This window comes from Bdellovibrio sp., assembly GCF_036384735.1.
Lineage (GTDB): Bacteria > Bdellovibrionota > Bdellovibrionia > Bdellovibrionales > Bdellovibrionaceae > Bdellovibrio.
In genome coordinates this window covers 1-57,671 of the sequence record NZ_DASVLT010000058.1, presented here as the reverse complement: position 1 = coordinate 57,671, position 57,671 = coordinate 1, and the positions used below count along the sequence as shown (strand labels likewise).

Annotated in this window: 51 protein-coding genes and 1 pseudogene (1 of these 52 running past the window's edge); 28 read left to right on the top strand and 24 right to left on the bottom strand. The window is 43.2% G+C overall.

All coding sequences use genetic code 11. From position 1 onward, the window contains the following. Both VF412_RS17815 and VF412_RS17810 read left to right on the top strand, forming a co-directional pair. On the top strand, positions 1-863 hold the final stretch of the coding sequence (locus VF412_RS17815; RefSeq protein ID WP_331340621.1) for a methionine--tRNA ligase. 1,090 nt of this gene lie to the left of the window's left edge; the window shows 863 of its 1,953 coding nt (coding positions 1,091-1,953); the start codon falls outside the window, past its left edge; the stop codon is at positions 861-863. Between the two features lie 144 nt (positions 864-1,007). Then, a complete protein-coding gene (locus tag VF412_RS17810) occupies positions 1,008-1,637 on the top strand; it encodes an HdeD family acid-resistance protein (RefSeq protein WP_331340620.1) in 630 nt (209 codons plus the stop codon). A 48-nt stretch (positions 1,638-1,685) separates the two neighbouring features. Here VF412_RS17810 and VF412_RS17805 read toward each other — a convergent pair whose 3' ends face one another. Then, complete coding sequence (locus VF412_RS17805) at positions 1,686-2,267, bottom strand: hypothetical protein (RefSeq protein ID WP_331340619.1); 582 nt, start codon at positions 2,265-2,267, stop codon at positions 1,686-1,688. 169 nt (positions 2,268-2,436) lie between these two features. Here VF412_RS17805 and gstA point away from each other — a divergent pair, with 169 nt between their 5' ends. Both gstA and VF412_RS17795 read left to right on the top strand, forming a co-directional pair. Next, a complete protein-coding gene (gene gstA, locus VF412_RS17800; RefSeq protein WP_331340618.1) occupies positions 2,437-3,045 on the top strand; it encodes a glutathione transferase GstA in 609 nt (202 codons plus the stop codon). Between the two features lie 146 nt (positions 3,046-3,191). Further along, the gene (locus tag VF412_RS17795) at positions 3,192-3,653 is read left to right on the top strand and encodes a hypothetical protein (RefSeq protein WP_331340617.1); all 462 of its coding nucleotides are present in this window, start codon (positions 3,192-3,194) and stop codon (positions 3,651-3,653) included. Positions 3,654-3,707: 54 nt separating this feature from the next. On the opposite strand, the gene VF412_RS17790 is transcribed toward VF412_RS17795, so the two are convergent. Together VF412_RS17790 and VF412_RS17785 are read right to left on the bottom strand one after the other, a co-directional pair. Continuing rightward, positions 3,708-3,953, bottom strand: coding sequence for a hypothetical protein (locus tag VF412_RS17790; protein WP_331340616.1), 246 nt, complete (start codon positions 3,951-3,953; stop codon positions 3,708-3,710). A 165-nt stretch (positions 3,954-4,118) separates the two neighbouring features. Continuing rightward, on the bottom strand, positions 4,119-4,643 hold the full coding sequence (locus tag VF412_RS17785) for a hypothetical protein (protein WP_331340615.1): 525 nt from the start codon (positions 4,641-4,643) through the stop codon (positions 4,119-4,121). A gap of 101 nt (positions 4,644-4,744) precedes the next feature. Between VF412_RS17785 and VF412_RS17780 the strand changes: the two genes are divergently transcribed. From VF412_RS17780 to VF412_RS17765, 4 genes are all read left to right on the top strand, one after another. Then, positions 4,745-5,614 (top strand): LysR family transcriptional regulator, encoded by an 870-nt coding sequence (locus VF412_RS17780; RefSeq protein WP_331340614.1) that lies wholly within the window; start codon positions 4,745-4,747, stop codon positions 5,612-5,614. Between the two features lie 142 nt (positions 5,615-5,756). Further along, on the top strand, positions 5,757-6,137 hold the full coding sequence (locus VF412_RS17775; protein ID WP_331340613.1) for a hypothetical protein: 381 nt from the start codon (positions 5,757-5,759) through the stop codon (positions 6,135-6,137). 132 nt (positions 6,138-6,269) lie between these two features. Next, the gene (locus VF412_RS17770) at positions 6,270-6,743 is read left to right on the top strand and encodes a MarR family transcriptional regulator (RefSeq protein WP_331340612.1); all 474 of its coding nucleotides are present in this window, start codon (positions 6,270-6,272) and stop codon (positions 6,741-6,743) included. 2 nt (positions 6,744-6,745) lie between these two features. After that, positions 6,746-7,966, top strand: a complete 1,221-nt coding sequence (locus VF412_RS17765; protein ID WP_331340611.1) for an MFS transporter — start codon at positions 6,746-6,748, stop codon at positions 7,964-7,966. A gap of 39 nt (positions 7,967-8,005) precedes the next feature. Here VF412_RS17765 and VF412_RS17760 read toward each other — a convergent pair whose 3' ends face one another. Both VF412_RS17760 and VF412_RS17755 read right to left on the bottom strand, forming a co-directional pair. After that, the gene (locus tag VF412_RS17760) at positions 8,006-9,277 is read right to left on the bottom strand and encodes a divalent metal cation transporter (RefSeq protein ID WP_331340610.1); all 1,272 of its coding nucleotides are present in this window, start codon (positions 9,275-9,277) and stop codon (positions 8,006-8,008) included. Positions 9,278-9,838: 561 nt separating this feature from the next. Further along, a complete protein-coding gene (locus tag VF412_RS17755) occupies positions 9,839-10,273 on the bottom strand; it encodes an NUDIX domain-containing protein (RefSeq protein WP_331340609.1) in 435 nt (144 codons plus the stop codon). Positions 10,274-10,396: 123 nt separating this feature from the next. Here VF412_RS17755 and VF412_RS17750 point away from each other — a divergent pair, with 123 nt between their 5' ends. The 4 genes from VF412_RS17750 to VF412_RS17735 all read left to right on the top strand — a co-directional run bounded on the left by VF412_RS17750 (position 10,397) and on the right by VF412_RS17735 (position 17,192). Continuing rightward, entirely contained in the window at positions 10,397-13,363 is a 2,967-nt protein-coding gene (locus VF412_RS17750) for a PAS domain S-box protein (RefSeq protein ID WP_331340608.1), read from the top strand. Between the two features lie 61 nt (positions 13,364-13,424). Continuing rightward, positions 13,425-14,675 carry a phosphatidylserine/phosphatidylglycerophosphate/cardiolipin synthase family protein gene (locus tag VF412_RS17745; RefSeq protein WP_331340607.1) on the top strand — a complete coding sequence of 417 codons (1,251 nt, stop codon included), beginning with the start codon at positions 13,425-13,427 and terminating at the stop codon, positions 14,673-14,675. A 75-nt stretch (positions 14,676-14,750) separates the two neighbouring features. After that, positions 14,751-15,725, top strand: coding sequence for a hypothetical protein (locus tag VF412_RS17740; protein ID WP_331340606.1), 975 nt, complete (start codon positions 14,751-14,753; stop codon positions 15,723-15,725). A 189-nt stretch (positions 15,726-15,914) separates the two neighbouring features. Next, the gene (locus tag VF412_RS17735) at positions 15,915-17,192 is read left to right on the top strand and encodes a hypothetical protein (RefSeq protein ID WP_331340605.1); all 1,278 of its coding nucleotides are present in this window, start codon (positions 15,915-15,917) and stop codon (positions 17,190-17,192) included. A gap of 23 nt (positions 17,193-17,215) precedes the next feature. Here VF412_RS17735 and VF412_RS17730 read toward each other — a convergent pair whose 3' ends face one another. Next, on the bottom strand, positions 17,216-17,545 hold the full coding sequence (locus VF412_RS17730; protein WP_331340604.1) for a rhodanese-like domain-containing protein: 330 nt from the start codon (positions 17,543-17,545) through the stop codon (positions 17,216-17,218). 23 nt (positions 17,546-17,568) lie between these two features. Then, positions 17,569-18,165: a hypothetical protein gene (locus VF412_RS17725; RefSeq protein ID WP_331340603.1), complete on the bottom strand. Its 597-nt coding sequence runs from the start codon at positions 18,163-18,165 to the stop codon at positions 17,569-17,571. Between the two features lie 120 nt (positions 18,166-18,285). Here VF412_RS17725 and VF412_RS17720 point away from each other — a divergent pair, with 120 nt between their 5' ends. Next, positions 18,286-19,644, top strand: a complete 1,359-nt coding sequence (locus VF412_RS17720; RefSeq protein ID WP_331340602.1) for an MBL fold metallo-hydrolase — start codon at positions 18,286-18,288, stop codon at positions 19,642-19,644. Positions 19,645-19,684: 40 nt separating this feature from the next. On the opposite strand, the gene VF412_RS17715 is transcribed toward VF412_RS17720, so the two are convergent. Beyond that, a complete protein-coding gene (locus tag VF412_RS17715) occupies positions 19,685-20,146 on the bottom strand; it encodes an Hsp20/alpha crystallin family protein (RefSeq protein ID WP_331340601.1) in 462 nt (153 codons plus the stop codon). Positions 20,147-20,233: 87 nt separating this feature from the next. After that, complete coding sequence (locus VF412_RS17710; protein WP_331340600.1) at positions 20,234-21,160, bottom strand: universal stress protein; 927 nt, start codon at positions 21,158-21,160, stop codon at positions 20,234-20,236. Between the two features lie 150 nt (positions 21,161-21,310). Between VF412_RS17710 and VF412_RS17705 the strand changes: the two genes are divergently transcribed. The 6 genes from VF412_RS17705 to VF412_RS17680 all read left to right on the top strand — a co-directional run bounded on the left by VF412_RS17705 (position 21,311) and on the right by VF412_RS17680 (position 28,079). Next, entirely contained in the window at positions 21,311-22,132 is an 822-nt protein-coding gene (locus tag VF412_RS17705; RefSeq protein ID WP_331340599.1) for an efflux RND transporter periplasmic adaptor subunit, read from the top strand. Beyond that, entirely contained in the window at positions 22,129-23,382 is a 1,254-nt protein-coding gene (locus tag VF412_RS17700) for an ABC transporter permease (protein ID WP_331340598.1), read from the top strand. The genes VF412_RS17705 and VF412_RS17700 overlap by 4 nt, the downstream gene beginning before the upstream one ends. Continuing rightward, complete coding sequence (locus tag VF412_RS17695) at positions 23,383-24,069, top strand: ABC transporter ATP-binding protein (protein ID WP_331340597.1); 687 nt, start codon at positions 23,383-23,385, stop codon at positions 24,067-24,069. 151 nt (positions 24,070-24,220) lie between these two features. Continuing rightward, entirely contained in the window at positions 24,221-26,677 is a 2,457-nt protein-coding gene (ppsA, locus tag VF412_RS17690) for a phosphoenolpyruvate synthase (protein WP_331340596.1), read from the top strand. An 18-nt stretch (positions 26,678-26,695) separates the two neighbouring features. After that, entirely contained in the window at positions 26,696-27,139 is a 444-nt protein-coding gene (locus VF412_RS17685) for a pyridoxamine 5'-phosphate oxidase family protein (protein ID WP_331340595.1), read from the top strand. 10 nt (positions 27,140-27,149) lie between these two features. Then, on the top strand, positions 27,150-28,079 hold the full coding sequence (locus tag VF412_RS17680; protein WP_331340594.1) for a universal stress protein: 930 nt from the start codon (positions 27,150-27,152) through the stop codon (positions 28,077-28,079). A 7-nt stretch (positions 28,080-28,086) separates the two neighbouring features. Here VF412_RS17680 and VF412_RS17675 read toward each other — a convergent pair whose 3' ends face one another. The 5 genes and pseudogenes from VF412_RS17675 to VF412_RS17655 form a co-directional block, all read right to left on the bottom strand. After that, entirely contained in the window at positions 28,087-29,337 is a 1,251-nt protein-coding gene (locus VF412_RS17675; RefSeq protein WP_331340593.1) for a GAF domain-containing sensor histidine kinase, read from the bottom strand. A gap of 39 nt (positions 29,338-29,376) precedes the next feature. Then, a pseudogene (locus VF412_RS17670) lies at positions 29,377-30,398 on the bottom strand (2-hydroxyacid dehydrogenase). Between the two features lie 8 nt (positions 30,399-30,406). Next, positions 30,407-31,342: a universal stress protein gene (locus VF412_RS17665; protein WP_331340592.1), complete on the bottom strand. Its 936-nt coding sequence runs from the start codon at positions 31,340-31,342 to the stop codon at positions 30,407-30,409. Between the two features lie 180 nt (positions 31,343-31,522). After that, complete coding sequence (locus VF412_RS17660) at positions 31,523-32,512, bottom strand: DUF6976 family protein (RefSeq protein WP_331340591.1); 990 nt, start codon at positions 32,510-32,512, stop codon at positions 31,523-31,525. Then, positions 32,513-32,746: a hypothetical protein gene (locus VF412_RS17655; RefSeq protein WP_331340590.1), complete on the bottom strand. Its 234-nt coding sequence runs from the start codon at positions 32,744-32,746 to the stop codon at positions 32,513-32,515. A gap of 167 nt (positions 32,747-32,913) precedes the next feature. Between VF412_RS17655 and VF412_RS17650 the strand changes: the two genes are divergently transcribed. Further along, positions 32,914-33,954, top strand: coding sequence for a sensor histidine kinase (locus VF412_RS17650; RefSeq protein WP_331340589.1), 1,041 nt, complete (start codon positions 32,914-32,916; stop codon positions 33,952-33,954). Further along, complete coding sequence (locus tag VF412_RS17645) at positions 33,951-35,297, top strand: HD domain-containing phosphohydrolase (RefSeq protein ID WP_331340588.1); 1,347 nt, start codon at positions 33,951-33,953, stop codon at positions 35,295-35,297. The genes VF412_RS17650 and VF412_RS17645 overlap by 4 nt, the downstream gene beginning before the upstream one ends. Positions 35,298-35,318: 21 nt before the next feature. Here the strand turns inward: VF412_RS17645 and VF412_RS17640 are convergent, their stop codons facing one another. From VF412_RS17640 to VF412_RS17630, 3 genes are all read right to left on the bottom strand, one after another. Next, a complete protein-coding gene (locus tag VF412_RS17640; protein ID WP_331340587.1) occupies positions 35,319-36,698 on the bottom strand; it encodes an HD-GYP domain-containing protein in 1,380 nt (459 codons plus the stop codon). Between the two features lie 160 nt (positions 36,699-36,858). Continuing rightward, on the bottom strand, positions 36,859-37,485 hold the full coding sequence (locus tag VF412_RS17635) for a LysE family translocator (protein WP_331340586.1): 627 nt from the start codon (positions 37,483-37,485) through the stop codon (positions 36,859-36,861). After that, entirely contained in the window at positions 37,485-37,826 is a 342-nt protein-coding gene (locus VF412_RS17630) for a hypothetical protein (protein ID WP_331340585.1), read from the bottom strand. The genes VF412_RS17635 and VF412_RS17630 overlap by 1 nt, the downstream gene beginning before the upstream one ends. A gap of 154 nt (positions 37,827-37,980) precedes the next feature. Here VF412_RS17630 and VF412_RS17625 point away from each other — a divergent pair, with 154 nt between their 5' ends. Both VF412_RS17625 and VF412_RS17620 read left to right on the top strand, forming a co-directional pair. Next, positions 37,981-38,445: an Lrp/AsnC ligand binding domain-containing protein gene (locus VF412_RS17625; RefSeq protein ID WP_331340584.1), complete on the top strand. Its 465-nt coding sequence runs from the start codon at positions 37,981-37,983 to the stop codon at positions 38,443-38,445. Between the two features lie 166 nt (positions 38,446-38,611). Then, on the top strand, positions 38,612-39,067 hold the full coding sequence (locus VF412_RS17620) for a hypothetical protein (protein ID WP_331340583.1): 456 nt from the start codon (positions 38,612-38,614) through the stop codon (positions 39,065-39,067). Positions 39,068-39,072: 5 nt separating this feature from the next. On the opposite strand, the gene VF412_RS17615 is transcribed toward VF412_RS17620, so the two are convergent. After that, positions 39,073-40,044, bottom strand: a complete 972-nt coding sequence (locus VF412_RS17615; protein ID WP_331340582.1) for an AraC family transcriptional regulator — start codon at positions 40,042-40,044, stop codon at positions 39,073-39,075. Positions 40,045-40,150: 106 nt separating this feature from the next. On the opposite strand from VF412_RS17615, the gene VF412_RS17610 reads away from it, so the two are divergent. The 4 genes from VF412_RS17610 (at position 40,151) to VF412_RS17595 (ending at position 50,647) form a co-directional block, all read left to right on the top strand. Then, entirely contained in the window at positions 40,151-40,876 is a 726-nt protein-coding gene (locus tag VF412_RS17610; RefSeq protein WP_331340581.1) for an SDR family oxidoreductase, read from the top strand. Positions 40,877-41,024: 148 nt separating this feature from the next. Continuing rightward, complete coding sequence (locus VF412_RS17605) at positions 41,025-45,641, top strand: tail fiber domain-containing protein (RefSeq protein WP_331340580.1); 4,617 nt, start codon at positions 41,025-41,027, stop codon at positions 45,639-45,641. A 141-nt stretch (positions 45,642-45,782) separates the two neighbouring features. Beyond that, positions 45,783-46,265 carry a hypothetical protein gene (locus tag VF412_RS17600; RefSeq protein WP_331340579.1) on the top strand — a complete coding sequence of 161 codons (483 nt, stop codon included), beginning with the start codon at positions 45,783-45,785 and terminating at the stop codon, positions 46,263-46,265. 149 nt (positions 46,266-46,414) lie between these two features. Next, positions 46,415-50,647 (top strand): tail fiber domain-containing protein, encoded by a 4,233-nt coding sequence (locus tag VF412_RS17595; protein ID WP_331340578.1) that lies wholly within the window; start codon positions 46,415-46,417, stop codon positions 50,645-50,647. A gap of 1 nt (position 50,648) precedes the next feature. Here VF412_RS17595 and VF412_RS17590 read toward each other — a convergent pair whose 3' ends face one another. The 6 genes from VF412_RS17590 to VF412_RS17565 form a co-directional block, all read right to left on the bottom strand. Next, positions 50,649-51,350 (bottom strand): glutathione S-transferase family protein, encoded by a 702-nt coding sequence (locus VF412_RS17590; RefSeq protein ID WP_331340577.1) that lies wholly within the window; start codon positions 51,348-51,350, stop codon positions 50,649-50,651. Continuing rightward, entirely contained in the window at positions 51,347-52,627 is a 1,281-nt protein-coding gene (locus tag VF412_RS17585) for an NAD(P)/FAD-dependent oxidoreductase (protein ID WP_331340576.1), read from the bottom strand. The genes VF412_RS17590 and VF412_RS17585 overlap by 4 nt, the downstream gene beginning before the upstream one ends. Further along, the gene (locus VF412_RS17580; RefSeq protein ID WP_331340575.1) at positions 52,624-53,487 is read right to left on the bottom strand and encodes a hypothetical protein; all 864 of its coding nucleotides are present in this window, start codon (positions 53,485-53,487) and stop codon (positions 52,624-52,626) included. The genes VF412_RS17585 and VF412_RS17580 overlap by 4 nt, the downstream gene beginning before the upstream one ends. Before the next feature lies 1 nt (position 53,488). After that, a complete protein-coding gene (locus VF412_RS17575) occupies positions 53,489-54,754 on the bottom strand; it encodes a cytochrome P450 (RefSeq protein WP_331340574.1) in 1,266 nt (421 codons plus the stop codon). Positions 54,755-54,950: 196 nt separating this feature from the next. Beyond that, complete coding sequence (gene fabF / locus VF412_RS17570) at positions 54,951-56,261, bottom strand: beta-ketoacyl-ACP synthase II (RefSeq protein ID WP_331340573.1); 1,311 nt, start codon at positions 56,259-56,261, stop codon at positions 54,951-54,953. Between the two features lie 2 nt (positions 56,262-56,263). Further along, entirely contained in the window at positions 56,264-56,848 is a 585-nt protein-coding gene (locus VF412_RS17565) for a TetR/AcrR family transcriptional regulator (protein ID WP_331340572.1), read from the bottom strand. 200 nt (positions 56,849-57,048) lie between these two features. On the opposite strand from VF412_RS17565, the gene VF412_RS17560 reads away from it, so the two are divergent. Further along, complete coding sequence (locus tag VF412_RS17560; RefSeq protein ID WP_331340571.1) at positions 57,049-57,429, top strand: SET domain-containing protein; 381 nt, start codon at positions 57,049-57,051, stop codon at positions 57,427-57,429. The last annotated feature ends 242 nt before the right edge of the window (positions 57,430-57,671 follow it).

The following is a 57,671-nucleotide window of genomic DNA, read 5'->3' as shown; positions in this document are numbered from 1 at the left end:
TGAAGCAATCAGGTCGCAATGTTGAGCAATACAAAGATTTCTGGTGTGATCCTGAAGCAACTGTTGTCCAGTTCCTTGGACAAGACAACGTGTTCTTCTATGTGATCATGCAAGGCTCAATGTGGTTGGGCCACAAAGACAATCCCATGGAATTGCCACAAAAAGGCGATTTGCAAATGACTGAAATTTTGAGCTGTTACCACTTGATGGTAAACGGCGAAAAAATGAGCAAATCGAAAGGCAACTTCTACACAGGGGATCAGTTGATTGAGATGGGTTACTCCCCAGATCAAGTTCGTTATTTCCTGGCGCTTTTAAGCTTGCCAGTGAAATCTTCAAACTTCGACTTTGAACACTTCGCAGAAAGAAATAAATTTCTGGCAGGCCCAATGAATGCTGCTTTTGAAAAACCAATTTCTGCATGCCACTCAAAATACGGCGGTAAAGTTCCAGAAGGTAAATTGATCGGCAAAGCAGAAGCTGAAACCGTGAAGCTTGTGCAAATGTATTTACGCTCGATGCAAAAAGGCGACTACGCAATTTTATTGGGCCAAGTGGAAAATTATGCTCGTCAGATCAACTCACTCTTTACGCAATACAAGCCCCACGATGACCGTGCGCCTGAAGCGGAAAGAAAAGATGCCTTGTATACATGTTTCTATGTTTTGAAAAACTTGATGATCATGCTGGCACCTTTCGTCCCAGAGACGATGAACGAGCTTCGCAAATCACTGAATTTGCCTGAGAGCGTTCTCACCGCCAATGAGCTTGGCACTGCCATTCCAGCGGGTCATACAATCAATGCTAAGGGCGTTTATTTCCCAGCTGTTGCTGAAGACACTCAAACTCCTTCGAATACATAATTCGAGGGAGTGTCTTTTTACAATTGCCTTAAGTCTTAATTCAATTGAAAAACGTTGTTGCCATTCACAGAGTGGCAATTCAGGTCTTGGACAATTCGCAGTTCAATTTCACACTGACCCTAAGTTATCAACACTGGGGTTCATATGAAAAAATCATCTCAGCTTATTATACTCGGATCTGTCTATTTGGTTCTTGGTCTTTTTGCCTTGGCATTTGCAACGGCGACAACCTTCGCCTCTGTCATGACCTTATCCGTAGTCTTGCTTATCGCTGGCTGCGCACAACTCGCATATGGCATTCAAGGAAGAAAGACAGGACAGATGTGGCCTCATGTGGGCTTGGGCTGCTTGGCTCTTGCCTGTTCAATTTTAATTATGCGAAATCCTGTGGCGAATACATTGGCATTTACATTTGCAGTTGGCTTTTTGTTAATCGCAGGAGGTCTGGCAAAAGTCATTGGTGCATTTGCCGAACGAACCGCTGGCTGGGGATTTTATCTTTTAAATGGCGCTGTCTCTTTGTTTCTAGGAAGTTTTATTCTTTATACATTCCCTGTTTCTGCAGCATGGACTATCGGAACTTTTGTCGCCGTCGATCTCATGTTTGGAGGATTAAGTCTCATTGGCTTAGGTTCGGCAATAAAACGTGCAAAGCGAGATCTTGAAACACATATTCAATCTCTCTTACCAGAGTCACCTGAAGAAATTGATTATCGCAAGCGTTCAGGAAAACAGAGCCCCTATGATCGCGACCTTGGATCTCATCTTCATTAGACTTGAAAGCCTAAGTGCAACGACAGAACTAATTGAGTGGAATCGGATTCAATAACCGATTCCCACAGAGAAAGTGTTTTGATAGTTATTTTTAGACATATTCGTCGCGTCTCTAAAAATAACCGTCGAGTTCAGATTCAAAGACAACGGCCCAAGCTTTACCCCCAAAGAAGCCCCCGCGTATGGATTGTACTTCATTGGTTCTTCATCTTTGCTATCCACACCACCGCTAGTTTCAGTTCTTGTTTCTTTCGTGGCCTGAGCTCCGGCCCGACCCGACATAAAGAAATAGGTATTAAACCGGTACGTAGAGTTAATACCTAACTTATAATTTTCATCATCCGTTTTAATTTTCTCTGGCGCTGTTGAGTAGTCCTCTGTATCGGAAGATTTTGTATACTCAGCTTCCACTGATAGAAGATCCACCCCTGCCGTTAAACGAAGACCATACAACATGTGAGTCGTTAAATGATTGCTTGGGTAGTCCCGGAAAACCGTTTCGTAACCATAGATCGGTTCGATCTGATAGCCAGCACCTTTAGAGAGTGTAAACGACGCCGCCCTTGAGATATTTGAAAAAAGAGAAACCGCACCAACAAGAATCAAAAGTTTTACGAACCGAATCGACATTCTCACCTCGACATTTGAATCTTAAGTATTCGATAAGACTCGGTTAAGATGAAGTCTAAATCAGATTTCCTCTACCATAGTAAAGGAGTTCTTTCACTTTATCAAAAAAAGGACATAATCGAAGCTTAGATTCTCTATTTTTCGCAAGAAAAAATGAAAGGACGATTCAATGAATTTGTATTACTCACCAGGAGCCTGTGCACTTGCTCCGCAGATCATTCTTCGTGAAGCAGGTCTTCCCTTCCAATTGATTAAGGTCGACCTTAAAACAAAACAATACGAAGGCGGCGATTATAAGCAGATCAACCCCAAAGGATATGTCCCGGCTTTGCAGTTTGAGGATCACACTCTTTTGACTGAAGGCTGCATCATTCTTCAGTGGATCGCAGATCGTGCGCCAGAAAAGAATCTGATTCCACCTTGGGGATCCCCTGAAAGATACAAAGCGATGGAGTGGTTGAATTATATCTCTACAGAACTTCACAAGGGCTACAGCCCTTTATTTTATCCGCAAGTTTTTGGTGACGCCGCTTTGCTATGGCATCGCGATAAAATTCAAGTGCGATTGCAGCTGATCGACAAGCACCTAGCGAACAATGACTTCATGATGGGTAAGGAATTCTCGGTCGTTGACGCTTATCTTTATAATATTCTGCGCTGGTCTGACGTGACAAAGGTGGATCTGACTCCTCACCACCATATCGCAACGTTTATTAAAAAGATGAAAGAAAGGCCCTCCGTTCAGGAAGCCGTGGCAGCAGAAGGTATTCGCCTTTAATATTAAGCGGTATTGAGAATCAACGCCCCGTCTATATTTTAGACAGCCTGAAGGCATTACATCTTAACAAAACCATGACTATTCAAAAGACGTTTCATGTTCTAGAAGAATCCAAAATATCTTTTAGCAATCCCCGGAGGATTCCCATGAAACGTCTTTTCGTTTTAGCTACCTTTGTTTCCCTAGCAACTGCTTACAATGCCCAAGCTTGCAACACTCAACTCAAACTTACTTGCCAAGGTACTTTCCTCATGGCCGGCCAACCAGTATTAACAGCTTCCGCTTCTGATAATCTGGCTGACGAACACTGGGATGAGCCTTCTGAAGCTAACTGTGCGGCAACTGTATATTTGACGAACTTGCACAACACTTCAGTTCGCGTTTACGCAAATCTTGAAGGTTCTCAAGTAAGCTTTAACTCTATGGCTTCTCAAGTCTACAAAAATGACCAAAACGAAACGGAAGCTTACTATTCTAATGAACTGAATGCGGCTGATATTGCTGGCAAAACTGTAAGCCTTGGTCTTATTCACTTGGCTAACCCAGTAAGCTACGGCCCACAAATGCAAATGGTGACTGATGTTGATGTCACTTGCACTGTAAAATAAGCAAATCATTTTTAAGGTGATTCATAAAAAAAGCCGACTTTGCGTCGGCTTTTTTTATATCTCTTCAGACTTAGAAATTACTCGAGTGACGACTTTCCTAGATCGGCGAATCAGCACCAGCCCAAGAATAAAACTCAGTACACTGACGACCACACCAAAGAAGGTGCTGGGCATAGGCATTTCACGATTTTCTGAGAATAAGATATCTCTCAACAGGATCACCAGAGAGGCTAGGGAAATCACCGACACCAGAACCCCGCCGAGCCTTTGACTGAATTTAAATAAACTAAAACTCTTCATGGTGACTCCGAATTTTCGTATTCATAGCACCATAAATTGAAATTCAATTATAAACAACTTCTAGAAGTTTATTTTCGATCAAGAAAATATGATAATCGCTCAAATAAAAAAAGGCTCGATGAACTATCGAGCCTTTTCATTAAAACATTAAACAGTGGCAACAGATCACATCTGAATGATGCAGGTTTCATCGTTATAGATCTTGTTCCAAACAGCCTGGTAGCTTGGGTCGCGCTTCAACAAGAGGTCTGTGATTTCTTTGCCAGACAATGTTTTACCGTAAGATGTTGGGAAGTAGAAATAAACATTCATTTTTGAATCTTCGATTTTAACGCTGACAGTGCCACCTTCTTGAGGATCTGCTGCAAATCCCGTTGCTTTACCCTGTTCGTCAAGAATCACATCATCATTCACTGTAAATGCAGTGGAGCCGGAAACTGTTTCGTAAGAACCTTGTGCCGTCATAGTGGACGTGAAGATAGGGGCGTGACCTGCACACCAAGGACCTTCGCCATCACTATCGAAATCACATGGATTGTGACTTACGGGAGAGGTCATTTTCACGTTGTTCAAAGTTAACTGACAGGCTTGGCCATTTTGATCAACACCCGTGTATGTTTTAGCTTGAGCTGTCATTCCCATTGCAAGAACTAAACTGAATACAGAACTCATTTGGATAACGTTTTTCATTTATTACTCCTGATTTGTTTTTTTCAATGGCGCAGTTAAACCAGAAATTGAATGAAAAATAAATGCATGTATTTTCATATATTATATGCAATAATGCATATATGACGAAATATCCCCGCCACCTCATCGAGTCTTTCATGACCTTTGCCACCCTCGGAAACGTCGTTAATGCCGCGGACACCTTGGGGATTTCCCAACCCGCGTTAAGTCGTCAACTCCAACAACTTGAAGATCTGGTCGGCGAAAAGCTATTTCAAAAACATGGTCGCCAGAAGGTGCTATCACCAATAGGACAGGAATTATTTTCAAGAATCACTCCGACTTGGCTGAATTATGATCCCCTTGTCGACAGTGTCATTGCGAAATTTAAAGATTCTCCCCAAAATCCGCTTCGCATCTATGGTCCCGCAGAAATTCTTAACAAAGTTGCTCTTCACATAGAATTTCCTCACCAATTGATCTTTACCCCCACACGCAGCCAGTCCGTGAGTACTAAGGTCGTTGGCGAAGAAATCAGTTTAGGGATTACACGCCTTCCTCCAGACAATTTACAAGTGACGGCCAAGGTTCTTTTTAAAGAAGGCTTTCAATATATTTTTCCAGCGAAGTGGAAGATTACACCGACGACGGAACTGCGCCTTCTTAAAAAATTAGAGACCTACCCTTTGGTTTCTTACGGAGAGGACTTCAACTTCCCCGAAGAGATTTGGAGTAAGTTTGAATTAGGCCCGGCCCCTCGTTTGATCCGCGTGTTACCGAACTGGGATGTCCTACAAACGATGGTTGAAAATGGGTTGGGTTGGGGAATCGCACCGTCTAATTTGATTAAGAAAAGCCCTAAGATTCTTTCTCAAGATGTCTCTGCGGACCTTATGCCTCACGTGACCTACCACCTCCTCTACAAGAAAGATTTAATACGCATTCCTTGGTTTAAAAGCTTAGTGAACGAACTCTTAGACACATATAAATAGTTCATCGCATGAACACCACTGGCACCAGTTAAAATGAAACCACAGGGTGCCGCAAGCAATCCACTGGGTTTCCAGGCCTGGTACACCCTTTGCTTTTGTCGGACTTCGTTAACAAATGAAAAACTTAATCCAAGGATATTTTATGAAATCTCAAATTTTCGCGATCGCTTTCGCCTCTTTAACAACTCTTGCAGCCCAAGCATCTACCCTTACTTGCACAACAAACGTGAACCAGGATCCTCGTCAAGCTTCGACAGAAGTTTCAGTCTCTAAAGAGAACGGTCAATTGGTTGCTAAACTTGTAAGACGCGGCGGCATGGCCCATTTCATCACAGCTCCCGAAGTTATCGCTGTTGCTGCAAAACGTGTCGGACCAGAAGCTGTCATCTATCTAAACACAGACAAAGCTTTTCAACTTGAAGTGACTTATCAGCCTATCGCAGGAAAAATTTATGGTACATTGACGACAGAAGGAAATGGTCAATCTGTTCAATTTCCAGTTGTCTGCAAAACTGCTCTTTAATTTCCAAGCTTCTTTCAAAGCATAGCTCATAAAAGCCACCGGAGTCTTCATCTACCCGGTGGCTTTTTTTTGCGCAATTATCGGATTATCAACAAGTTGACAATATTATCAATTTGTTGATAATATTCATTTATGAACGATAAACTTCTCGAAGTCGCACAGACACTTAAAAAATCACTTCTTTTATTAAAACGAGACATGGACGCGTCCCTCAGTCCCTACAACCTGACATCAGCGCAAATGTTTGTCCTTTCTTCCGTCGCTAGAAAAACAGGTCCCATGACCGGAGCGGATTTGGCAAGACTTGGACACATTTCTCCCCAGGCGACCCAGACGTTGATTACTGGGTTAGAAAAGCGCGGATTTATTGAGCGCCATAAACATTCATCCAACGAAAAAATTCTTTTATTGGACCTGACTAAAAAGGGACAAGGCCTTATCGAAAAAGCCAGCCCTGAGCGCATGAAAGTTTTTAAAAAAATGATGACTGGCTTTTCCACTGCAGAACTTGAAACGTTTCAGGGGTTTCTTGAGCGCTTTATTGTAAATCTAGAAAGTGATCCTTCTCTTCCCGTGAAGATGGCACGAAAATCTCGAGGCAAATAGTTATGAGCACCAATCCCTCCCTTCTGTCGGTTCGTGATGTTCTAAAAATTCCTGTAATGCGCCGGGTTTGGTACGCGCAGATCGTAAGCACTTTCGGTGACTTCTTAGCGTTGTTTGCCGTTTTAAGCGTTGTCGCCTTTCAACTTCATGGCACACCGGCGCAAGTGACCTGGGTGCAAATTTCTTATCTTTTGCCGACGGTTTTAGTGGGCCCGTTTGCGGGAGTCTTTGTCGATCGTTGGCCTTTAAAGCCCGTGCTAGTCTTTAGTGATTTAATTCGCGGGGTTTTGACCTTGCTTTTACTTGTGGCCACTCAACTTTGGCATTTCTATTTGATTCTCACTTTGCTCAGCGTGGTTTCGAGTTTCTTTAGCCCTGCACAATCTGTCACGATTCGCACCTCTGTTCCAAAAGAGGGATTTCTTTCCGCAAACTCTTTAATGCAACAGGTGATTTATGCGATGAGAATTATCGGTCCTGGACTTGCCGGTCTTTTAGTAGCAAGTTTTGGTGCTAGCTCATGTTACCTGATTGATACAGTGAGCTTCCTAGCCTCAGCTGCTTTTATTTCTTCAGTGGCTATCAAACGCCCTGCTGTTGTACATGCTCAAGGCGAAATTGAAAGAGGCGCTCGCAAAGTTTTCACAGATATGAGCGAAGGAATTTTGTTCATCACCCGTCATCCTGTTGTTTCCTTTGTGTTGTCAGCCTTGGCGGCAGCTTTATTTGCAATCGGTTGTTTCGGCCCTTTGATTGCCATTTATATTCGTGAAAATATGCATGTCAGTGCCCGAATGTTCGGCTTTGCCAGCGCCATGATTGGTCTTGGACTTTTGCTTGGAAGCAATTGGATTCGCCTCGTCGCAGGAAAGCACTCTGGACAAAAATTGATTTTGTTCGGACTTTCTGGAGTCGCATTGAGCTTAATTTTAATGGCTGCGATTCCTCATATCGCAGTAACAATGTTTGCAACGTTCTGTGTTGGAAACTCTGTGGCAGCCATAGTGATTCCCGCACAGACTTTTATTCAAAGGGAAACTCCGCAAAATCTGATGGGCCGTATTGGCAGCAGCGTTCAGTCCGTTGTTTTTAGCGCTCAAATTATCGGCTTAATTCTGTCAGGAATTTTAACTGATTTTATGGACGTTCGTTATGTGTTTGCGATTTGTGCTGCGGTTTTATTTGCTATTGCTTTGCTAGGAACAAGAAAGAAAATTTCTTAAGACTGCTGATTTCTTATACTTTCACCAATATAGTCTCGTTTACAAAAACATTCCCACAACAGCCGTCAACATCAGAAGGATGGCTCCCCACCCTAGAATTTTCAGAGTGCGGTGAATAACAATTTCACCCATAATGTCTGAACGCGCCGCCATCAACATCATAATTACCATGATTGGAACTGAAATCACGCCATTAATAACAGCGCTCCAGTAAAGAGCCTGAATAGGATTAATCGACGTAAATCCCAAGCCAACACCTACCAATGTGGCGACTGCGATGATGGAATAAAATTTTTTAGCCAGATAAGGTTTTAACTCAAGACTGCTTTTCCAGTGAAATGATTCAGCAACAGCATAGGCCGCCGAGCCCGCCAAAACGGGAATCGCAAGCAAACCAGTTCCGATAATTCCAAGACTGAACAGAAGAAAAGCAAATTCACCGGCGATAGGCTTTAAAGCTTTTGCCGCTTCTGCCGAAGTTTGAACTGTTAAGAGCCCACTTTGATGAAGAGTCAGGCTCGCACTTAGAATCACAAAAAATGCCACCAAATTGGAAAATCCCATTCCAATATAATTGTCCAAGCGAATGCGTCTTAAAACAAAATCTGCTTTCTGCGGGGCCTCTTTTAAAGACCGGCTGTCTTGTTCTTCATTTTCCTCTTCGACCTCTTGCGAGGCTTGCCAGAAAAATAAATACGGACTGATCGTTGTCCCGAAGACAGCAACAGTTGTAGTCACGTAGTCTTTATGCCAAGAAATCTTTGGCAGGAAACTATCGTGTAAGACTACACCCCATGGAACCTTCAAAACAAAAGCGGTCCCAAAGTAAGCTAGCAACGACAGCGTCAACCATTTTAAAAAATAAACATATTTGCGATAAGGAATAAACACTTGCAACAAAAGAGAGAACAAACCAAATAACAACGCATAAAGTTTCGCCGACCCGCCGACAATTAACACCATGGAGTCACCCATTGCGGCGACATCGGCAGCAATGTTGATTGTATTTGCGATTAAAAAAAGGCTTATTAATAAATACAAAATCCATGGTGGATAGAACTTACTGATATTTGCGGCAAGACCTTGACCCGTGACGCGCCCAATGCGAGCACTGATAATCTGAATAGCGACCATCAATGGATAAGTGATCAAAACACTCCACAGCATGTGGAATCCAAATTGAGCACCCGCCTGACAATAAGTCGCAATCCCGCTGGGGTCATCATCTGCGGCGCCGGTGATCAAACCAGGGCCTAATTTCTTTAGGACAGATTCATTCTCTGCTGAAGAGCTTTCTATGCTGCCTCCCACTGATTGAAAATTGATGATGCATCTGATTCCTATTAAAGAAGAAAGGGGCCTGTCTTGCAAGAATACAATGTCGCTGCGGCGTTCCCCGAAAAAAATTATGGCAAGATCAACAGACCCAAGAGATTACTCTCCAAAATATGACGACCAATAAAATAAAAGCTAGGAATATCAAGACAACCGGCTGCGAGGTCGCAGTCAGTAAGCTCTTTCGCTTTTCTAGCTGATCTGTGACTGATATGTATTTTGTATCGACCGAGGATAGACGCGAGCCCATCTTCTCAATGGCAGGCCCTTTAGAGCAACTAAAAGGCACCGCTTTTTTTTCCATTCCGGCTTTACAAGACTCGAGCTCTAAATAAAAAGAGCGCATCAAAGATCGCTGTTCACAAACAGCCGTTGCCGGATCAAGCGCGCAGGTTTGCCCTACCCAGAAGAAATTTTGAATAAGAAGAACGCTCAAACTGACAACAAAGGCAACACCAACAATCCAAAAAGGCTTTTTCAAGGACGCTCCATCGAGAAAATAAATTAGCTAGAAAATAAAATGCTTTTTTGAAAACTTCAACGGTCTTCCTTTGGAAAGGACTGTAGTTTCTGTGTTGCCCACTTTAAAACCTGAAGAAGACGAGGCACCATCAAAGTCTCTGCTTCGGCCAGAGTCACCCAACGATACTCATGATGTTCGGGATGTCCAAGCTCGGGATTAATCCCTAACACAACTTTCTTCGATAAAACTTCACCTAAATAATAGCGCGCTATCTTTCCTTTATTATAGGGTTCCGTTTCAATAAAATCGATCCCCAAGGGAAACGAGACTTCCTGAATTCCTGTTTCTTCAAAGAGTTCTCGTTTGGCGGCAGCAAGGAAGTCTTCTGATTTCTCGACCTCCCCCTTTGGGAAATCCCAATAGTTGTATGAGCGCAATATCAGCACATAGTTTGGATCAGTATGTAGAAACGGAATAATTCCAGCGGAAAATCTGTGTCCTTCACTCATATCCAGCACTTTAACGTACAAAAAAAATTAACAAAACGAATTTATTCATCTTTATCCGCTGTGAAATAGCATGAACCCGCGAGGAATATTTGATCCCCTCTGTTAACAACATAGAATAAAGACATGAGTCAGTTCGCCAAAAGCCTCCAGGCTTCTTTCAGGAAAGCCCTTCATAAAGCTCGCCGAAAAAAAGTTTCGGTCAGCCCTTCAGATGTTGTTAATATTCTTGAGACGGCTCACGATGCTTTTGTATCTATCGACGTCGACAGTCGTATTCTTATCTGGAATCAACAGGCCGAAAGGACCTTCGGTTGGACCAAGCGAGAAGCTATCGGGAACTTCCTTCCAGATCTTTTAATACCCAAAGAATATCGCAAGGCCCACCTGATAGGATTAAGTGCCTTCCTAAATACAGGTCAGGGCAAAATTCTGGGAAAAACGATAGAACTGCCAGCCCTGAAAAAGGATGGCACCATCGTTCCCGTTGAATTGACGGTGACCTCATACCAACAAGATGACTCTTATATTTTCAACGCCTTCATTCATGATATTTCTGATAAAAAGCGCGCTACCAAAGTTCAGAAAACCCAGCTGGAAATTACTCAGGTATTAGCTGAAGCAGCCGATATCTCGGAAGCCAGCACTCGTATCTTCAAAATTATCGCGAAAGCGTTCGATTGGCAGTTCGCAGCCCTGTGGTGTATCGATTCTGAAAAGATGCTCTTGAAATCTTGTGATTTTTGGTACGAAGATCTTCCGGGATTCACAGAGTTCGAACAAAGATGCAGACAACTGACTTTTACCGCGGGAATGGGGCTTCCGGGGCAGGTATGGCTTAGCGGTCAGCCCGTATGGATCGAAAAATTAGAAACACTTAAAAATTTTCCGCGAATCTCTGAAGCTATCAAATCTCACCTTAAGAGTGGCCTCTGCTTCCCGGTCCTCGCTGGCAGCGATTATGTCGGTACAATTGAATTCTTTAGTACGAATTATAAGCCCGTTGACCAAGATTTACTTACACTGATCAGTGATATTGGCTTACGTCTTGGCTTTTTTATCCATCGCAAATGGACCGAGAAAAATCTCTATCAAGCAGAAAGTCGAATGCAGCAATTCATTGCTGGAGTCAAAGACTACGCTATCTTCTTTCTGGACAAAGAAGGCAACATCATGAGCTGGAATGAGGGCGCAAAAAAGATTACAGGCTATGAATCCGCCGAAGTCGTTGGCAAGAATTTTTCAATATTTTACACCGATGATGCCAATGCTCGTCGCCATCCTCGACTTGAACTGGAGCTGGCAGAACAAAACGGCCGTTACGAAGAAGAAGGTCTTCGTGTTCGTAAAGATGGCGAAACATTTTGGGCTAATGTTTTAATCACGGCCATTTATGACGAAAATCACAAAGTCACAGGCTATGCAAAAATCACCCGAGACATCACTGACCGCAAAACAGCAGAGGAAAAACTAAAAAGCCTCAATCAAGAGCTTGAACGTCGCGTAGAAGAACGCTCGGTCGAAGTAAGTAAAAGCGAATCACTTTTACGTTTAATTACCGATGCATTGCCTTTGGGCGTTGTCTATGTTGACTCTAATTACAAATTTCGCTTTGTGAATCATACTTATTCAAAATGGATTAACAAACATAAAGACGATATCGTCGCTCAGAACGTCGAAGACATTATCGGCGCAAGAACTTCAATGGCTATCATGCCGTTTCTGCAGCAAGCTTTTGAAGGGCACGTCAGCATCACAGAAAGCTCCATTTACTCTAATCGCAAGGAACGCTTGGTACGCGTTCAAAATATTCCCGATCTTGCACCAAATGGATCTGTCCGAGGGGTGGTTGTAGTTTTAACTGATATCACCAATCAAAAATATCATGAACATGCCCTGAAAAAATCCAGATACGAGGCGGAAGCAGCTAACGAAGCGAAAAGTGCGTTTCTAGCGAATATGTCCCACGAAATCAGAACACCTCTGGGGGCAGTCCTTGGTTTTTCCGAATTAATCATGAGTTCTGATATAACTGATGGAGATAAAATCGAGGCCATGAATTCCATCAAACGGAATGGCGAACTTCTATCCAATATCATCAATGACATTCTTGATCTGTCAAAAGTCGAAGCTGGCAAACTGCGCATCGATCGGAAATATGTCTCTTTAGATGAAATCTTAACTGATATCACTCAGCTTATGAGCCTAAAGGCCTCTGAAAAAGGTCTCTCACTGCGAGTCATCATTAACAATAATGTACCGAAGATTTTGAAAACGGACCCTCTTCGTTTAAGGCAAATTCTGGTGAATATCGTCGGAAATGCAATCAAGTTCACTCCCCATGGAAGCATCGCTGTGGATATTTCATCATCAAAAGACGGCAGAAAGATTTTCTTTGCTGTGAAGGATACAGGTATTGGTATCAGCGCCTCGCAGGTTGAGCATCTATTCCAGCCATTTAGCCAAGCGGATATCTCTTCTCGCAGAAGCTACGGAGGTACAGGCCTGGGGTTAGTTCTTTCCAAAAATCTCGCCAATCTTCTGGGCGGCGATGTCGTACTGAAGGAAAGCACCCGAGAACAGGGGAGTATCTTCTTAATCACAATTGATTCAGGAATCAAAGAGCATTCCGTCGAAACTTATCATGTTGAACAAAAGAAGCAAGAGCCAGCGAAACCTCAGACTATCAGCCTTTCAGGAATTCAAGTCTTGCTCGTCGAGGACGTCGTAGACAATCAGGTTCTGGTCAGTCGCTTCCTCTCGATGGCGGGAGCTTCTGTGGACATCGCAGAAAATGGTCTTGTTGGATTAGAAAAAGCTAAGAAACAATCTTACGATTTGATCCTGATGGATCTGCAGATGCCAATTATGGATGGCTATCGAGCTACAGCCGAAATTCGCAAGATGGGAATTAAAACACCTGTCGTAGCGTTAACCGCTCATGCTCTGAAAGAGGAGCGAGAACGTGCATTGCAAAGTGGTTTCACAGATTATCTTAGCAAACCAGTGAATCGTAAGGCACTCATCGAGCACGTTGCTTATTATGGCGGCAACAAAGATTCTCGTAGTCCTGATGCTAAAGTGAATCCTTAATTTGGCTTTTCAATTGCAATTATCCCTCTGAAAGACGCCAAACGCTTTTAAAGGGATTTCCATGTCACTATTTAGACAGATGAGAGACAAATTAGTGCCTGCTCTAATCGCGCTGGCGCTATTTTTAAACCCTTTACTGTCTTGGGCAGCAGGCCCTCAGTGCTCGCAGATCTTCAACGACTCAATTCGAGACACGGCAAATGGATACGCATATTTAGGTGACGACATCCAAGAACATCTTCTTTCAATCATCGATCAGGCAAAATCCACGGTGGACATTGAAATGTCCATTGAACCTCATCAAAGACTTATGGATCTTTTAAAGAGGAAAACTTCAGAAGGCGTTCGCGTGCGTGCCGTGATTGACGGACGCCATATTAAGAAAAATTCCAGTTATAGAAAAATGTGGCTTGATACTTTAGAAGAACTTAAAAAAATGGGCGTAGACTATGTCATCTCTGACACAGATGCCCTCGCTAAATCACGTCGCTATCCCGGTGCTGTTCTTCATCGTAAAATCATTATCGTTGACTCACAGTTTTTCTATGTGGGAAGTGCGAATTTTTCAAAGCATCCAAATAACTTTGAGGTCGGATACTTTGGGCCTTTAGTGAAAACATCACGCTTGCAAGAGGTCTTTAATTCGGACTACGCCGCTGCAAAGGACTCTTGGATAGAACAGCCCTATAAGCTTTCTGAAAATCCCAATATTCAATTCAACGACGACTCTGTCTTAATGATAGGACCGGGAACAAAATATCCTGACTTCCAGGATGTTCTTGTAAAAGAGATTCAAGCGGCACAAAAGAAAATTCTTCTTTCTATTTATGAGGCTACCGACACGAAGGTGCTCAAAGCTTTGATCGCCAAAAAAGAAGCCCATCCCGAAATGGATATTCGCGTGGTTCTTTGTGCCTCGAAAATGCCTGTATGGTTTATGCACAAGAAACTGGAAGCGGATAAGAATTCTTATTTTAAAGCAAACCTCTTAAAAGCCGGCATCGACGTTCGCATATTTGGTGGCGGCAATCAGTTTAATCATTCACGATTTGGTCTTTTTGATGAAACTATCTATGGCAGCAGTGCTGATTTTATCAAACGTAGCTTTGAAGGTAGCATTGATCTAGGTTTCCTCACCAAAGACCAAGACCTTGCGATGTGGAGCGAGCACAGCTTTGATCACCTCTGGGAGCAAAGCCGAAATGTCGAAAACATCACTCTTCGCGAACGCCTTGTCGAAGGCTTCTTTATGCTTATGGAGAAGATGACATATATTTTTATGCAGATTAAGACATTACCCTTACCGAAATAAACTCAGTAATCTATTGACTCCGCTGCTTATTGGCCCCATAAAGCTGTGTTTTAACTTTTGTTAAAAGAGGGGTTTATGAAAAATTGGGCGAAGGTAGCCGTCTCTGCACTGATGGTATTTTCCGGAACATTTGCACTGGCTGAAGATTCTCAGACAGTAAACACAACAACGACCAAAGCGACGGGCAACAACAAAGCTCCTTCGCAAGGCGAACAAGTTGATGACTTGATTACGAATAACAATTTGCGTGCTTACTCGGGTTCGACATCTCGCTGGTCTATTGCTTCGGCGTTTAACTACAATGGTGGCACTGTTAATACTCCCCTGTCTCAAGATCGTCCGAACATTTCAGATGCCTCTGGAAATACTGTAAAGGCGGACTTAGATGGATCGATTTCAGTTAAGTATAACTTAAACGTTCAAAACAGTTTGATGGCAGGCGTGGGATTACGTTGGATTGCTCCGTTTGAAAAAAATGGCCCTCGCGATTACAGCGGCACGACAACAGACGTAATGAATCCATACCTTCAATACCAATACTTGTACAAATGGACCGGCATCCAATCCGTTTTGCAAGTCTCTGCAATGAAATGGACTCAAGCGGATCAAACGGCTTTTGGCTATGACTACCAGCTTGGTGTGGATCAAGAGAACGTTTACGAAATCGGATCAACAGGTCTTTCTGTAGGCGCTTCAATCATGGGGCAATTCCAAGGATTCAACAAATCTGGTTCTTATTCTGGCAATGGCACCTTTATCGCAGATCTCAAAACTCAACAAAGCACTTATGCTTTTGCCTTGTCGCCATACCTTGAATATCAAATCACAGATAAAGTGAATTTCAGAACTTTGATCAGCCTGTGGTCCTACGAGCACTACGCTTCTGATAATGCCGGTGTGTACGTACACGACAAGGTCTATCAGTCTGTGGGAATTGGCTATGCTTTGACTCGTGATATCTTCCTATATCCAAACGTGCAGTTCTTGCCTGATCAAATGGAGCCGTCTTTGACGAATGTTGCACTGAGCGCTACTATTAATATGTTCTAGATTTTATTTTAGAATTTCCAATAAGAGTGTCTTCAAAGCCTATTCTTTCCTGAATAGGCTTTTTTATACCCAGAAATATCTCTATATGAAACAAGCCTGGCGTCTAGACTTTCAGTGGTCTCGCGTAAAGGTATCTGAGCAATATTAAGTTTATAGATCTAGGTCCGAACAGTTCTCTAGGGGGCCACCTTGAGAGCGTTTTTCTTCATCGCGATTTTCATCCTGTCAGGTTCAGCATCGGCGGAACATATATCAAGTCTTAGCTGCCCAAGCTCTGACTCTGCTATTCAACCTAAAAACACTCTGTCAGCGAAATGGGATGCGGCCGAGCATTCTTATCTTGGCGATCTAGCTATTAAAAATACCTGCGTTGAAATGAATGTTCCGGCAAATCTCTGTCCCGCTAAGTTTTTACGTTACGATAAAAAAGCAAGCTACACTTATGGACAAATGGCAGCCCTTGGTGATTTCTATCAATCCGGCGATCATATGTTTGAAGAGAATAACTTCGAAAATATCGCAGCCGGTGGAATGAATAATATTTTTCGATGCATGGACAAAGAGGGCAAGGTGATGTTTGAACAACGCGAACATCCTGAGCTTAATTTTCCCGACTGCAATTGGACTTATTTGATCAACTCAAAAGAATATCTGGTTCTTGCCGAAGACAACTTTGATCATTTCAGCTGGGGTGCCGTGAAAGCTTATATCAGAGAGCACACTCAAGCTCTTCAATTAGCACAGCAATCTTTCGAGATGCGCCAACAAAATAAACTATCTGCTGCGGATTATTATTTCCGCAGATCTGTATTCGTTAATTCTGTAGCAGATCATTATCTCATGGATTTATTCGCTGCAGGGCATGTGGACGTGCCACGTCTGCAAGTTCGTCAGTTTGCTCAAAATAATTTGTCGGGCCTATTTAAGACACTTCGAGGCGATGCCATGGCTATTGTCTTACATGACAATAACTCTCACGATGAACAAATGAATGAAATCGGCCTGAGTGTTGCGAATTCTCGTGGCGATGCTTGGTGGACTCACTCGGATGGTCATATGATGGTTTGCTCTACGGATATGGATCCTGTGATTTTGATGCCTACATTAGCAGTTCAGCAAAGTCTTAAAGATCTTTATGAAGTATTATTGAATGGCAGGTCTATTGGTGAGTATAAATCACTAGAATATGTTCCTCGCGCAAATCCAGATATTCTTGCCAATAAATATAAATACGCTCTATCTGGTGATCCAGATCAAAAGAAAAAATTCATTGATCAGTTGAAAACCACCATACCTGGTCCTTTAAAGCTGATCACTTCGAATAAGGATATCGAACTGATGATTCGAAACCTACCCGCTATCATTCAGCGATATCAAAAACAAATACGCAGCGAACTCAATAGCAACGATAATTTGAAAAAAAGAATGTCGCCTGCGGTGCAGAGTCTTTGGTACTCCTTCAATTAAAATTAATAACTCAATCGATCTGGTTACGGTTCGTTAGGCATATCGGTGTGAAATGCCCTTTGCGCATCTTCATACCCGCCTAAGCTAATGACATCTTTAAAGCCAAGTTCCTTCATGATTTGAACAGCCTGGGTTGCCCGTTTTCCACCTTTGCAATAAACCTTGTAGGTATCGCTTCGCTTTAATGAAGAAACTCTGTCACTAAAATTAGGGTTTAATACATCGTAATTTAAAGCGTGATCTATGTGTCCCTGAGAATATTCTTCAGGAGTTCGCACATCCAAGATAATCAGCTTCGCGAAGGCAGACCCCACTTGAAAAAATAATACGAGCGCCATCAGTGCCAGCTTCATAACGCCTCCTACCTACTCGTATCTTAGTCCCTCGGCGCTTGAGAAGGAAGAGAGGTCGCTATTAAGTTTTCATTATCTAAAATCTCCACCTCCGCTTTGGCAAGTCTGCGATAAGCACGAATACGATCCCAAATCGGATACCAATCAAATAAAATGAGCTCAATAGGCTTCCACATAGAAACCCAGCCAAATATCACAACGCCCTCTCGCAAAGTAGTGACTATAATCTCGCTGTCAAAAGATCTAATCCAATGAGCTATGCCAAGACATATAGATAGAATTGAAATTCCAATGACAAGAAACAGCTGGGCCATCTTCATATGCTTTGTTAATTGTGCCTGTTTCATCATGGTTTGATATTCAAAATACTCATGAATCGCTTCTTTAATTATCTGCGGAGGCAACTGACCTTTTGTTTTTTCAATGTAGATTTGAATCTTGATCGGTCGGCGAAGCGAAAGTTCGTCAAGGCTTCCCTCGAGATAGCGAGTGAAATTTTCGTCCAAGTCCTTCTCGCGAAATGGTGCGGGATCTCGCAAATCGAACAACTGATCAGTCTCAGAGATTTTAATCTCAATGATTTGTAGGCCATTCTCGACTTTATACCGCTCCGATGTCATGCCACCACCCTATGCTTTACGGAAAGTAATGCAAATCATGCTCTCGTGAATAATCATATAAATCAATGAAACAACTTGTCCCAGGCAATCTTATAAGACAAAATGACATGGGGGTTTCTAATGGAGCTTTCATTTTTAGGCGGAGCCGGAACGGTGACTGGTTCCAAATTTCTACTTAGTCATAATGGCGAGCAAATTCTAATCGACTGTGGAATGTTCCAAGGTTTAAAGCAGTTTCGCTTGCTTAACTGGGATAAGATTGATGTCGATACCAAGCAACTTAAAGCTATCATTCTCACTCACGCTCACTTGGACCATTGTGGCGCTTTGCCGTTAATCGTTCGACAAGGTTTTAGAGGCCCCATCTTCTGCACCTCCCCCACCAAGGAAATTGCCAAAATTGTTCTGCTTGATGCTGCAAAAATTCAAATGGAAGAAGCAGATTACGCAAATAAAAAGCGATTCTCAAAACACAGTCCAGCAAAACCTCTTTTCGATCTAGATGATGTGGAAAAAGTATTTCCTTTATTTAAATCTTTAGAGCTTTATCGAAAAACCGAGATTGGTGAATTTCAAGCGACGGCCAGATTAGGCGGTCATATTTTAGGGGCCACCTCGATCTTGATTTCTGCTGACAACAAGCACATTTTATTTTCAGGAGATCTTGGTAGATACAACGATCCAACAATGCCTCCTCCAGATCCCCCTGGCGATGTAAGCCATCTTATCATTGAGTCTACTTACGGAGACAGACTTCACTCATCCGAATCTTCCAGTGAAATTCTAACCGAACTAATTGTAGATACGTGGAAGAGAAAAAGTATCCTTTTAATCCCCGCTTTCGCATTAGGTCGTTCACAAAACTTGATCTACGAAATTCATAAGTTAAAACAGCAGGGCCAGATTCCCAAAGAAATTCCAGTGTACTTCAATTCTCCGATGGGTCAGGAGATCTGCGCGCTGTATGGAGAATTTCTACCGGATCAAAACGGTTTACAAAAGGACTTCAAAGAAAGCTTAAAAGAAATTCATTTCATTGGCTCTGCCGAGGATTCAAAAAAACTAAATCAAACTACTGAAAGCTGTGTGATTATCGCGTCAAGCGGGATGCTTACGGGAGGAAGGGTTTTACATCACATAAAGGCTTTTGGCGATAATCCCCAAAATACGATATTGCTTCCTGGCTTTCAATCTGCCGGAACTCGTGGATGGTCTTTAGTGAACGGGCAGAAAAAAATTAAAATCCATGGGTCTTATATGGATGTTAAGGCTCGCCTTCTTAATTCAGATTCTTTTTCAGCTCATGCCGACCAGGAGGAGCTTGTAAAATGGGTTTCTTTAATGCCTAAACCACCAAAACAAACTTTCATAGTTCATGGAGAGCCTTCCGCCTCAGATGAATTGCGCAAAGCACTTCAAGAAAAATTAAAAATCTCAGCGGTCATACCTATCTTAAATTCGTCTTATGAAGTCCTCTAGGAAATCATATTTGTCCAAATGGTTTCCTAGAGGTCCTATTTTAATGAATAGAGATCTGTTTTGACATTGCGTTTTCAATTTTTGGAATGGATACCTGCAACACTCCGTTTTCAAATTTTGCGTCGACTTTCTTTTCGTCTATTGCCTGTGGCAAAGTGAAGCTTCGAACATAAGAGCCGTATGAAATCTCGGACAGGAATCGTTTTTTTCCTTTTTCTTCTTTCTCCGTTTTTCGTTCAGCCTTGATTGTCATCGTATCGCCGGACACTTCGACCTTTACGTCCTCTTTTTTCACGCCGGGCAAATCTACCTTTAATAGATAATTTTTTTCCTCTTCAGTGATTTCGCTCGACGGAGAAAAATCCATGAGGGAATCAGAGCTTCCTCCCCGCAATTCCATAAGTTCATTCATCATTCGATCAATCCGTTTTTGAAAACTTGATATCTCGCTGAGCGGATTTGAAGAAAAATGCTCCTTCCAAAATGTTGGTAAGTTGGCCATACATCCTCCTTTTTTTATTTAATATTAAATCTTAAACGATTGATCCGGAAGAAATCGAAAGTCCTAGTGCCTCAAAACAAACCCACTTTAAGTCAGAGGGGAACGTACAATGAGCACAGGAACCGCAGAACTTAACACCAGATTGCGAGCAGTGCTTCCAAGAAAGGAGGTTAGAATTTTACCACGACTGTGGGTCCCCATCACGATGATGTCGTACTTCTCATCAACAACACTGTTGATGTTCATCGATAGATCTTCCTCATTTTTCAGCAAAAGACTTTGCACATTGAGGCCTTTAGTCTGAAGTTGCTCAATTTTTTTTGCTAAATCCACTTCTGCGCGCTCACTAATTTCCTTAAGAATGAGATCGACACTTTTGGTACTCACTCGGTGGGAATAAATCATTTCTTTCAGATGTGAAATCTTATGCCCAACAGAATGACAGAACGTTAGGCTGGCGTTCAACCTTGCGGCAAATTTAAGTGCAAATTCTTCTGCCAAGGAACTTGCCGCAGTTAAATCGCTCAAAAATAAAATTCGAATTGCATTAGGCTCACGAATTTTAAATTTGTGCCGCTGAGCCTCTGGACCTAATACAAGAACTGGCACCTGGACATGTCGAACAACCTCTTCAGAAACACTTCCCAAAAGAGCTTTTTTTAATCCAGTTTTCTTTTGCGCCCCCAGAATAACAAAGTCCAAACGCGCCGACTCCTTCGCTTCCGTTAAAATAACAGATGCTGGATCGCCGCTTTTGCAATCGATCTTAAAATTGATGTGATTTCTTTTTAAGATTTCCTCTAGCGTTGAAAGAGCTTCTTGTTTTTGTCTTTCTAACTTTTCATCAAAAACAGGGAGGCCTGTTTTTGGATTACTGTCGACATAAAGCGCCCATAAATTCTGATTCAATCGCTCGCAAAGTTTTGCCGCCAGATCCTGCAGCAGTTGAGATCTTAAAATTCCAGATTCACTTTGATCGCCTAAATCATCGGCTAATAGAATAAACTTTTCCACAATTTTTCCAGTGCTTAAACATCCTGGTCCTCACAATCATCTTACATTTTTTTGCGATTTCTTGATGAGGTCTTTTGACACTGGAGCATTGCCTTGATTCCTGTCAAAGATCTCATATCAGCTCAACAAGAACAGTGATATCTACAATCTATGGAGAAGTTCAGAGCGATCTTTGAATGGGTCAACAAGCGAAAGCTTTTGAGCATTTCTATATTCTTACTGCTCATCCTCGCGATGATCGTCGTCCAAAGAATATTTAGACAATCTGAAGGGCAGCTCTCCGCCCCCCTCAAGCGTTCCACTATCATTGATGCGGTCTATGGAATCGGCACGGTAACTGCCTATCACAGATATTCTATCAATCCCCTCGTGGGCAGCAGTGTCGAAAAGAGTTATGTCAACGAAGGAGATTCTGTCAGGAAGGGTGCTCCCCTGGTTGAAATTGGGAGTGATGTTGTTTTTAGAGCTCCCTTCAGCGGGATCGTAAATTTTTACCCTTATCGTTTGGGTGAAAATACATATACAACCACACCACTTCTTATTCTTACAGACGTACAGAATCGATATATTGTCGTCTCGATGGAACAGCAAGGTGCTTTACGGGTTAAGAAAGGTCAAAAGGCCCGAATCAGCTTTGATTCTTTAAGAGAGTCTGTTTTTGAAGGAACAGTCAGTGCCGTTTATTCCTATGCAGGAAATTTTTTAGCAAGAATTGATTCTCTGAATCTTCCAAGTTCAATTTTGCCGGAGATGACTTGTGATGTCGCCATTGTCATCGCTACCCACGAAAATTCTCTCGTAATCCCCGTCGTGGCTTTTGAAAATGGCTCAGTCTGGAGAAAACGCGGTCGCAGTCTGCCTAAGTCCGTGCCCGTCAAGATCGGTGTGACCGATGGAACATGGGCAGAAATTCTTGAAGGAGATCTCGCCCCCGGAGACCGCTTACTTATCCGCAGACAGGTGAGCCAATGATATTTATAGCAATAAAATATCTTTTAGAACGAAGGCGCCAAACCATTCTTACTCTTTTAGGAGTTTTTTTTGGCACACTAGCATATGTCGGAGTGTCTGGATTTTTTGTTGGATTTCAAAGTTTCATTGTCGACCAGCTGGTAAATAATGCCGCTCAAGTTCATATCGAGGCTCGAAAAGATTATCTGACTGCACATATTCTCGATAAGCCTTTCTTTGGGGGACCCGATATTTACGTCAGATGGCAAGGCGCTCCAGCCGGGGTTGAGGGATATCAAGAAATACAGAGTCCACAAACTTGGTATCAAAGACTTTCCCAAGATCCTCGCGTTGAAGCATTCACTCCCCAACTTTCAGCGCCAGCATTGATATCGCTTCGAAAAAACTCGGTCGGCACGACCGTGACCGGCTGTGATCCAAAACAACAAGCAAGAGTCACAACAATTGCAAATTATATGATTCAAGGAAAATTCACGGACATTGGTGGCGGCGGTAATAGAATTATTCTAGGCGATGAGTTAGCAAAACGCTTAGGAGCTAGCCTCACTCAAATTATTTATGTCTCTGTGGGTGTCAATCCTGTACGAATACCATTTAAAATTGTGGGTCGCTTTTATACTGGCAATCGGGGAATGGATCTTCAGGCTTATGCCGCACTTAATGACGTTCAACGCGCCAATCTAACGCCGAATCAAGTCAATGAAATAGGAGTGCGACTGCGCGACTATCGAAATGCTGATTTTATGGCAAGAACTTGGTCACAAAGTTCCCCGGAACGTGTTGAAAGCTGGGGCGACCAAAATGCGAATATCTTGTCTGTCTTTAGAATTCAAACGGCTCTGCGCTATTCTATGATACTCACAGTCCTCATCGTAGCGGGGTTTGGCATTTATAATATCCTAAATATTACTGTGAACCAAAAACGCCAAGACATCGCCATCTTGCGCGCATTAGGATACGACGGGTTTGATATTGTCATGCTTTTTTTCATGCAAGGTTTAATGGTAGGAATTGCGGGAACAGTGTTGGGACTTCTTTTTGGATATTTGACCTGCAAGCTTTTGCAAAGTGTGCCGTTAATGCTTCCAACACCATCAAATCCTAACGGCACCCTGCACATCTCTTTAACTTGGGAAATATTTGCGCAAGCAACCTTCATGGCTCTTTTTTCTGTTTCTTTAGCCAGCATCCTCCCTGCCCGAGCCGCAGGAAAACTGACCCCCATCGAAATTATTCGAACCGGAGGATAAATGGGCATTATCTGCAATCATGTCTGCAAATCATTTGGTACACCGCCTATCGAAGTCTTAAAAGACGTTTCAGTTTCCATTCCTGATGGTCAATTTGTGGCACTTACGGGACGATCCGGAGCCGGAAAAAGCACTCTTTTGTATGTCATGAGCTCTTTGGACAATCCAACCAGTGGCAAGATCATGATCTCGGACAAAGACATTGCAGAAATGGATTCCAAAGAACTTCACTGGTTTCGCAATGTCAAAATGGGTTTTGTATTTCAATTTCACTATCTAATTGCAGAACTCACAGTTTTAGAAAACATCCTTGTACCTGCTCTCAAGCTTCACCGTGAAGACGAGCGAAAGGGACGCGCAAAAGAGCTAATTGAAAAATTTGGGCTCACTTCCAAACTTGGACGCTATCCCCGTCAACTTTCAGGAGGAGAAACACAAAGGGTCGCAATCGCTCGTGCCCTTATCATGCAGCCGCAATACTTATTTGCTGACGAACCAACAGGTGCTCTGGATAGTGCCAATGCGGACATCGTCATGAAAATTTTAAAAGAATGCAATGAAGACGATGGAACGACGGTCATCATGGTGACTCACGATCCCGACTTTGCAAGCATGGCTCAGCGTCAGCTCAGACTGAGCGACGGAGTTTTAGTCGAGGACTCCGCTTCAATCCCCGCCCCACTTTGACTTAAGTTCGGTGACAAACGGCACCGTCTCTAGGAATAGAAAATTCAACCAAAATTGATATGCATTGATGCAAAGAGATTCTTTTAAGTGGTCCTTGCATCAACACTATGAAAACATCGAAGCGATCTCTTCCTAAATTTGGAGGTATATCATGGAGAAATCCTCAGAAAATCTCCCAAGAATTCTATGGCTCAATCAAATTCACGCTGATCAAATAAAGGTCGTAGGTGGGAAAACCGCTTCGTTGGGCGAGATGTACAATAGCCTTTCAAAGGTTGGCATCCGTGTTCCCAATGGATTTGCAATCACAACTCAAGGTTTTCAAGATCATCTCAAAGAGCATAACCTATCAACACCTCTTAAAGATCTTTTTGATGAAATCAATATCACAAGCTCCGAGAGTCTTTCTGAAAAATCTTATTGGGCTCGTCAACTGATACTGACGTCGCCTCTGCCCCAGGGTCTAGAACGGGAGATTCTAGAAGCCTATGCTAAATTAAGTGCTGAATCGGGAGAATCTGAAACTGACGTAGCCGTTCGCAGCAGTGCCACAGCAGAAGATTTGCCCAATGCAAGCTTCGCTGGCCAACAAGAAACTTATCTTAATGTTCGGGGAAAACACCAATTGCTTGAAGCCTGTCGTAGATGCTTCGCCTCCCTTTTTACGGAACGAGCCATTTCTTACAGAAACAGATTCGGTTTTGATCAGCTTAAGGTGAGTTTATCCGTTTGCGTTCAGAAGATGGTACGTTCTGATTTAGCCTGTGCAGGAGTCATGTTCACCATCGACACTGAAACCGGATTTCCTAATGTTGTCTTAATTAGCGCTGCCTATGGACTAGGGGAAAATGTCGTACAAGGCCTCGTCACCCCTGATGAGTATTTTGTTTTCAAACCTACTCTTAAAGAGTCGATTCAACCGATTTTACGTAAAGAACTTGGCAGCAAAGAGACCAAACTCATCTATGATGTCGGTGGCGAAAGACTGACTCGCAATATACCGGTTTCCATTGAAGATCGCGAACAATATGTCTTATCCGATCCAGATATCTTGGAGCTTGCCCGCTGGGGAGTCCTCGTTGAAGAACACTATAGTAAACTTCGAGGCGAAAGCACACCTTTAGACATTGAATGGGCCAAGGATGGTAAAGACGGACTTCTCTATCTTGTTCAAGCCCGTCCAGAAACAGTGCACTCTCGAAGACGAGCCACCATCATAACGGAGTCACATCTTGAGGAAAAAGGTAAACTTCTCATTCAAGGTCATAGCGTTGGAAATAAAATTGGCAAGGGCGAAGTTCGAGTCCTTCAAAGTCTATCAGATCGGGACCAGCTTAAATCCGGAGAAATCCTCGTCGTAGATAAGACAGACCCAGACTGGGAACCCATCATGAGAAATGCCTCAGCGATTATCACAAATAGCGGAAGCAGAACTTGTCACGCCGCCATTGTGAGCCGTGAGCTCGGCATTCCCGCGATTGTCGGAACAAAAAATGCGACCAGTATTTTACACAATGGTCAGAAGGTCACCGTCAGTTGTGCAGAGGGTGAAGTTGGCAATGTCTACGACGGATTCTTAAAATACTCTGTGGAAGAGGTGGACGTCGGCAAACTTGAACGCCCCAACACTAAAATCATGCTTAATATCGCAGATCCTGCAAAAGCGATGGCATTGTCCTTTCTCCCCCAAGATGGGGTGGGCTTAGCGCGACAAGAATTTATAATAACCAACTACGTGAAGGTCCACCCGTTAGCTCTCATTCATTTCAATGATCTCAGAGACTATACAGTTAGAAGCGAAATCATTGAACTAACAAAACATTACAAATATATGTCACAATATTTTGTTGATAAACTTTCAGAAGGGATCGCCATGATAGCCTCTGCATTTTATCCCAAAGATGTGATTTTAAGATTCAGCGACTTTAAAACCAATGAATACTCTCACCTTCTTGGCGGAGAGCAGTTTGAACCTCGCGAAGAAAATCCGATGCTAGGCCTGCGCGGAGCCTCGAGATATTATCACCCGCTTTATCAAAAAGGCTTTGCACTGGAATGCCAAGCCATTCAGCGGGTTCGTGATCATATGGGCCTGACAAATCTCAAGGTCATGGTTCCATTTTGTCGGACTCCCGAGGAAGGCAAACTGGTTCTGGCTGAAATGAAAAAGAATGGCCTCATTCAAGGACAAAATGGCCTTGAAGTTTATGTCATGTGTGAAATTCCTAGCAATGTGATTTTAGCAGAGCAATTTGCTGACATCTTCGACGGATTCTCAATAGGCTCCAACGATCTCACGCAGTTGGTCCTGGGGGTTGATAGAGAATCTCATCTTCTGTCAGAAAAGTTTGACGAAAGAAATGAAGCCGTTAAATACATGATCACCTCTGCGATTCGTACAGCTCGAAAAAAAGGAAAGAAAATTGGTATCTGTGGTCAAGCACCAAGTGATTATCCGGAATATTCAACAATGTTAGTTAAAGAGGGCATCGACAGCATTTCACTCAATGCCGATGCCATTCTAAAAACACTTAAAGTTATTTTGGAAGAAGAGAAAAAACGAAAAGGCACTAAACAGAATCAACCTTCGATAGATCACCAGATTTAAAAATGTACAGAGGATTCTATGAAGCCCTATCACCACAACCTCCAATCTCTATCGACAACCGAGGCTCGAGCCCTGTTCGAAGAATGCTCTTTCGGTCATCTGGCTTGTCACCATCAAAAAGAATTATATCTTGTACCCATTTCTTATCTTTATGTCGACAACACCATCTACAGCCATTCAGCACCGGGAAGAAAAATCGACCTCATGAGAAAAAATCCGGAGGTTTGTGTTCAGGTTGAAAAAATCGAAGACTTCTATCATTGGAAGAGCGCTATTGCCTGGGGAACATTTGAAGAACTTCGCGATGACGAAGCCTCTCGAGCCATGCGCATGCTCATTATGAAAATGAATCAAGCCGTGGAATTAGGGTCTTCATTAGCTTTAGATATGACCGCACAAATCGAGTCCGCAATCATTTACAAGATCAATGTAAAATCAATCACAGGTCGCTTCGAAATATAGGAGCTTTGCTATGCGAAAACCATATGTTCTGCTGGCTGATGACCTTCGCGATAAATCATCGTCAGACTGGCAACGATCGACGGCAATAAAGAACGCCACAAAGTTTATGGCAGATCGCCTTAAACTGAATATCAAAATGATCTATATCGATAACATAGCCAAAAAGTCTCATCATCTTAAGAGCTTTGACTTTAAGCGAGCTACCGAGTGGAAAAATCAGGTTCAGGCCTTTCATCGTCAAGCTAACAAGCAGTTTAACCAAGATGTCGATTTAACAATTCAACCAGGGTCCCCATCGGAACAAATTATTGAGACGGTCAACACCTCTCCGAAGCCGGAACTTCTCATTATGGGGACACGCAATCGCAAAACGCTTAAATCTCTCTTCTTAGGAAGTGTGTGTGAGGATGTTTTGAGACACTCAAGGCAACCCGTCATGGTTCTTGGTCCTAAGGCCCTTTCCTACAAATTCAATCGTTCAAGGAAAGAGAAATTAAATATCGTTCTCTTTTCAGATCTAAAACACAACTCGATAAATGCCGAAGAATATGCTCGCTCTTTAGCAAAGGAATTAGACGCCAATCTGACAGTTTGTTTTTCTGTCGGCGATCAGGTCTTAGAAATAAAGTACAATGTTTACTCGGGCGGATTTGTAGCCGACAACATAGAGGAAACTTTCAAAGCAATTTACGCAAACGCAGCTCGATCCTTACAAAAGAAAATCAGAACATTGAAAACCAAAGGCGTACATGTTGAAGGCAAACTATTAACTCAAGAAAGTCAGCTTGCGAACATTATTTCAGCAGAAATTAAGCGAGGATATGACCTTGTTATCATGGGAACAAGAGGACGCTCCAAAGTTCTAAGAGCTTTCGTAGGAAGCTCAACACGATCAGCAGTGCTTAACTCTGTTGTCCCCATTATCGTCGTGCCATCATAGATAGATGCTACTTTTTTATAGGTATCCAAAACGAAAATGTCGATCCCTGACCGAAGTGAGAATCCACGAATATCTGTCCCCCATGGGCCTCGACAATACCCTTTGAAATACAAAGTCCAAGGCCAGAACTGGGTTCTCCTTCACTGGGCAAGGTGCTTGTTTTACCGAATTCCTTAAAAAGTCTAGGAATCTCGTCACCTTTAATTCCCTGACCTTTATCGGCGACAGAAAAATAAATTTTGCCATCCTCATGCCATACCGAGAAAATGATTTCTGTTTTTCTAAACGAGAATTTCACCGCATTAGAGAAGAGATTTTCCACAACTCGACGAATCTGGTTGTGATCAAATTCAGATTTATGAGGCAAACCTGGCGCCACCCGTGCCAGAAAATCAATGTCTTTGCCCCTAGCCAAGATTCTTCCCGAGGCAATCAGTTCGCTGCAGAAATCATGTAAATCGATCTCTTTGATCATAAGACGAGGCGTTCCTTCTTTAGATTGCATACTCGAGATGTCATCAAGAAGAGAAACCATAGAGTTTGTATTTCTTTTGAGAATGGCGAAAATATCTTTGATTGTTTCGGGAAGGGATTCATACCAATTTTCACTGGCGGTTAAATCCAAATAGCCTTCTATGACGTTAAGAGGCGATCGCAAATCATGAAGAACCTTTGCAAAAGCCCTATCCTTTTGCTCCATTTCTGCAAATGCATTTTTAAGATGAGCTTGTTCGACGATCACAGAAAGCTCATCCGCCAAGGGACAAAATATGTTTACATGCGAATTATCATAGGTATTTTTGAAACGGCTCGAAAAAAATACTACACCGATAGCCTTGCTTTCCGACCACAGTGGACAAGTTAAACTTGAAAGAATATTATCCTTTAAAATTAATCGCGTGGACTCAGAGTTAGGATGCGTCTGCGCATATTGTTCAAGATCATTTATAATTCGCGGTTTTCCTGAATCGATGATCTCTTTCAAGCTGCTACTGACAAGAAGTGATGAATAATTTTTCTTAAGGGAATCGACAGGCATTTTTGATCTTACCCAAACTAAGCGAATTCTTTCGCGATTCTCTTCCAAAAGCGCTATACCCATTCGGTCAAATGGAATAAGCAGACCAAGCGAATCAAAAAATGCATCAAGAAGCTGCTCAAACGCATAACCTGATCCCATCTTTAAGTTAATTTCACGAATCACTTTTCCAAGAAGGGAATTGATTGCATCACTATTTGAATCCAGGTTTCTGTCCATAGTCATTATTCCGAAATTGATTTGTGGTTTTCTAAAGCTCTAAATTTGCCGAACATGGGTCTCGTGCAAAACGACCTTTGTTTCCCCTACAGATCGCCCGTTAGCGTAATCATCAATGCTTTGTAGAGTTGTCTTAGCAATATTCTGAAGAGCCTCTTTGGTTAGAAATGCCTGATGTGAAGTGATTAAAACGTTGGGAAAAGTCAGCAAGCGGGCCAAGAGGTCGTCCTGCAGAACTTTTCCTGACAGATCTTGAAAGAAGATATTTTCTTCCTCTTCATAGACGTCTAGAGCTGCTCCCGCAATTTTTTCTTTCTTTAAAGCCTCTAAAAGAGCCCTGGAGTTAATCAAAGCCCCGCGCCCCGTATTCACTATCAATACACTCGGCTTCATCATTTCAAACTGTGGAACATCCAAAATATGATGCGTTTCTGGAGTCAGAGGAACATGTAAAGAGATCACATCGGCCTCTCTACACAAAGTCCCTAAGTTTACATAGGAAATATTCTTTCGTCCTTCTAACTCGGGGTCCTTGACAAGATCGCAAATCATCACTTCACATCCACAAGCTTGCAGTATATGGCAAAGATTTTTCCAATTTTTCCGGCCCCTAAAACGCCGACTTTTTTTCCGTGCAAGTCAAATCCAACCAGCCCATCTAAAGAAAAATTTAAATCCCGAACTCTCCAGTACGCCCGGTGAATTTTTCTATTTAAAGAAAGTAAAATTCCAAATGCGAATTCTGCGACTGCATAGGGAGAATATCCAGGAACTCTCGTCACTAAAATATTATATTTTTGTGCCGCCATCAGATCCACGTTATTAAATCCCGCCGAACGAAGAGCAATGTGTCGCACCCCTATTGAATGCAATTTAGAAATGCAGGCCTCATCAAGCTTGTCATTTACAAAAACGCAAATCGCTTGGCTTCCTTCAGCAAGCGAAGCAGTGTCGACATTAAGTCGACTTTCCACAAATTGTATATCGAAAGAATATTTTTTATTTTCTTGCTGAAAGAAATCTTTCTCGAAATGATGAGTGTCAAAGAATGTGATCCTCACGGTACCTCCTAATACATCTTGATCGGGGCTGATCGAACAACCATGACTGGAATAGGTGATCTTAAAATCAGATTTCTTGCTGAGCTTCCTATAAATGCCGTTAAAACCTTATTTCGAGTGTGAGTTCCCATTACGATAAGATCAAAAGAATCATCTGCCATCTCAACAATGACATCCTCGATATTCCTTTCATCTCGGATTAACAGACGTTCGACATCAATATTCTTGTTCTGGATCTGCTTTACTTTTCGCGTGAGTGAACTTTCAGCGCCTCTTCGAATGTTCTTTAAAAGCGAATCAGAGGGAACCGTACTCAAGGAAGAAAGCATCTCTTTAAGATGAAAAATCTGATGTCCCACCGAATGACAGACGGTCAGTTGAGCCTTAAGTTTCTTGGTAAGATCAATGGCCACTTTTTCAGCGGGTCCACTAGCTCCTGAAAGATCACTGAGGAACAATATCCTCAAAGGCTCATCAAGAGGCAGTTCATACTTCTGCTTTAATGCTTCTGGACCTAAGATCAAAACAGGGACCAAGGAATTTCGAACCACCTCTTCTGAGACGCTGCCTAATATAGTTTTTTTTAAACCCTTTTTATGATGCGCGCCCACGACAACCATCTCTACAGAGTCGGTGTCTCTTGCCTCTTTAATAATGCAATCTGAGGGATGTCCACTGACAGAGTTGATCTTAAATTCAATGGGATAATGAGAGAGTTCCTTTTCAACCAATTTTTCAGATCGCTTTTCAACTGTCTCTATTAAATTTTTAAGATTGTCAGAAATATCACTGGTTTTAGCCTTGTTAGCATAAAGAACCCACAAAGGCTCTTTAAGACGGCGGGCGAATTCAGCTGCTAAATCTCGTAGTAAGTGAGATCGTGATCGGCCCGATGACGTTTGATCCTCAATGTCGTCAGCCAGAAGAATATATTTATTAGCCATAACGCCTCTTTGATAAATGAATCGAAATTTCGATAACATTCTCTATAAGACATTATACTAAAGGCAAATCAACCAAAATTGGGATAGAGTCTTTTGACAAGGTGAAGTTCGCATGCGCTTATTGCATCGCACAAGCCTAGCCCCAAGTGAGAACGACTAAAGCGCAAAGCTCTAGTCATTCTAAACTTTATCTTCGAAGCTAATGTAGACCACAGTTTGATTTAAAAGCATGTATGCAATTTCACCAAACGTCATTGGCCCCATAATATTGCCGGTCTTTTTTCCGTTCAAGTGAGCGTACAAATAGTTCAAAACGCAGTTACAAGATATCGTGGGATTATCAACACTCAGAGTACTTACTTGCTTATCAAATTCAGCCTCATAGTCAGAGACAGGATTGGCAAACTTGTATTCTACGTCCGCAAAAATAGGAGCATAGAGTTTTACCTTCTCATGAGAATCTGACACGGACATAATGCTCACATTAATCATCGCTCCAGAGTAATTGGCGACCAAAGGTAGTTGAGTATCAATCTTACGACTTTGAATATAATCCCGGAAGCTCATTTCCTGTCCGTTTACAAAACAACGCTCAACTTCAAACCCTGTTTCTTTAAAGACTAAAGTGTCTCCACTACCCTGATTAAATAGGTTTATTATATTCACACGTCCAAATTTGTTTTCTGGAAGCTCCAGCGAAAGAACCACCGCCTTGTCCGCAAATGATTCCCCAGTCAATCCATTGTAGGTCTTGGCGATTTTTCGCGCATCTCTCTCTAGATGAAAGCCAGTCACCCATCCAAGCAAAGGTCGATCGAACAAGCCAGGAAATGTTGAACATCTTTCTGCAAATACCCGATGCGCTTCAGAAAATGCCGGAATCATAATAAAAGAGACCCCATTGTCAGGATAATCAGAAGGAATATTTTGAAGCTCATGCGCACCATAGCTCAAAGCTCTGACGCTTGTTATGAAATCAGGAAGTTCACCCACCTGGATTAAATCACTTGTATCAATTCCGCCTTTTTCCGACATAAAATAAGGGATCGTTCCGCCGACCCAATTCCCACGCGGAAGCTGAGACAAGAGCAGGTCATCACCAGCTAAAAGAAGCTTTCTTCCCGCCCGAATCATGTTTGTTACTTCGGTGACATTAAATAGAGTTTTCATTTACGTTCCCTCTCCAAATATACATTTAATGTCGGTAGAGACAGAGTGTTGGTTCTTTTTAAAGAATTCGTAGGCAATAGATATGGCTTCATCAACTCTTTCTGAAGCGGGATTTCCGCTCACAAGTTGTCTCACACGAGTGACAAGCATCTTTGTTGCCAATGCCTGCAGAGGGTATTCAGTTTGTCCCGCTACAAGCTCACGCCAGCAGGGATCGTCTTTAGGAGGTAGCATTTTACATCGCTTGTTAGTGTTAACGTCTCACCACCCACTCTATCGGACCCTTAAGTAGAATAATATATAGAAAAAACTCATAAACAGATTACAAAACAGAATTCAAGATTTCTTGAATTCAGTAGGGTCAGCAACCTCCCGATAAAATAAACGCAGAGGACTTTGATATGCGCGAAACGCCACAAAATGAGACAGTCGCAATCACTTCTTCGAAATTGAGCCCAGCTATCCGCGCAAGTGGCGTTGGAATTTTCACACTTCTACTGTTACTTCTGCTATTGCAGTTCGATTCTCGCGGCGAAACCGTCCAAGACACTTTCTTTGACATCATGTGCGCACTTTCGATGCTCTGTTCGTTCATGGCTATTATACTTTGCTATCTCTATCTTCAATCTCGCAAAGAGAGAGAAGATTCTATTAATAATGTTCTTGAATCCAGCTCATTCGAAATCAGCGAGCAAAAAAACATCGCCCTTCAAGCTTCAAAAATGTCCGCGTTAGGAGAAATGGTTGCTGGAATCGCCCATGAGATTAACACGCCTCTTAGTGCGATTAAGCTGTTTCTTTCAGAAGCCATTACAGAACTAGAAAACAACAAGGAAATTGATAAGACAGCTGTCTTAAACTACCTCCACAAATCCGACGCTACCATTGAACGCATAGCAAAGATAATCAAAGGCCTGCGCACATTTTCGCGAAGTGGCGAGCTGGATCCTTTTCAAAACTATTCAGTCCAAGAAGCCATCGAAGATGCTCTTATTCTATGCGGTGATCGATTCACCACTGATGGCGTAGAACTAATTTGGAAAATTCCACCCGAGACCATCTCGATCGAGTGCCGACCTGTTGAAGTCACTCAAGTGCTTTTGAATCTTGTGGGTAATGCAATTGATGCAACGGCAGGTTTGCCTGAACGGTGGGTGGATCTTCAGGTCTCTCAGACTCCGGACTTCGTTCAATTCCGCGTTACTGATTCTGGGCCTGGAATCGATCCCATCATTTTGGATAAAATATTCCAACCTTTCTTTACTACGAAAGAAATTGGAAAAGGAACTGGTATTGGGCTTAGCATTTCAATGGGGATCATTAAAGGACATGGAGGAAGACTCTTTGTAGACCCTGGCTCAATCAACACATGCTTTGTTGTTGAGATCCCCAAAAAACAAGGCTTAGAAACAGAACTACTTTCCCTTGAAGGTGTTATATGAAAAAAATATTGCTTGTCGAAGATGATGAGTTTTTTCGCTCGGCTGTAAAAGACTTTCTATCTAAAAGTTATGAAGTCGTCGAAGCAGAAAATGGACTTCATGCTCAAAACATTATGGCAGAAGGAGTCACTCCGGATGCCATCCTGACGGACATAAAAATGCCAAAGGTCACCGGTATTGAACTTCTCGAGTGGATTAAGCTGCGTCGACCTGACATTCCCGTGATTTTAATGACCGGATTTTCTGAAATTCTCGAGACAACCAAAGCTCATGAATTAGGCGCAAAGGATTTCATTCCGAAACCATTTAAATCCGCTGACCTTATGGCAAAGATTAATGGTTTATTTGGCGGATCTAGCGCCTGGAAAATTGATGAAGGCAAAGATGAAGATTTCTGCTCGTTACCAGTCGAAGACTTTTTAACCGAGAAAAATACGGAGTTCGGTATCTTCGTCAAAGTCGCTGACAATAAATACATTAAGATCTCTCATAATGGCGGAAAAATTCCTGAAGAAAAGCTTAAAATTTTTAAGCAAAAAGGGGTGCATTTCCTTTACGTCAAGCAAGCTGACTTCTCTCGTATCGTTGGATTCACTGTCAACGTCTCTCGTGTAGTCAATGCAAGTGAAAAAGTCGACGAGACTAAAAAACTTCGCTTTTTGAAATACACTGGAGGTCTTATCGTTCAGCAGGCCTTCGTTCAGGGCACAGATAAGGATACATTCAATAATGCAAAAGACTTTCTATCCTCAAGCTTATCCGTCATAACAAGCTCGGAAGACGCCATGACCGTTCTTGATCAACTCAATGATCACAATGACTATTTGTACTCACACAGTCTGGGAGTCAGCATGTATTCCGTTATGATGGCAAAAAAAATGGGTATTAAGTCACCGCAGACTCTCTTTAAACTCGCCATGGCAGGTCTATTCCATAATATTGGCTTCAAAGAATTGCCTGCAGACCTTTTGCAGAAAAATCGCTTCAAACTTACGAAGGAAGAACGAATGCTTATAGAATCACATCCCGCCCGAGGTAAAGAGATTCTAGAGTCTATTAAAGGAATTCCATCAGATGTCATTCAGATCACCTACGAACATCACGAAGACCTTATGGGAACCGGATTTCCACGCCGCATAGATAAAAAGAAGATCCATCCCCTCACTCGCATCATAGCCTGTGCCGATGCGTTTTGTTGTTTAACCTTAAAAAATCCCGACAATGAAAATCCTATCGATGGCCATGCAGCAGTCAGCAAACTGATGGAAACCAAGGAAGGACTTCTAGATACCGCCAGTTTAAAAAGTTTGTGCGATCTTTTTCCCGCAAAGATCGCAAGCTAATTCGACAATCGGGCTGACACTTTAGCTATGGGAGGATTCTGAAGCATTCCCTGTTCTTCGAATGAGAGGGTTTAGTTTCAAGAGCATAATCAAAGGATAACCATCTCCTTCATTGAGCTTTCCAGACAGGAACGACTTAAAAGTATTGTCAAAATCAATGCGCTCCTTTCCAAGCTTGATAGTCAACGCATCGTCAAGCTCTTGTGCTAATCTTATGATCATGGGCTCTTCTTTCATTTTTATAGCGGCGGGCTTATTGGGAAAGCCTTTTTGATCTATACGCTCATGGGACATAAGAATCATATCTTTAATTAAGTCATCCAAGGGAATACGCTTAGAAAGAATTTGATTCAGCCCATAGATTGGATGTTTTACATACTCCATGCGCTCCTCACCTGTCAGTTGAGATAGGTTTCCAGTGCGGATCTTTCTGCTGACCTCTGGAGATACAAGAATCAATCCGATATCTGCAAGCAGACCGCCCATCATCGCTTTGGGAGCGACCTCTGGCGAAATCTGCTCTGCAAGCATACCCGCATAAGCTGCGACAGCCGTTCCTCTTTCCACTGATCCAAAATCACCAACGGAAGAATTATTCACGGCCTCCCACGGAGCCGTCACGTCTTTTAAGGAGACCAAGAGATCTGCGCAAAATTTCTCACAAAGGGCGAAGAGTTCTTTGCCCGCAGCAAATGAGGTTGAAACAGTTTGATCACTGATCAGAATGACAAGTTCCAAAAAAGCCTGTTGAAGCTTTAAAAAATTCGCTCTGCAGTTTCGCGCTCCTGCATTATCATCCTTGGCCTGATATTTTTGTACATACTCCACCCAAGCGGAAAGATCATTCCGATGAGTATAAAGCTCTTTAGCTTCGGTGTATTTTGCGATAAAGGCGTTATCTATCTTCGAACCTGGCTTGTAAATTTTTAGAAACTTCCTATTTACAGGCATCAGCATGTAAAGATGTCCATTGATTCGCGACTCTGGAATTAGATCCGCAACTTTCACCGGAATAAATGCTGATTTGATAACTTGGCTTGCCACGAACTCTAGCTTACTGTTCGTGGTAAATTCATTATCCAACATAATCAGATTGGCGCCAGATTTTTTTAGAAGTTCCATCCCTTCTGGATCAACCTTGGAATTCAAAATCGTAATGATGTAGGAGCTATCCATCATTTGCCGAGCCACTTGAATCGTTCCTGCAGCCTCATGGATATTTTCAAACTTCGTACAATCTAAGATAAAACATTTAATCGTTGGCGCATGCTCACTTCTTTCGAAGAAGTCTTCTGAAGATCCGAAGTAAGCATATTGAAAATCAAAGTCTGCGCACAATGTGCGGCATCGCTCGATGAAGCTCTTATTTTTAGAAATCACAACCAAATCCAGTTGATTCATGCAAACGAGCATCGTCGGTCGCTTCTATTTTTTAAAGAAATCATCTTAAGATATCTTGAATTCTGGTCTCTTAGCGGAGGACATTAGAGGACATTGCGAGTATCCTCTTTTTTTGAAACATGAGAGTTGAGTTTTCTCTAATTTCAGCACTCTGCTTTGGCTAACTAAAAAGTACCAAGCGAAGGCCTAAAGCAATCATGACTCCGCCGCAGATTCGATCTAAAATAATCTGTGTTTTATTTCCTTCGTTAAAGAATCTTCGACTCAAAATATCCGCGAAATATCCGGCACTCATGTTAACAGTCGTTGCTGTGATACTGAAAATAAAACCCAAGAGAGCCAACTGGAATGCCGGCCTTCCTTTGGCTGTGTCCACGAACTGAGGTAGATACGCCAGAAAGAAAACCGCGACTTTAGGATTCAATGCACTCACGAGAAATCCTTGTCGCAATAAATTTACTTTAGAAGCTCTTTGCTCTGTAGTGGCCGTTATAGGCTCTTTCTTTTTGAGAATTAGCGATCCACCAATCCATAAAAGATAGCAGGCCCCCATCATCTTCACTATTTTGAAAGTTTCAGGATCACGTTGCAGAAGAGTCGCAACTCCCAAACTGACAAGAAGAACATGAACCAAATACCCAGCCCAAACACCGAAGGCCGCATATCGCACCGATCGAAAACCTCCGCTGACTCCATGACCAAAGACATAAAGCAAATCAGGTCCCGGAGTTATATTCAATGCCAGAGTCGGAATTAAAAATGCTATGAGCTGGGTAAAGGCGATCATTATTTTCTCAATTCCACACGAGTAACTTGGCAGCTTAGACGATCCACTGAAACCGCATAAGAATATTGTATACCAGAATAGCTTAGAACAACTCCGTAGCTTCCTTGCTGGCTGCTTGATGGATACAACTCATGAGTGAGAGGCTCCGCATGACCGTCTGCCATAAGCACTCCTAGGGCTGCTTTCAATGCGACAGCTTCAGGCTGACACTGTTCAGCGGGATCACACCAACTGGAATCACATTTTGGGCGAGGTTCTTGGCAGAACTCTGAATCGCACGCGCGACCGATCTCGGCGGCTCCCAAGAATAAAATTAAGATCGCAAAAGCCATTTTTCTCATAAAAATCTCCTTTTTTATTGGCATCTAAGCCTTTGCTGAATAATTAATAAATTTAATATTTATTGTAAATATCGATATTTATATTGTTTAATTATTATTAATTAGATATTTATAAGGCAATTTTCAGATAAATTGATAAAATGAGGTTTAAAAAATGGCGGCAAATTATCAAATCGATAGTTTAGATCAACAGATTCTGACGCACCTACTCAAGGATGCGCGAAAACCGTTTTTGGAAATTGCCAGGGATCTTGTTGTTTCTGGCGGAACGATTCATCAACGGATTCAAAAGATGGAAGAGGCCGGAATCATCAAAGGCTTCACTGTGATGATCGATCGCGAGAAATTAGGTTACTCAGTTACAATTCTGATCGGCATCCATTTGAAAAATGCAAAAGACTGCGCTCACGTTTTAGAGACACTGCAAAAGTTTCCGGAAGTCATCGAAACTCACTACACGACAGGAAGCTATGCACTGATGGCGAAGGTCGCGACAAAATCTATTCAAGACTATTATTCGTTTCTGACTGATAAACTTCAGGCGCTCAAAGAGATTCAATCTACTGAATCATTCATCTGCCTTGCCTCTCCAATGATGAGAGAGATTGAACCGAGCTAATCCTTATGAGCCATTATAAATTTGGAACATAGCAACTGTGCAAAATATCTGAAACTGCTATCAAAAGTTAATCGAAAACTTAAAATGCTAACTCAATCTAAACAGTTTTTTCTGCGCTCTTGTTCTATAAGACTCTTGTTTCAAACAAACATGAACAGGAGATTCTATGAAAAAGTTGATCGCATTAATCGCCCTCGTATGCCCTTTGATCGCAAGCGCAGGACCTGAAGACTACTCTCCAGGTGCCGTCTATCAAGCCACCTCACCCGTTCCTTATTATCTGATGAACTTGGTTTTCGATACGGTTCATCTTTCAGACGATGAAAGCAAATTGGTTTTCGAAGCACGCTATGGAAACTTCACTGGCGAATTCAACGTGACAGAATCTTCGCGCAAGAATGAAGACAAGGTTCGCTACACAGCTGAAAAAGTAATTTTGAATCAATGGGATTCTGGATGCGGCAGCGGCGAACTAGCTAAAGCTGTTGTTGAGGGCATTTCTGACGTCAGCACTGGAATTTCCGCAAAAGATCTAACAATCACTGTGACCTATATCACTGTGGCGGACACTTGCCATTCTCGCCCACAAACCCAAGTCATTACTTATAAACTTGCTCAGTAGAAATCTTAAGGGCCGTTCGCCGACGGCCTTTTCTTCCTCGTAAGACTTTCTTTTTTTCCCGATCGGAAATCTCGCGGAGATGCGCCCATTTCCCTACGAAAGGCTTTTCTAAAGGCGCTTTCAGATTCATAACCAACAGTATTCGCGACATCTTCAATCAAAGCAGATTCTGACTCTTCAAGAAGACGGGCTGCTTTTAAAATTCTACGCTGGGTAAGATGTTCCATAGGCGTCTGACCAACTGCGCTTTTAAAGCGAGCGGCAAAGCCTGATTTCGATAAGCCTACGGCTTTTCCCAAACTTGTGACTGTCCAAGATTTTCCAAGATTGGCGTGCATCAACTTTAATGCTTTACCAACTTGGACATCATTCAAGGCCCGCAACCAACTGGGTTCATTTTTTACCGAAGGGCGAGTGAAGTAGATCCTCATCGCATGAATAAATAGCACCTCTGAGAGTCTGTTGAATGCCGCCTTAAAGCCAGGGCGCCCTTGAGATAACTCTGTAGAAATCAATCGCAGAATCGCATGGGTCCATGGCGTTTCATCAAAATCGTTGGCCTTGATATGAAGAACTTCAGGGAGATACTCTTTGATTAACTTGCTTTCGGGATTTGAAAATTCAAAACATCCGGCAATCATGGACGTGGAAGCTCCGCCGCCATCCCCATCAAACTTTAACTTTCCGGTCTCGACGTAGCTCTTCATCTTTTTATCACCAATAGCACTTGTTTTTTTGACGTCTCTACTACTTTTTAAAGTGAACGGTCTTAACGCCGGAAGAAAAACAAAATCGCCGGTTTTCAATTCAATATTGGGCCCATCAGCAACACTTAAAAAACAAGCACCTTGATTCACAATAAAAAATACTCCTGTGAGTCCCGGAAATTTTAGACCATAAACTCCCGAAAGCTCCAAAGAGCCGTAGAGATGCGTCTCTGTTCTTACAAGTCCAATGAAGTCACTCAGAATATCCATAGGCTCCTCAACTTCTTAAATTTTGTCTTTTAAAGCCGAATTTATGTCCTTTATAGCCTTAAAAGGACAGATATACAGGTCTAATATTCTTATAAAGGAGTTCTCTATGGAATTAAAAGGAAAAAAGATTGTCATCATTGGTGGAAGCTCAGGCATGGGACTAGCTACGGCTCAGGCCGCAGCTCGAGAGAATGCTCAGGTGGTCATTGTTTCACATCGCAGAGATGCCATTGCTACCGCGCTTCAGTCACTCCCAACAAGTGCTGAGGGGTTCGCGGCCGATGCAACAAATGAAAGTGAGATCAAATCTCTTTTCGAAAAAATTGGGGCTTTCGATCATTTGATTTATACCGCTGGCGATTCCTTGAACCTGAACCCAAATATTTTAAGCGAAACCCCTATCGAAGAATCTCGTAAACTATTTGAAGTACGCTACTGGGGAATTATTCTTTCCATAAAATATGCACATCGTTGGATTCGCCCGGGAGGTTCAGTGATTTTAACAAACGGAGTTGTTGGCTTGCGACCAATGAAGGCTTGGTCCATTCACGCCAGTGTCGCTGGCGCTATCGAAAGCTTGACTCGCGCTTTAGCCATCGAACTTGCTCCTCTGCGAGTCAATGGAATCACCGCTGGAATCGTGGACTCACCTCTTTGGGGGCAAATGGACGACACCCAAAAATCAAACTTCTTCGAAAATGCAGGACTTCGTCTTCCAGTAGGACGTATAGGAACACCTGAAGACATCGCACAGGCAAATGTCTTTCTGATGAAAGAAGAATATTGCACAGGACAAATGATAATTCTGGACGGAGGCAGCACGTTAGTCTGATGAATGCTGAGGCGGGCTTTTGTCTGTCCGCCTCAGGTCGGAGTACTGCTCCAAAAATGGTGGATGATCTGAGCAAAACCTAAATATTATCATTTTGTTAATTGTTTAGCTCCTCTAATATCCACCAGATTGTTCCGATAAATATTCTATGAAGACATCTCTTTCGGAACGTATTTTTAAGTCGGTGTTCTTAGTTGTTTTGACGCTCTTATTTGGCGTCGACGCATTCGCATCTCCAGCTCAGTTGACCTATCAGGGGCGTATCTTAAATAGCAATGGAACACCGTTAGAGTTCAATAACGTGGCTTTCATCTTTCAAGTTACAGATCCTTCTGGCTCGTGCATTATTTATCAGGAGTCTATGTCTGGTTATAGCATGGTGAACTCAGGTGGAGTCTTTGATCTTCCCATCGGCAACAACACCATGAATTATCCTGTCGCAGGCTTCACTATCCTTGATGCCTTTAATAACTCTTCAACTTATCAGTGCGGATCTTGCTCTGGTTACACATGCTCTGCTGGCGGAAGCACTTACAATGCCGCAAACGGTGATATTCGCAAACTCAGAGTGCAATTTTACGATGGCACGGGATGGAAGACGATTTCACCTGACAACGTCATCCGATCAGTACCTTTTGCAGGCTATGCACTTTCAGCTCAAAAACTTGGCACAAACGTTTCATCCGATTTCCTTTTAAAAGCTGGTCTTCCAACATGCTCATCGGGAACATTCCTCTCGTGGGATGGCTCTGCACTAACTTGCGCCGGGATCTCTGGGGCTAATGGCGGCACAGTCACAAATGTCACTTCTGCAAATTCATACTTAACCGTGGCTAACGGCACATCGACACCGCAACTGACTTTGAATGTCGGCACCATTGCCAATACTGTTGCTGCCGGCAATGATTCACGTATCGTCAATGCTATGCAAGTCGGAGCCGCTGCCGGCGGAGATCTTTCCGGCAATTATCCCGATCCCAAAGTTGCTGCTCTTCAAGGAGTGGCGCTTAGCACATCAGCTCCAACTTCGGGGCAAGTCTTAAAATACAACGGGACTAATTGGGCCGGTGCCGTTCTTACAACAAGTGATATCTCGGGTCTTTCTACAAATTACGTCAGTCAGGCCGCCTTCAATGGTTTCATCGCTTCCGCAGGCTGCACTGCTGGTCAAACGATGTATTGGAACTCTGTCTCTGCAACTTTTCAATGCCAAACCACTGCGATCACAAGTTCGCAGGTAAGTTTTGGTTCACAAGCGCAAAATACTTTCTTTGCTGCTCCTAGCACCGGTGCAGGAACTCCATCATTCCGAACTCTTGCCTCTTCAGATCTTCCTGCTGGAACAATCTCTGGATCAGGCACTGCGGGATATTTGCCTTATTATAGTACCGATTCGACTTTAGCTAACTCCCCAGTTTATACAACTGGAAGCAATGTAGGTATCGGGACGACCTCACCAGGTTGGCCACTGCAGATTAACGGCTCCGGAGACGTTGCCAAACTGATCAGCTCGACATCTAGCTCAGGACTACTTCTTGGAGACACCTCCAACACGGTTCGCTTCGGCACCCGCTCTGGCGCCCTTATCATGGATACAAATAGCGCTGAAAGAATGCGAATTACCACGGCTGGTAACGTGTTAGTAAATCAATCGGCCACTTACACAATAAACACCATGACCACTCCGCTGCTTCAAGTGGCTAATATTGGAGATGCAAGCATTGGACAAAGTACATTCAGTAATATCAGCGCTGGGTTTCAAAGTCGTATTCAACTAAACCGTTCACGAGGTGCCTCCGTAGGAGATTTTACTGCCGTTCAAAGTGGTGATGGTCTCGGCGCTATTCACTTCGCAGGAACTGATGGAACTAACTTCATCGCGGCCGCACAAATTTCAGGTCAAGCTGACGCTGCCCCCACGACCGGAGTCGTTCCAGGACGATTGATGTTTTTGACCTCAAACTCGTCAGGCAGTGTTCTTGAACGTATGAGAATTGACTCTAACGGCAACGTTGGTATTAGCACCAGTTCACCAACGGCGAAGCTGCATCTCGGTGTAGCTCCAACTGCAACGACCAACTATCCTCTTTTTGCCTTGGGAAGCGGCGCCTTTGATGGAAGCACCAGCGGTTTCTTCACTGGAAGTGCCAACGGAACCGTCATCGGCATTAATACAGCTTCAGGCTACACTGGTGACCTCGTCAATTATCAGGTCGGCGGTTCATCGAAGTTTAAAGTCGATTATCTTGGTAACATTACTTACTCTGGCACGATGTCAGCCAGTGGAAACACAACTTCTACGGGGAATTACTCGACTTCTGGAAATATCTCGACAATTGGGGCTGGTACAATCACTTCCGCTGGCACGTTAACAGCCAATTCAGGTACTGCCTCAACGTCACCGACCACTGGTGCTCTGGTTGTCAACGGAGGCGCTGGTATCAGCGGTGCACTCAACGTCGGCGGCACTTCCTACTTAGGAAACTCCAGTACAAACTATGTGACTATCACAGGAGCCTCCACAGGAAATTCGCCGGTCATTGCAACAGCAGGCGCGGATACAAATATTAATCTAACTTTCTCTGCCAAGGGTACAGGCAACACGATCTTTTCCCATGGGAACGTTGGCATTGGCACCACTTCACCAGCCGGAGCCCTTCAAATCACAAGTACTAGCAATACTGATATTCGTCTCGATAGTTCTTCAGCAACACCATCGGCTTTGAGAATCGTCGCTAACAGTGGAACTAATTTTATTCAATCTGGTACTGCCTATACAACGAACTCAGCAGCAGATCTTTCATTTGGTCCAATGTTATCAGCTACAACCAGTTGGCTTTATCTTAAGAGCAATGGAAATGTTGGTATCGGAACGTCTTCTCCGAGTTTCCCGCTAACTGTTTATGGAAATCCTAGCAACACAGGAACCACCGGTCTAAATTCCGCTTTATATCCTACCGCAACAACCACAGGATCTTATACGAACTATGCAGGACAGATCTGGAATAGCAACTCTGTCGCAACAAGTGTTACGAACTCGGGATCACAGGTAGGTTTAGTTATATCCTCTTTAAGAAATAATAATGGCACATCAACGGATGACAGTGGAATACTATCCAATCTAACCAGTGCGAGCGTTTCATATGGCCATCAGAATATAAATTCCGCCGCAACACCGACTACAACAACGGCTTATGGTTTGAAGATCAGTCCTTATCTTCAGTCTGGTGCCATCACGACTGCTTATGACTTGTATTTGAATTCCACAACGGGAACTGAAGCTAGTATCACGACCCACTATGGAATTTATCAAAGCAATATCTATGCGAAGAATTATCTTGCTAGCCCTTTAGGCCTAGGAAGCTCGACCACCCCAGCTTATCCGTTGGAAATTTCCAGCCCCGGCTTAATTAATTATATTCCACTTTCACTTTATAACAGTGGTACAGCTACGGGCTTACAACATTCTGTTGATGTCCTATTTGATCAATACGACACGAATGCCTCAGCACGCTCTACTTACGGAAAAATCAGAGTTCAGAAGAATTCCGCCGGTTCTTCGAGCGGATTCATGAGCTTTTACACAACAAACAGCGGAACAAATGCAGAAAAAATGCGTCTTGATTCCTCGGGAAATCTTGGAGTCGGAACAACCTCTCCTGTTTCAATTTTAAATATCTCATCTAATACAGCGCCGTCAGTTTTTATCGACGGATATGCAGTGGCTCCGCAGCTTGCGGGTCGTTACGCAACAGGCACTTCAAGCAGCCCTTCCGCAGCGACAGCAGACAGCCCTTTGTTCTTTACAGGCGGACGAGGTTACGGGGCCACAGCATTTGCAAGCGCAAGCTCTGCTGGCATGTATGCCAAAGCAGCTGAGAACTTCACAGACTCTGCACAAGGGGGGTACCTTACCTTCGAGACGACGCCAACAGGCGCCATTGCGACCTCGAGAGCCGAAAGAATGCGCATCACAGCTTCAGGAAATGTCGGCATAGGAAATACAGCTCCAGCCTATCCTTTAGATGTAACAGGATCACTTCGTCTATCAACCGCGACTACTGGTGGATTGCAGTTTCAACTAAATAATACCACAATGACTTCGACAAATAAGGCCTGGAGAGTTATTCAAGATAATGCATCAGCATACACACGTATCTCGAATGCTGCAGATACCATTAACTATATGACCTTTCAGATGGATACTGGATATATTGGTATTGGAACGGCGTCTCCGTCGCAACTTCTCAACGTCAATGGGAGCGCTCTTGCGACAGCTTGGAATACCAGCTCTGACATTCGCTTGAAGGAACATATAGTTCCAATCAACGATCCTCTTGACAAGATCCTGCGTCTTCGCGGCGTCGAATTCGACTGGAGAAACGACGTCAATGCTCCAACCAAGCATGAGCAAACTCATGATATTGGGGTGATCGCTCAAGAAGTAGAGAAGGTTTTCCCAGAGGCTGTCACATCTCCGAAAAACGATGGATATAAATCTGTAGCTTACTCAAAACTGGTAGCCCCTCTGATCGAGGGCGTAAAATACCTCTATCTAAAATTCTTAAGTCACGACGAGCAACTTTCAACGCAAGCCCGTCAAATTGCTTCTTTGACTTCAGAGAAAGCAGACAACCGTCAGGTGCAACAGCTTCTGAATGAAAACCAGCTTAAAGATCAAGAGATTGAAAAACTAAAAAATAAAAATCTTGAACTCGAAAAACGCCTACAAAGATTGGAACAGCTTATGGGCGTCTCGCAATAATTTTTTAGAAAAATATCAAACGCCCCCCTAGGATCAGTACGTGATGCAATTTTTCAACAATGATAAATCAAGCGATGGGGTTTTAAAAACCTGGCTTTAGATTTAAAACCTAAATATAAGAGAAGCCTAAGTGAGGTGCCTATGAAAGCTTTTTTTATCTTGGGCTTTCTTCTTACAATTTGCGCTCATGCATCGGCGACAAGCGAGGTCTACACAACTCAGCGGGGACAAGTTTTCAAAAAAGTCCCCAACGACAGTTTTGGAGTAGCTTGGATGGCTCCAGACGGCTCCGTTTGGAGCCAGTATCAAGGAACATTTAGCAATCAAGGCACCCTTGCCTCTGATACAGGCGTTTCAGTTATTTTGAAATCAGAATCTACAGAAGTCTGCGCCAATATTGGTGGAGAATTACCCTCAATCGAGCAATTCAGAACTCTTGCCAAATATTTTGAAGATACTACGGAATTTCAAATCCTGTTTCCATTTCCAGAGTCTCAAAATCTTTTTTGGACTCGTGACGGCATTCCTGGTTTCGCTCGCTTTGCAAAGCTCTCTCCCATTCTTGATCCATTTGGAGATCTAACATCCGAAACGAAAAAACTTGCTGTCATGTGCATCCATTGATTCTTTGAATTTTGTAAGAGTGTTTCAATTCAGGTTGAAACACTCTTTTCGAGGAAGCTTCATACACTGCTTTGCCACCCTATAGATCTCCCGTTCCTCGACCGATAAGTTTATAAAGCTAATCTGGTACGTTACTTAAGGGAGACTCTGTGGGACAGTTGGAGGTCAGACCTAAAGAAGGCAAGCTGCGAAGTTTGTTCGCTGCTTTAGCTTTTACTGTCTCATTTTCGACCGTCTCAAGGACCTATGCTTCCACGGCACCTGCCAGCTCGAGTTCACTGACCTATCAAGGCCGTATTTTAAAATCTGATGGAACTCCGTTTGAGAATAGCAATGTTTCATTTGTGTTTCAGATTTTAGATCCTTCCGGTCAGTGTGTGATTTATCAAGAGCAAGCCGATGGAATCAACATGACCAACTCAGGCGGAGTCTTCGATCTGCCGATTGGTGTGGGCTCCATTCAATATATATCGGGTGTTGGTGCCTCCACTGTTGTGGATATTTTTAATAACGGCACTAACTATCACTGCGGCTCTTGCACGAGTTCTGGCAGCTCATACAGCTGTACAACAACAGCGACACCTTATGCTCCTTTGGTAAGTGACGGACGTCTTCTTCGAGTTTCTTTTTTTGATGGTTCGGGCTGGAATACAATCTCTCCAGACAATATCATTCGCTCCGTTCCTTACGCTGGATATTCTCTTTCGGCACAGAAATTAGGAACGAATGTGGCCAGTGATTTTCTTTTAAAGGCAGGGCTTCCGACGTGCTCATCTGGAACTTTTCTAACATGGGATGGTTCTTCTTTAAACTGCTCCGGTGTTGCTGGAGCCAGCGGAGGAACCGTTACAAATGTCAGCTCTACGAATGCTTACATGACAGTGATCAACGGAGCTTCCACTCCCACTCTTACCCTCAATGTCGGCACCGCTGCGAACACTGTTGCTGCAGGTAATGATGCTCGTATCGTCAATGCTCTGCAAGTAGGAGCTTCTGCCAGTGGAGATCTTTCAGGAAGTTATCCGAATCCTCAAGTGAGTGCCATTCAAGGAGTCTCTGTCAGTGCTTCAGCTCCCAGTTCCGGTCAGATTTTAAAATACAATGGAACAAATTGGTCTGCGAATACATTAACGACAACTGACATCTCCAATTTCTCTTCGACGATGTCGAATTATGTTTCTCAATCAGCATTCAATGGTTATGTCTCTTCGGCGGGATGCTCGACTTCGCAAACCATGTATTGGAACTCTGTCGCTGGGAGTTTCCAGTGTCAGGCAATCAATGTTGGTTTGTCTGGAGATGTCACGGGTTCCATTGGTTCCGCAAAAGTCGTGGCTTTGCAAAATCAACCTATTGATACGACAGTGCCGACTGCGAACCAAGTTCTTCAATGGAATGGATCGAAATGGGCTCCTGCGACTTTGCCTACGGGAAATTATGTCACCGCTTTAACTGGCGATGTGACTGCAAGTGGTCCTGGTTCTGCGGCAGCAACTGTGAACGCTGTTGGTGGTTCAACGGCTGCGAACGTTCATTCTGCAGAACTTCTTGCTAATGCTGCGACAAACAACAACACCGCTTCGACGATTGTAAAGCGTGATGCTTCTGGAAATTTCTCTGCAGGAACTATTACTGCGAATTTAACAGGGAATGTTACTGGCAACGTAACGGGTAACGTTACCGGTTCTGCTTCATTGAACGTTATTAAAGCTGGTGATTCAATGTCAGGCAATCTGACTTTTGCTGCAAACATTGGGAATATCTATACTGGCGGGAGCGGATCTAACACCGTCACTGTCGAAGGGCCTTCAAGTGCCATTGCCACAAGTTATGTCCTTCGTTTACCAACAGCACAAGGTTCTGCAAATCAATTGATGATTAATGACGGCTCAGGAAATCTTTCTTGGACAAGTCTTTCAAGCTTGGGTGTTGCAAGTGTTTCTGTGATCTCACCTATCACAAATTCAGGTTCGGCAAGCGCTCCGAATATTGGAATTCAGCAAGCTACAACTTCTCAGTCCGGCTATTTATCAAGCACTGACTGGAATACCTTCAACAACAAACAAAGCACTTCACTCACGTCTGCAAATATTTGGGTTGGCAATGGATCTAATGTCGCCACTGCGGCAGCTCCCTCCGGTGATGTCACAATGACAAATGCTGGTGCTTTCACGGTGACTGCGCTTAGAGGAAAAAATATCTCTACAACGGCTCCCTCAACATCAGGACAAGTCCTTCGCTATGATGGAACGAATTGGACCCCGAACTTTGTAAGCATGTTTGATCTCAGATCAACGATCACGGGTTCTCAGTCATTTGGCGGTGTTGGTTGTACCGCAGGTCAAACACTTACTTGGACCGCTGCCACAGACAACTTGTCGTGTACAAACATTGCTATCACTGGTTCTCAAGTCACTTACCCTTCTCAAACTGCGAACACTTTCTTTGCCGCGCCTAACGGCAGCTCTGGAAATCCCACATTCAGAGCCATAGCTTCGACAGATTTACCGACAACAGGAACGAATGGAGCTTACATTAACGGTGGGAATAGTTTTGGAGCTGCAGCTACTTTGGGAACAAATGATAGCAACATACTAACGCTGAAAACTAATAATAGCGCTCGAGTGACACTTGATACATCAGGCAATGTCGGAGTGGGTATCGCAACTCCTTCTTCGAAATTGGATGTCTACGCTGCCTCAACAGATACGACCGTCTCAATTGGAGGATCAACAACCGGATTAGGGTATGGGGTCTCCGATATCAATTTTTACAATGCCGGATCAACAACTGGTTCTAACATTTTAGCAGTCATAAAGGGTCTTACAGGCAGCAGCAAAGATACCGGCGCTTTAGGGTTTAGTGTAAAGAAAAATGCTAATGACAGCAATACAACGACAGCCATGTACATCACAGACGCGGGGAACATTGGTATTGGGACCACGTCGCCTGCCGCGTCCTTAGATATTTTCAGCGGGAGCCTTCGCTTTTCAACAATGCCTGCTGGCGCAGGTCTGGTCGGTTACTCAGGAGGCGGAGTTAATATCATGAATTTAGTTCGAGACGATTCATTACACACCGGTGGATTAACCATGACAGCCTACGGCGGCATTGGTTTCACTACCGGAGCGATCAGCGCCTCAAACAATTACAACATGTACATTGATAACACGGGCCGAGTGGGTTTAGGTACAAACTCACCAACTTCGCAACTTCACGTCTACAAAACCCCTACCACTGGAACAGTAAGCTCTTCTGGAACAACGGTGACTGGAACCGGAACTAATTTCATGACCTCTCTCAACGTCGGAGATTCGATTTCAGCTGGAGGCTCCGTTCAAACGGTCACCGCCATCACCAGTGACACTTCATTGACTACAAGCACTGCCTTTTCACCAGCTCTTGCCGGTAGCTATTGGGGACGCGTAGGGGCGGCATTTACCAGTGGCTTTGTGGGAGTTGGAACTAGTCAACCCCTCTATCCACTGCATGTGACAGCATCAGGCCCCTCACCTGTCGGGATCACACAAACAGGCCTCTATGGCAGCGCTTTGGATTTGAATAAGGCCTACACCGCGACGACGAACGAAGACGTCTATATGGACCTCAATAAGCAAACGACTTCAGGAGGAGCTTTCAATCGCTATGGCTATTTGCAGGCCGGCGATATTCACGGTGGATTGTTACTGCAAGGACAGAATGGTGCTGGCGGCTCCGGCTATTTACTTTTGAATCCAGTTGGAGGTAACGTCGGTATTGGCACATCGGCTCCGGCAACAGCTCTTCACGTTTCTTCGGGCGCGGGCTACACGGTTATCGCTAATGAAAATCTCTCGACCGGAGGCAACCAGTGGAGATGGTATTCTTCGTCAACAAGTGCTCCTCTTGGAGCAAATGCCATGTGTTTTGGAATTGGCACTTGCTTATTTTCACTCTATTCATCGGGAAACGCAACGCTGTATGGAACTCTGACTCAGTCTTCTGATATTCGTTTAAAAAAAGACATCGTCTCTATTCCCAATGCATTAGCCTCGATCGAAAAGATAGACGGAGTCACTTACTACTGGAAAGATTCAGTTAAAGACTCAAGACAACAAATCGGACTGATCGCTCAAGACGTTGAGAAAGTATTTCCTCAGGCTGTGAATACAGACTCTAACGGATTTAAATCCGTGGCCTATCAAAATCTCGTCGGTCCAATCATCAACGCAATCAAAGAGCTTTACGGAAAATTTATTGAAGTAGAAACACATCAGACAGCACAATCGCGCCAAATTTCTTCTGTTGTTGAAGAAAACAAGATCTTAAAGAGTGAAAATAAAATGATGAAGGACTATCTTTGTCATAAAGATCCGACAGCCCCATTTTGCAATAGACTTTAAACTAAGACAACTCACTGTCTTGGCGTTCGCAATATGCCACGAGATTTGGGAATTCATTTAAGGATTTCTTGAGATCACTTTCAATCGGAGCTTTCAAAATAGTTGTCATAAAAGCATAAAGTGTTGCATCTATCGGGCTCCATTCATTACCCAATAGGTATGCCTTATCTCCTAGGAAAAGACTCAATGCTTGTAAATCTCTCCTGCCAATTTCATACACTTCCTTTTCGGAATGCCTTCCTAGCCCCTGAGCGATAGCCTGCTTTGTTAACTGTCTACGAATTACTGACAAAATTAGCCTACCCAAGAACAGAGGAAAAAAAGGTGAAAACTCTTTTTTAATAACGGCCCAACCCTTCGGATCAACCCAGCGGGAATACAGCAACACAAAATAAAGATGCTCTTCAATCATTCGTTGAAAAGCTAAACCTTGTGCTTGAAGAACTGGGTCAAGCTTACAGTGAAGACCATAGACATCGGTGAGATAATTAATAATCAGAGTCGAGTCTGCGACAATCTTCTCACCGTCACGACTAAAATGACGAATAAAAGGCATTTTACCTTTAGGACCTCTAGCGGGATTTCTTTCGTTAACTATGCGATAAGGGAGATTATTTCGTTTCATGAATATCTCAAGCTTAATGCAAAATGGACTTAAACTAGAAAGTCCCCAAACCGCGGGATACTGATGAAGGTCAATCATTTCTTCTCCAATTTTGTGACAGGCATTTTACATAACAAGGCTGAAACTAGAGCTGGAATATCAAACAACGAACTCAATGGCCTTTCTAGGTGAAGGGCACCGAGAAATTTTCTATGTAGCTTTTGCGACTGCTGACAACGCAGAAGATAGGTTTTAAGATACCGCTTTGAAAAACTCGCGCTTATGTCCGATCCAAGTTTAGAGAGAAGAAATGGCATATGCAGTCGTGATGCAGACACAGCATGGAAGATATTCGAGCTCATGCTCTCCGTCTTCAGCATCTCGGCCAAAAGCTCGCCTTGAATCAAGACACTTGTCATGCCTTGACCGAAGACAGGATTCAAAGAACAGAAAACATCACCAATGCAAAAAACATTTTGTGGGAATCCTGTGATTTGATCTGGTCTACGCATATACATACTAGGCTTATAAAAGACCGAGACATCACTAAATGCGCGTCCGTCTTTTATAATATGTGCAAACCTACCACCAGGAACTTTTCTTGCGATATTCATGAAACCATCAAGATCAACTTTAAGAGCTGTTGGCTCTCCATACTCAACGATTGTCGCAATAGACCTGCCGCCTTCGATCGGGCAAATAACAGCACCAATCGGATCATGTGGAGGCGTCATCTGATAATAATATTGCTTAAATCCATCAAACCTAAGAGAGCTCGTTTCAAAGACCACAGAGCGATAGGCAATCTTAATTGGAATATGAAACTTCGGTTCATCAACGATGAGATCAGTGAATCGATTCACAGGAAAATTTTGACCGCCAGCGAGCACAAATAGATCTGCACCCCATGTAAAGCCAAGATCCTGTCCACAAATGTGGGTTGCGATATTGCTTTCAACGATCATTCCCTCTACGCGCGACCTTATAAAAGACACATTAGGCCTTTTAGCTAAGAGCGAGTGAATACCTGCCTCCAAAAACGGTCTGCTGAACGAATATGTCTTCATGTCAGAGTTATAACGAGGAAACGCTCCCGTCATTGATTCCCACTTGGTATCCGCAGCCCAATCAATAATAGGGCAGTTTCCTTGATCAAATAATTTCTCTGCAGGAAAAAGAGTTCGCAGAATATTTTGGCCTTGCTTTAGCAAGACATGCAGATGAGCCCCTTGAGGCACACCAGAACGTGGCCTACTCAAACCAACACACTCATCCTTATCTATGACAATCACCGATTGAAAGTGGTCTGACAGAATCCTTGCGGCAATAAGGCCTGAAAAACCTGCACCCACAATGACGGCGCGATCAAACTTCATATTTTCCCCAAAAAAGAGGCGTGCAATTCATGGAGTTTTTCGAATCCCCTCGCGTAAGAGGAAGGACTAAAACTACTAATTTCTTGTGCCCGGATTTCTTCAAGATGATTTGCAAACTCGTGCATTAGCTGAGACTGATACTTTACCTCATCAGATTTGCGGGTTTGCATCGAAATTAGAATTTCATTCGTGGAATCCCCCTCACTAAGCTCTCGCTGCAAAGTGAAAATTAAATTACTCGTTCTCCCAAGTCTTTGTCCTAAAATAAACGCTTCACGACAAAGTCCTAATTCTTCTAAATCAAATCTGGAACTAGCCATGAGATCTATAGTCCCTGCAGCTACGATCCCCATATTATGAGGACCAAAAGTTCGAGACTCTGTCAAATTTCTAATTGATGGCAAAATCCCCATTAACTCCGAGTGACGATTGCAGGCGTAAAATTGCTCAATGTCAAAGCGAAGCGCAGGAAGCAATATTCTACAGTTTGGAAAGCCCTCTAGTACTTGCTCCAAGCTTGAGAATAAGCTGCAGGCGAGCGCATATTTCTTAAACTCATCTCCAGTTAGAGATGTCGGCACAGGGCTATCTACACCAACGTTCAATTGATAGAGATATTTTAGAAGTTGAGTGTTTCGATACTTTGGGTGATCGGCAAAATCATCATAGAGGGTAATAATCATACCTAGATGAAGCTTGGCATAAATCACAGTATCAAAGAGATCTTGAATTACAGAATCTAATGTTGTTTCGCGGTATCCGGCTGGAAGGAAATGTCGAAAAAGCAACTCTGGGCGCAAAGCACTTGTCTCTAAATAAGTGTTGATCAATGAATCTATCTTGTTTGCTATTTTAGACACTTCACACCTGAGATCTTAATTCGAGACGAATTTGCTGATATGATTTAGGATGCAAAGTGATCAATGGTTCGGATAAAATTTCTCTCACAACAGGTAATATCTGATATTTTTGGCAGATCATTTTTAAAATGATTGTCGCCTCAAGATAAGCAAGACGCTCTCCTACGCATGATTTTCCTCCGGCTCCAAAGGGAAGAAAGGCAAATGGATGTTTTAACTTCGTTAAAAAACGTTCAGGAACAAACGAATCTGGAGCCTCGAAAAATCTGGGACTGCGATGCATAGAGGCAATTCCGATAAAGACCTGATCAGATTTTTTTACTTTAAAACTATGTGCCTCATCCGTTACTCCTGATTGCAATTCATCATCACTCACAGCTTCCCTTGCAAGCATATAAGCCGGCGGATACAATCTCAAACTTTCCTTATAAATAGCCAATGTCATTTCGACATTTCCGCTATGAATTAGTTCCTGATAACTGATATTTTGAGCAAGAAGCAACAATGTAAACGCCAAAGAGGCTGCGGTCGTCTCATGACCGGCAAAAAGAAAAGTCATGCAGTGATCAATCATCTTACTGTCTTCGCGAAATACTTCCGTCACTGTGGAGCAATGATTTGATCTATTCTGAGCAATATGTCGGCTTAAGAGTTCCCGAATTTGTCGTCGTAGTTTTACGATTTCCCGATTTTCACTTGAAGGTATGACCAAAGGTATTGGCATAACTGAGCGCATGCGAAGTCCACAAAGGTGATTTAAGCGCAGAAACTTTGGGCCAATCTGAGCGACCATTTGTTCAGAATCTATACCGATAAAAATTCTTAAGGCTGTTCTAAGAATAAGGTCCGTCATTGTTTCCGTAACGTTGATAGTTTGAGCAGGACCTATTTTCTGCAGAAGCTCCTCGGTGTATTTCTCAATAATGCCGCGAGCTTCTTCCATGGCGTTAGCAGCAAACATCGGGCGAGACTTTACCCTTGCAATCTGCGATTCAGATTTCTCAAGTTGAACTAATCCCTTATCTCCTGTTACCGGCTTAATTCGATCAAAGATCGTGCGATTCTGGACATAAATATTCGGACGCTTTACAAGAATTTCTTGTGCCGCCTCGGGATTAAAAACAAAAACGAAATTCTTTATCCCCATACGATGACGGGTAATTTCATGTCCATTTTCAGCGCATGCCTTCATAAAACCCAAGGGGTCCGTCATAAATTGAATTAAACTATTAAACACAAGGAGCCCTTCTGTTAATTTAGAAAACATTCAATTTGTATGTGAAGTATTTAGAGAATTATATGACTATAAGGTTATAGATGCTTAACCAGCGGTTATAATGAAACTTATGCCGAGCGTATTCAAGCATATATTGCATCAGCACTCTAGCGGTCCCACTTCCACGCAGTGAGCCGCTGATACCGGCTTTTGTTTTTCGGAACACCCATCGACAAAGACCTCGTCTTTATATTTTTGCAAAAATGAGGCAACCATTGGTGCTACCAAAACCAAAACTATTTGAGAGTACATATTTGACTTCTGTTTGCCGTGGCTCATGAGCGATGAAGTCGATATTCAGTCCCATTAGTTCTGAATCTAATTTATCCAAATTCATCGTAGGTGGCACAGTTTGATGACGAAGAGTCAGTAAAGAAAACAGCGCTTCGGTCGCGCCGGCTGCTCCTAAGAGATGCCCTGTCTGCGATTTTGTCGAAGATACCATCACGGGATTTAATCTTTTAGAGCCGATCAGGCGATGAATGGCCTTGGCCTCCTCTGTATCACCGGCCGGGGTTGAGGTCGCATGGGCATTTACATAGTCGATGACGGAATAATCCAAGCGCGCCTCTTTTAAGGCTTCTTCAATGGCTCTTCCAGCACCTTCTCCTTCTGCGGAAGGACTGGCCAAATGAAAGGCATCGGAGCTGGCACCATAGCCAACGATCTCTCCATAAATGAAAGCTCCGCGTTTCTTAGCATGCTCGTACTCTTCAAGAACAAGAACAGTTGCCCCTTCACCCATGACAAAGCCGTCGCGGTCTTGATCAAAGGGACGTGAGGCCGTTGTGGGATTATCGTTGTTTAAAGAAGCAGCTCGCATCGCCGCAAATCCCCCCAGACCTAATTCGCAGATCACGGCTTCGGCTCCGCCACTCAACATGACATCGGCATGACCATTCTTAATAAGTCGGAAAGACTCGCCGATAGAATGAGCACTGGTTGCACAAGCGGTCACGTTGCAATGATTAGGGCCTTTCAGTTGCAAAAGAATACTAAGTTGGCCTGACACCAAGTTAGGAATTGATTGAAAAATAAAGAAAGGAGAAATTCTTCGATAGCCCTTCTCTTGAAAATTCATGGCCTCTTTTTGAATCTCCGGCAAGCCGCCCATTCCGACACCGATATTCACACCGATGCGCTCGGAAGGAATCGAACCTCTATGTGCGGACAGGCCCGAGTCGATGTAAGCTTGAAGACCTGCGATCACTCCTAGATGAGTGAAGCGTCCCATCTTCTTTTCGTCTTTAACAGTCACCGCATGGGTAATAGGATTTGTAATCGCCGCATCTTGAAGAGGATGACTCAGAGGAGCGGTGATATCCAACCCCTTCACCTCACCCGCGATTTTTACAGGACAGGTCTCGACATTAAATTGAGTGATGGCTGCAATGCCTGATTGCCCCTGCAATAAAGCCGTCCAGCTGGAGTCCACAGTATTTCCCAATGGATTGACAGTCCCTGCTCCCGTGACAACAACTCTTCTAACTTCATTCATAATCATTCCTTTGCTCCAGAATTTTTAATCTTGAGGAACTCCAAGATCGTCTCTTTCATGTATTCAATGGTCGCAAGATTTGCGGTTACTTTTCCCAGCATCTGAGTTCCCACATAACCAGAGATCACGATTTCAGCGATCTCATCAGCTTTTCTATCTTTTCTAAAAAGATGTTCCTTTTGCCCGCGCTTAATAACTGAGCTCAGCCATTCTTTTTGATCTTCAAGCATCTTATCCACCAAACGCTGCATGCTTTTGGGAAGAGCATTGTAATCCCCCAAAAGGGCGACAAAGCCGCAAACCTTGTCAGCCAGACAGAACTTCGCAGCCAACGAGAAATAAGCATCGATCTGAGCACGAGGATCCAAGTCCTCGATTGTTTCTTTCATGGTTCGGAAAGACTCTCGATAAAGGCCGATCATCGCTTCGCCTAATTCATCTTTAGATGTGAAGTGCCGATAAATGCTGGGCTGCTTAATCCCCAACTTGTCGGCTACCTGCTGAATGCTGAAATTCTTAAAGCCCACTTGCTGGCTTAAATTGCTGGCTTCAATCAGGGCTTTGTCTTTCGTAGATGTGGCAGTCATTGACTCTCCTTACCAGGATTTCCATCAAGCTATAATGTTATAGCATTAGACTATAATCGTATAGTTATATAAAAGTCACCACTTTATTGCCTGAAAAGCATTTAAAATGATTTGAGCTAGGCTCGTGATGGGTTCTTTTCGAAAGGCCTACATAACTTTTATGTGGCAGACCACTTTGATTCTTTATATAGTCAGCTCATATGAAGGTGAAATTCAAATCTTCCGAGATACATGGTTATGGTTTATTCGCGACCGTTTTTATACCAAAAGGTGAAATCGTGGTTCGATGGGATGACACCCGCGAAATCGAAACCAGTGAGTTCCTTCAGCTTTCACCTGAAGAAAAGCATTATGTAGATTTTCAAGATGGAAAGATTTTTCTCGTAGGAGAACCAGAACGTTATATAAATCACTCTTGCAATGCGAATACGATCCCAGGCCACCTCTGCGACATCGCTGCTCGCGATATCCAAGTTGATGAGGAAATCACGGCTGACTACAGTAACTTTTTTATTCCGTCAGGATATTTCACGTGCGCATGCCGCGCACAAAACTGTCGTGGGGTTGTGAAAGGTAAGTGAATTGCCATGTAAATGTATTCCCTCGACTTCTTAAGATAATACCCGAAAAGAAAAAGTGGACCGTGAAAGAAAGCTCAGGAAAGCTACAGGGTTCGGGGGAATCGGATCATTTCAAGGATATGAGGCCGTAAGTAATAAAAAGTGCGAACGAACACTCGAGTTTAAAAACGAATCCCAGAAGTCTCGAGCGGAACGCCACACTCCTATTTGATCGATAAAGTGACGCAAAAGTGCTAAGTCCT

What these genes read in the sequence shown, in the direction of transcription:
- VF412_RS17620 (WP_331340583.1), top strand. Translation starts at nt 38,612, where the DNA reads ATGAAAAAGTTGATCGCATTAATCGCCCTCGTATGCCCTTTGATCGCA.
- VF412_RS17750 (WP_331340608.1), top strand. Translation starts at nt 10,397, where the DNA reads ATGAGTCAGTTCGCCAAAAGCCTCCAGGCTTCTTTCAGGAAAGCCCTT.
- VF412_RS17630 (WP_331340585.1), bottom strand. Translation starts at nt 37,826, where the DNA reads ATGAGAAAAATGGCTTTTGCGATCTTAATTTTATTCTTGGGAGCCGCC.
- VF412_RS17720 (WP_331340602.1), top strand. Translation starts at nt 18,286, where the DNA reads ATGGAGCTTTCATTTTTAGGCGGAGCCGGAACGGTGACTGGTTCCAAA.
- VF412_RS17745 (WP_331340607.1), top strand. Translation starts at nt 13,425, where the DNA reads ATGTCACTATTTAGACAGATGAGAGACAAATTAGTGCCTGCTCTAATC.
- VF412_RS17755 (WP_331340609.1), bottom strand. Translation starts at nt 10,273, where the DNA reads ATGAGTGAAGGACACAGATTTTCCGCTGGAATTATTCCGTTTCTACAT.
- VF412_RS17655 (WP_331340590.1), bottom strand. Translation starts at nt 32,746, where the DNA reads ATGCTACCTCCTAAAGACGATCCCTGCTGGCGTGAGCTTGTAGCGGGA.
- VF412_RS17600 (WP_331340579.1), top strand. Translation starts at nt 45,783, where the DNA reads ATGAAAGCTTTTTTTATCTTGGGCTTTCTTCTTACAATTTGCGCTCAT.
- VF412_RS17695 (WP_331340597.1), top strand. Translation starts at nt 23,383, where the DNA reads ATGGGCATTATCTGCAATCATGTCTGCAAATCATTTGGTACACCGCCT.
- VF412_RS17780 (WP_331340614.1), top strand. Translation starts at nt 4,745, where the DNA reads ATGACGAAATATCCCCGCCACCTCATCGAGTCTTTCATGACCTTTGCC.
- VF412_RS17685 (WP_331340595.1), top strand. Translation starts at nt 26,696, where the DNA reads ATGAAGCCCTATCACCACAACCTCCAATCTCTATCGACAACCGAGGCT.
- VF412_RS17650 (WP_331340589.1), top strand. Translation starts at nt 32,914, where the DNA reads ATGCGCGAAACGCCACAAAATGAGACAGTCGCAATCACTTCTTCGAAA.
- VF412_RS17765 (WP_331340611.1), top strand. Translation starts at nt 6,746, where the DNA reads ATGAGCACCAATCCCTCCCTTCTGTCGGTTCGTGATGTTCTAAAAATT.
- ppsA (WP_331340596.1), top strand. Translation starts at nt 24,221, where the DNA reads ATGGAGAAATCCTCAGAAAATCTCCCAAGAATTCTATGGCTCAATCAA.
- fabF (WP_331340573.1), bottom strand. Translation starts at nt 56,261, where the DNA reads ATGAATGAAGTTAGAAGAGTTGTTGTCACGGGAGCAGGGACTGTCAAT.
- VF412_RS17805 (WP_331340619.1), bottom strand. Translation starts at nt 2,267, where the DNA reads ATGTCGATTCGGTTCGTAAAACTTTTGATTCTTGTTGGTGCGGTTTCT.
- VF412_RS17740 (WP_331340606.1), top strand. Translation starts at nt 14,751, where the DNA reads ATGAAAAATTGGGCGAAGGTAGCCGTCTCTGCACTGATGGTATTTTCC.
- VF412_RS17795 (WP_331340617.1), top strand. Translation starts at nt 3,192, where the DNA reads ATGAAACGTCTTTTCGTTTTAGCTACCTTTGTTTCCCTAGCAACTGCT.
- VF412_RS17565 (WP_331340572.1), bottom strand. Translation starts at nt 56,848, where the DNA reads ATGACTGCCACATCTACGAAAGACAAAGCCCTGATTGAAGCCAGCAAT.
- gstA (WP_331340618.1), top strand. Translation starts at nt 2,437, where the DNA reads ATGAATTTGTATTACTCACCAGGAGCCTGTGCACTTGCTCCGCAGATC.
- VF412_RS17725 (WP_331340603.1), bottom strand. Translation starts at nt 18,165, where the DNA reads ATGACATCGGAGCGGTATAAAGTCGAGAATGGCCTACAAATCATTGAG.
- VF412_RS17785 (WP_331340615.1), bottom strand. Translation starts at nt 4,643, where the DNA reads ATGAAAAACGTTATCCAAATGAGTTCTGTATTCAGTTTAGTTCTTGCA.
- VF412_RS17640 (WP_331340587.1), bottom strand. Translation starts at nt 36,698, where the DNA reads ATGAATCAACTGGATTTGGTTGTGATTTCTAAAAATAAGAGCTTCATC.
- VF412_RS17770 (WP_331340612.1), top strand. Translation starts at nt 6,270, where the DNA reads ATGAACGATAAACTTCTCGAAGTCGCACAGACACTTAAAAAATCACTT.
- VF412_RS17705 (WP_331340599.1), top strand. Translation starts at nt 21,311, where the DNA reads ATGGAGAAGTTCAGAGCGATCTTTGAATGGGTCAACAAGCGAAAGCTT.
- VF412_RS17635 (WP_331340586.1), bottom strand. Translation starts at nt 37,485, where the DNA reads ATGATCGCCTTTACCCAGCTCATAGCATTTTTAATTCCGACTCTGGCA.
- VF412_RS17625 (WP_331340584.1), top strand. Translation starts at nt 37,981, where the DNA reads ATGGCGGCAAATTATCAAATCGATAGTTTAGATCAACAGATTCTGACG.
- VF412_RS17585 (WP_331340576.1), bottom strand. Translation starts at nt 52,627, where the DNA reads ATGAAGTTTGATCGCGCCGTCATTGTGGGTGCAGGTTTTTCAGGCCTT.
- VF412_RS17730 (WP_331340604.1), bottom strand. Translation starts at nt 17,545, where the DNA reads ATGAAGCTGGCACTGATGGCGCTCGTATTATTTTTTCAAGTGGGGTCT.
- VF412_RS17810 (WP_331340620.1), top strand. Translation starts at nt 1,008, where the DNA reads ATGAAAAAATCATCTCAGCTTATTATACTCGGATCTGTCTATTTGGTT.
- VF412_RS17665 (WP_331340592.1), bottom strand. Translation starts at nt 31,342, where the DNA reads ATGGCTAATAAATATATTCTTCTGGCTGACGACATTGAGGATCAAACG.
- VF412_RS17645 (WP_331340588.1), top strand. Translation starts at nt 33,951, where the DNA reads ATGAAAAAAATATTGCTTGTCGAAGATGATGAGTTTTTTCGCTCGGCT.
- VF412_RS17615 (WP_331340582.1), bottom strand. Translation starts at nt 40,044, where the DNA reads ATGGATATTCTGAGTGACTTCATTGGACTTGTAAGAACAGAGACGCAT.
- VF412_RS17610 (WP_331340581.1), top strand. Translation starts at nt 40,151, where the DNA reads ATGGAATTAAAAGGAAAAAAGATTGTCATCATTGGTGGAAGCTCAGGC.
- VF412_RS17560 (WP_331340571.1), top strand. Translation starts at nt 57,049, where the DNA reads ATGAAGGTGAAATTCAAATCTTCCGAGATACATGGTTATGGTTTATTC.
- VF412_RS17660 (WP_331340591.1), bottom strand. Translation starts at nt 32,512, where the DNA reads ATGAAAACTCTATTTAATGTCACCGAAGTAACAAACATGATTCGGGCG.
- VF412_RS17575 (WP_331340574.1), bottom strand. Translation starts at nt 54,754, where the DNA reads ATGTTTTCTAAATTAACAGAAGGGCTCCTTGTGTTTAATAGTTTAATT.
- VF412_RS17605 (WP_331340580.1), top strand. Translation starts at nt 41,025, where the DNA reads ATGAAGACATCTCTTTCGGAACGTATTTTTAAGTCGGTGTTCTTAGTT.
- VF412_RS17775 (WP_331340613.1), top strand. Translation starts at nt 5,757, where the DNA reads ATGAAATCTCAAATTTTCGCGATCGCTTTCGCCTCTTTAACAACTCTT.
- VF412_RS17700 (WP_331340598.1), top strand. Translation starts at nt 22,129, where the DNA reads ATGATATTTATAGCAATAAAATATCTTTTAGAACGAAGGCGCCAAACC.
- VF412_RS17590 (WP_331340577.1), bottom strand. Translation starts at nt 51,350, where the DNA reads ATGATTGACCTTCATCAGTATCCCGCGGTTTGGGGACTTTCTAGTTTA.
- VF412_RS17680 (WP_331340594.1), top strand. Translation starts at nt 27,150, where the DNA reads ATGCGAAAACCATATGTTCTGCTGGCTGATGACCTTCGCGATAAATCA.
- VF412_RS17790 (WP_331340616.1), bottom strand. Translation starts at nt 3,953, where the DNA reads ATGAAGAGTTTTAGTTTATTTAAATTCAGTCAAAGGCTCGGCGGGGTT.
- VF412_RS17715 (WP_331340601.1), bottom strand. Translation starts at nt 20,146, where the DNA reads ATGGCCAACTTACCAACATTTTGGAAGGAGCATTTTTCTTCAAATCCG.
- VF412_RS17675 (WP_331340593.1), bottom strand. Translation starts at nt 29,337, where the DNA reads ATGGACAGAAACCTGGATTCAAATAGTGATGCAATCAATTCCCTTCTT.